The 57,671-nt window shown below is 66.3% G+C and carries 33 protein-coding genes (1 of these 33 cut by a window edge); 20 read left to right on the top strand and 13 right to left on the bottom strand.

Going from position 1 to position 57,671, the window contains the following annotated elements:
* The 3 genes in view from amaB to DI269_RS03580 are tightly spaced (at most 9 nt apart) and all read right to left on the bottom strand, a layout consistent with a single transcriptional unit that may run on beyond the window.
* Positions 1–1,033: the 5' portion of an L-piperidine-6-carboxylate dehydrogenase gene (gene amaB / locus DI269_RS03590; protein WP_112133756.1), read on the bottom strand. Its footprint begins 500 nt before the window's first position; 1,033 of the gene's 1,533 nt are visible here — the first part of the coding sequence; it begins with the start codon at positions 1,031–1,033; its stop codon lies off the left edge, out of view.
* Positions 1,030–2,436 carry a 2-oxoadipate dioxygenase/decarboxylase gene (hglS, locus tag DI269_RS03585; protein ID WP_112133755.1) on the bottom strand — a complete coding sequence of 469 codons (1,407 nt, stop codon included), beginning with the start codon at positions 2,434–2,436 and terminating at the stop codon, positions 1,030–1,032. The genes amaB and hglS overlap by 4 nt, the downstream gene beginning before the upstream one ends.
* Positions 2,437–2,445: 9 nt before the next feature.
* Positions 2,446–3,633: an NAD(P)/FAD-dependent oxidoreductase gene (locus tag DI269_RS03580; protein WP_408612260.1), complete on the bottom strand. Its 1,188-nt coding sequence runs from the start codon at positions 3,631–3,633 to the stop codon at positions 2,446–2,448.
* 36 nt (positions 3,634–3,669) lie between these two features.
* On the opposite strand from DI269_RS03580, the gene DI269_RS03575 reads away from it, so the two are divergent.
* On the top strand, positions 3,670–4,584 hold the full coding sequence (locus DI269_RS03575; RefSeq protein ID WP_112133753.1) for a LysR family transcriptional regulator: 915 nt from the start codon (positions 3,670–3,672) through the stop codon (positions 4,582–4,584).
* On the opposite strand, the gene DI269_RS03570 is transcribed toward DI269_RS03575, so the two are convergent.
* Positions 4,581–6,206 carry a glycosyltransferase family protein gene (locus tag DI269_RS03570; protein WP_157974745.1) on the bottom strand — a complete coding sequence of 542 codons (1,626 nt, stop codon included), beginning with the start codon at positions 6,204–6,206 and terminating at the stop codon, positions 4,581–4,583. The two genes, DI269_RS03575 and DI269_RS03570, sit on opposite strands and share 4 nt — an antisense overlap.
* On the bottom strand, positions 6,203–7,714 hold the full coding sequence (locus tag DI269_RS03565) for a glycosyltransferase family 4 protein (RefSeq protein WP_198667109.1): 1,512 nt from the start codon (positions 7,712–7,714) through the stop codon (positions 6,203–6,205). Before DI269_RS03565 ends, DI269_RS03570 begins: the two co-directional genes overlap by 4 nt.
* 252 nt (positions 7,715–7,966) lie before the next feature.
* On the opposite strand from DI269_RS03565, the gene DI269_RS03560 reads away from it, so the two are divergent.
* Together DI269_RS03560 and DI269_RS03555 are read left to right on the top strand one after the other, a co-directional pair.
* The gene (locus DI269_RS03560; RefSeq protein ID WP_112133751.1) at positions 7,967–8,386 is read left to right on the top strand and encodes a hypothetical protein; all 420 of its coding nucleotides are present in this window, start codon (positions 7,967–7,969) and stop codon (positions 8,384–8,386) included.
* Positions 8,387–8,613: 227 nt separating this feature from the next.
* Entirely contained in the window at positions 8,614–9,117 is a 504-nt protein-coding gene (locus DI269_RS03555) for an ATP-binding protein (protein WP_112133750.1), read from the top strand.
* On the opposite strand, the gene DI269_RS03550 is transcribed toward DI269_RS03555, so the two are convergent.
* The 6 genes from DI269_RS03550 to DI269_RS03530 all read right to left on the bottom strand — a co-directional run bounded on the left by DI269_RS03550 (position 9,081) and on the right by DI269_RS03530 (position 14,334).
* Positions 9,081–9,908, bottom strand: a complete 828-nt coding sequence (locus tag DI269_RS03550) for a class I SAM-dependent methyltransferase (protein WP_112133749.1) — start codon at positions 9,906–9,908, stop codon at positions 9,081–9,083. The genes DI269_RS03555 and DI269_RS03550 overlap by 37 nt on opposite strands.
* 10 nt (positions 9,909–9,918) lie before the next feature.
* Complete coding sequence (locus DI269_RS03545; protein WP_157974744.1) at positions 9,919–10,851, bottom strand: NAD(P)-dependent oxidoreductase; 933 nt, start codon at positions 10,849–10,851, stop codon at positions 9,919–9,921.
* A complete protein-coding gene (locus tag DI269_RS26760; RefSeq protein WP_157974743.1) occupies positions 10,848–11,897 on the bottom strand; it encodes a hypothetical protein in 1,050 nt (349 codons plus the stop codon). Before DI269_RS26760 ends, DI269_RS03545 begins: the two co-directional genes overlap by 4 nt.
* The gene (locus tag DI269_RS03540) at positions 11,894–12,352 is read right to left on the bottom strand and encodes a hypothetical protein (RefSeq protein ID WP_112133747.1); all 459 of its coding nucleotides are present in this window, start codon (positions 12,350–12,352) and stop codon (positions 11,894–11,896) included. The genes DI269_RS26760 and DI269_RS03540 overlap by 4 nt, the downstream gene beginning before the upstream one ends.
* A gap of 346 nt (positions 12,353–12,698) precedes the next feature.
* Positions 12,699–13,154, bottom strand: a complete 456-nt coding sequence (locus DI269_RS03535) for a hypothetical protein (protein ID WP_112133746.1) — start codon at positions 13,152–13,154, stop codon at positions 12,699–12,701.
* A gap of 211 nt (positions 13,155–13,365) precedes the next feature.
* Positions 13,366–14,334, bottom strand: a complete 969-nt coding sequence (locus tag DI269_RS03530; RefSeq protein WP_112133745.1) for a DUF4268 domain-containing protein — start codon at positions 14,332–14,334, stop codon at positions 13,366–13,368.
* Between the two features lie 202 nt (positions 14,335–14,536).
* Between DI269_RS03530 and DI269_RS03525 the strand changes: the two genes are divergently transcribed.
* The 16 genes from DI269_RS03525 (at position 14,537) to DI269_RS03455 (ending at position 54,478) form a co-directional block, all read left to right on the top strand.
* Complete coding sequence (locus tag DI269_RS03525) at positions 14,537–19,369, top strand: DEAD/DEAH box helicase (protein ID WP_112133744.1); 4,833 nt, start codon at positions 14,537–14,539, stop codon at positions 19,367–19,369.
* A gap of 1,072 nt (positions 19,370–20,441) precedes the next feature.
* A complete protein-coding gene (locus tag DI269_RS03520) occupies positions 20,442–20,990 on the top strand; it encodes a hypothetical protein (RefSeq protein ID WP_198667108.1) in 549 nt (182 codons plus the stop codon).
* A 76-nt stretch (positions 20,991–21,066) separates the two neighbouring features.
* Positions 21,067–22,023, top strand: a complete 957-nt coding sequence (locus tag DI269_RS03515) for a serine/threonine-protein kinase (RefSeq protein ID WP_112133743.1) — start codon at positions 21,067–21,069, stop codon at positions 22,021–22,023.
* Positions 22,020–24,851: a helicase-related protein gene (locus tag DI269_RS03510; RefSeq protein WP_112133742.1), complete on the top strand. Its 2,832-nt coding sequence runs from the start codon at positions 22,020–22,022 to the stop codon at positions 24,849–24,851. Before DI269_RS03515 ends, DI269_RS03510 begins: the two co-directional genes overlap by 4 nt.
* A gap of 21 nt (positions 24,852–24,872) precedes the next feature.
* The gene (locus tag DI269_RS03505; RefSeq protein WP_112133741.1) at positions 24,873–29,966 is read left to right on the top strand and encodes a class I SAM-dependent DNA methyltransferase; all 5,094 of its coding nucleotides are present in this window, start codon (positions 24,873–24,875) and stop codon (positions 29,964–29,966) included.
* Positions 29,967–29,975: 9 nt separating this feature from the next.
* Positions 29,976–36,239: a DEAD/DEAH box helicase gene (locus tag DI269_RS03500; RefSeq protein ID WP_112133740.1), complete on the top strand. Its 6,264-nt coding sequence runs from the start codon at positions 29,976–29,978 to the stop codon at positions 36,237–36,239.
* The gene (locus DI269_RS03495) at positions 36,236–38,377 is read left to right on the top strand and encodes a UvrD-helicase domain-containing protein (RefSeq protein WP_112133739.1); all 2,142 of its coding nucleotides are present in this window, start codon (positions 36,236–36,238) and stop codon (positions 38,375–38,377) included. Before DI269_RS03500 ends, DI269_RS03495 begins: the two co-directional genes overlap by 4 nt.
* A gap of 350 nt (positions 38,378–38,727) precedes the next feature.
* Positions 38,728–38,865 (top strand): hypothetical protein, encoded by a 138-nt coding sequence (locus DI269_RS26755; protein WP_157974741.1) that lies wholly within the window; start codon positions 38,728–38,730, stop codon positions 38,863–38,865.
* Positions 38,862–39,140: a hypothetical protein gene (locus DI269_RS03490; RefSeq protein WP_112133738.1), complete on the top strand. Its 279-nt coding sequence runs from the start codon at positions 38,862–38,864 to the stop codon at positions 39,138–39,140. The genes DI269_RS26755 and DI269_RS03490 overlap by 4 nt, the downstream gene beginning before the upstream one ends.
* On the top strand, positions 39,137–39,433 hold the full coding sequence (locus DI269_RS03485) for a hypothetical protein (RefSeq protein ID WP_112133737.1): 297 nt from the start codon (positions 39,137–39,139) through the stop codon (positions 39,431–39,433). Before DI269_RS03490 ends, DI269_RS03485 begins: the two co-directional genes overlap by 4 nt.
* A gap of 297 nt (positions 39,434–39,730) precedes the next feature.
* Positions 39,731–42,916, top strand: coding sequence for a DISARM system SNF2-like helicase DrmD (gene drmD, locus DI269_RS03480; RefSeq protein WP_112133794.1), 3,186 nt, complete (start codon positions 39,731–39,733; stop codon positions 42,914–42,916).
* The gene (locus DI269_RS03475) at positions 42,913–46,950 is read left to right on the top strand and encodes an Eco57I restriction-modification methylase domain-containing protein (protein ID WP_112133736.1); all 4,038 of its coding nucleotides are present in this window, start codon (positions 42,913–42,915) and stop codon (positions 46,948–46,950) included. Before drmD ends, DI269_RS03475 begins: the two co-directional genes overlap by 4 nt.
* On the top strand, positions 46,947–50,732 hold the full coding sequence (drmA, locus tag DI269_RS03470; protein WP_112133735.1) for a DISARM system helicase DrmA: 3,786 nt from the start codon (positions 46,947–46,949) through the stop codon (positions 50,730–50,732). Before DI269_RS03475 ends, drmA begins: the two co-directional genes overlap by 4 nt.
* A complete protein-coding gene (gene drmB, locus DI269_RS03465) occupies positions 50,729–52,762 on the top strand; it encodes a DrmB family protein (RefSeq protein WP_112133734.1) in 2,034 nt (677 codons plus the stop codon). Before drmA ends, drmB begins: the two co-directional genes overlap by 4 nt.
* Complete coding sequence (locus DI269_RS03460) at positions 52,737–53,351, top strand: DUF4365 domain-containing protein (protein ID WP_112133733.1); 615 nt, start codon at positions 52,737–52,739, stop codon at positions 53,349–53,351. Before drmB ends, DI269_RS03460 begins: the two co-directional genes overlap by 26 nt.
* On the top strand, positions 53,351–54,478 hold the full coding sequence (locus DI269_RS03455) for a hypothetical protein (protein WP_112133732.1): 1,128 nt from the start codon (positions 53,351–53,353) through the stop codon (positions 54,476–54,478). The genes DI269_RS03460 and DI269_RS03455 overlap by 1 nt, the downstream gene beginning before the upstream one ends.
* A gap of 114 nt (positions 54,479–54,592) precedes the next feature.
* Here the strand turns inward: DI269_RS03455 and DI269_RS03450 are convergent, their stop codons facing one another.
* Together DI269_RS03450 and DI269_RS03445 are read right to left on the bottom strand one after the other, a co-directional pair.
* Positions 54,593–55,594: an NAD-dependent epimerase/dehydratase family protein gene (locus tag DI269_RS03450; RefSeq protein ID WP_112133731.1), complete on the bottom strand. Its 1,002-nt coding sequence runs from the start codon at positions 55,592–55,594 to the stop codon at positions 54,593–54,595.
* A 4-nt stretch (positions 55,595–55,598) separates the two neighbouring features.
* Entirely contained in the window at positions 55,599–56,996 is a 1,398-nt protein-coding gene (locus tag DI269_RS03445) for a helix-turn-helix domain-containing protein (RefSeq protein ID WP_157974740.1), read from the bottom strand.
* Between the two features lie 216 nt (positions 56,997–57,212).
* Between DI269_RS03445 and DI269_RS03440 the strand changes: the two genes are divergently transcribed.
* Positions 57,213–57,530 (top strand): hypothetical protein, encoded by a 318-nt coding sequence (locus DI269_RS03440; RefSeq protein WP_112133729.1) that lies wholly within the window; start codon positions 57,213–57,215, stop codon positions 57,528–57,530.
* Positions 57,531–57,671 lie beyond the last annotated feature (141 nt).

The following is a 57,671-nucleotide window of genomic DNA, read 5'->3' as shown; positions in this document are numbered from 1 at the left end:
TCGTACGGTTGATCAGCGGCCCGACCAGGGTCCCCTCCGCACTGGGGTCGCCGATCGTCAAGGTGCCGTAAGCGGCCGCGATGCGGCCGGTGAGTTCGTCGGCGACCGAGGTGTGGACGATGAGGCGCCGCAAGGTGGTGCAGCGCTGCCCGGCCGTGCCCGCCGCCGAGAACACGATGCCGCGCAAGGCGAGATCGAGATCGGCCGAAGGCGCGACGATCGCGGCGTTGTTGCCGCCCAGTTCGAGGAGCACGCGGCCGAAGCGGGCGGCCACGCGCGGGGCGACCTCGCGGCCCATGCGCACCGAGCCCGTGGCGGACACCAGGGCCACCCGCGGATCGTCCACAAGGGCCTCGCCCACGGCACGGTCCGCGAGGACCAGCTGGTGGATCCCCTCGGGCGCGCCGACGTCCCGGACCGCCTGCGCCAGCAGCGCGTTCGCGCCGATCGCCGACAGGTACGTCGCCTCGGCGGGCTTCCACACCACCGCGTCGCCGCAGACCAGGGCGAGCGCGGTGTTCCACGCGTACACCGCGACCGGGAAATTGAACGCCGAGATCACGCCGACGACGCCGAGCGGGTGCCAGGTCTCGGCGAGCCGGTGGCCGGGCCGCTCGGACGGCAGGGTCCGGCCGAAGAGCTGCCGGGACTGGCCGACCGCGAGGTCGCAGATGTCGATCATCTCCTGGACCTCGCCGAGCGCCTCGGACTCGATCTTCCCGGCCTCGGCCGTGACCAGGAGCGCCAGCTCGGCCTTGTGCTCGGTGAACAGCTGCCCCCAGCGCTTGACCAGGTTGCCGCGCACCGGGGCCGGGACGTCGCGCCAGGTCAGGAACGCCTCGTGCGCCGCCGCGACCGCAGTGTCCACATCGGTCTCGGTGTGCTCGGCCGTGCGCGCGAGCACCTCGCCGGTGATCGGCGAGCGCGCCTCGTGCGGGCCGTCGAGCACGTCGACGCCGAGTGCCGTGAGCGCCTTGCGGACCGCGTCGGCGGTCGCCCCGGGGGCGGGCGGCGCGGTGGTGGGATTGGTCATCGGTTGCTCCTGGTTGCGTCGGTGGTCTCGTCGATGCGCACGCCGAGTTCGTGCCCGGCCTCCCGCAGCGACGCGTCCCGCTGGGCCGCGTAGAGGTCGAACGGGTCGTGGATCTCGGCCCCCACGAGTTCGGCGAGCCGGCCCAGATCGTAGTCGGCGCCGGTCTGGGCGTCGTCGCGCGTGCCCTCGTCGGAGAGATTCGACTGGAAGATCCCCGCCGCCGACCTGGGCAGGAAGTCCTCGTACACGATCGGCTCGGCCACCAGGACCCCAGATGCGACGAGGTCGCGCAGCTCGGCCCGGTCGGTGTCAGGCGCCGGGCCGGCGACCCGGTAGGTGAAGAACCCCAGGCCCTCCAGGTCCAGCTCCCGCTCGGTGGCCGGCAGGCCCTCCCGCCACACGTCCCGTGCGACGTCCTGCCGCTTCGCCCCCGGAGTCTCGGCAAGGCGCCGGTCCGCTTCGGCGACGAGCCGGTCGTACACGTCGCGGCCCTTGCGGGTCAAGGCGATCCCGCGCTGCTCGACCTCCCCGAACCGAACCCGCAGTGATCCCTTGTGGATGCTCCCGTCGGCGTGCCGGAAGACCCGCTCCTCGGCCAGGGCCTTGAACGAGGTCTGGCGCAGCAGCACGTCAGGGCCCTCCCAGTCCGGCGGGCCCTGGATCTCGCTGATCATCGTGATGCCGCGCGCCTGCATCCGCACGTACAGCTCGTCGATGTCGAGCACGCGCGGCGTCAGGTGGTTGATGTGCGTGGCCGGGACGCCGCCGATGTCGGCCGCGACCGCCGAGATCCGCTCCAGCCGGTCGTACCAGTCGCGTTCGATCGGCTCGGTGGTGAGCCGGAACGCGTCCGTGGCGAGCGCGAGCAGCCGCTCCGCGTCGTCCTCGCCCAGACCCTCCTGCGCCGCAGCGCGATCGGCCAGCGCCAGCAGCTCCGCCCCGAACAGCTCCCGCCCGGCCACGAACGCCTCCAACCGTTCTTGCGTCTCGGCGTCGAAGAACCGGCGGTCCTCGGTGACGAGCATCGAGGTGAAGACCCGGAACGGATTCCTCGCGAGTTCGGCGGCGTCGATCGGCCGGAACGCCGTGGACACCACCGGGACCGAGGACGCCGAGGCGTCCCGCAGGTCGTAGAAGCCGACCGGGAGCATCCCGAACGCCGCGAAGACCCGCGCGACCTCCGCCATCTCGCGCGGCGAGCCGACCCTGATGGCGCCGTGGCGCTCCGCGGTCACCCGCTCGATGCTCCCGAGCCGCTCGCCGTCCTCGCCGCGGGCGCGCGCGGCCTCGTCGTTCACCTCGCGGCATACGTCCACAAGGGTGTGATACGCGGGGACCTCCGTGCCGTACATCTCGGCCAGGCGGATCGCGAACCGGGCCCGCAGCTGCCAGGTCGGAATCATGTGTGCTCCTTAGATGATGTGCCGCTCGCGCACCGGCGCGGCGGCCGCGAACCGGTCGGCGTGGAATGGCGACGGGTCCATGAACGGCTCGCGGCCCAGGTACAGGTCCCGCACGACCTCGCCGACGGCCGGCGCCTGGAGGAAGCCGTGCCCGGAGAACCCTGTCGCGTAAGCGAATCCATGCACCTGGCGCGAGACGCCGATGAGCGCGTTGTGGTCGGGCGTGTTCTCGTACAGCCCCGCCCAACCCGACGCGAGCTCCCGCCCGACCAGCGATGGTGCCACGACCTGCGCGGCCTTGTCGAAGGCGGGCCGCCACTCCGCCGAATACTCCCGCCCGAAGCCGGGCTCCTGCTCCGGGTTCGAGATCCCCAGCAGCAGCCCGTCGCCGCAGTTGTGAAAGTACAGCGTGGTCGACAGGTCCAGGGTGAACGGCACGGTCGGCGGCTTCGCCTCCGGCGGCGTGATCCCGATCTGGCGCCGCACCGGCTCCACCGGGAGCGGGACGCCGGCCATGTCGCCGATCCGCGCCGACCAGGCCCCGGCCGCGCACACCACCCGCTGCGTGCGGACCGTCCCGCGATCCGTCTGCACCGCTTCGATATCCGCGCCCGCGAGGTCGATCCCGACCACCTCGGTCCCCTCGCAGACCACGACTCCGAGTTCCTCGGCCATGGCCCGGTAGGTCGCGACCACCAGGGCCGGCTCGGCGTGGCCGTCCCTGGGGGAGAAGGACGCCGCGAGCAGCGCGTCCCCGTTCAGATAAGGGTTGAGGCCGACCGCCTCGGCCGCCGAGACCATCCGCCCCGACCCGCCGAGACGCCGTTGCAGCCGCGTCGACCGCTCGACCTCGGCGACCTCCTCCTCACTGCGGCAAAGGAACAGGTACCCGACCTGGCGCAACCCGATCCCGGGGCCGAACCGCTCGAACGCCTCCAGGCTCCGCTGCCCCAGCAGGATGTTCCCCGGATCGGAGAACGTGGCGCGCACCCCGCCGACCGGTTTCGCCGACGACCCGCGCCCGACCAGGTCGCGCTCGACCACGACGACCCTGCGCACGCCTGCCTCGGCCAGGTGGAACGCGACGCTCAGCCCCACCACACCGCCGCCGACGACGACCACCTCGGCGTCCGCAGGCACCGCACCAAGACTCTCCCTCACGGCCCCAGTATCCCGACCCGGACTCTTTAGGTCCATCGAACGGTTCTGCACGATCTCGTTTAGCATCCCTGCATGGACCTCGGTTTCGTGCGCCTGCGCGCCTTCGTCGAGACGGCCCGCTCCGGGGCCATGACCAGCGCCGCGACCGCCCTCGGCTACACCACCGGCGCCGTGTCGCAGCAGATCGCGGCCCTGGAGCGCGAGCTCGGGCACCCCCTGTTCGAGCGCGTCGGGCGCGGCCTGCGCCTGACCGAGCGCGGTACCCGCTTCCTCGCCTACGCCGAGCGCATCCTCATCACCGAATCCGAGGCCGTCGCCGCCATGGAGGGCGACTGGCGGCCCGGCCAGGCCCGGCTCGACATCCGCCTGGGCGTCTTCGGCAGCCCCGCCGCCGTCGCCCTCGGCCCGGCCCTGGCGATCCTCCAGCAGGAAGCCCCTTGGATCCGGGTCCGCTCAGTGGAACTCGACGTGGACGCCTCCGCCGAGGCGGTCCGGCGCGCCTCGGTCGACCTCGCCCTGGCGGTCGACTACTCCTCGGCCCCGCCCGCGGCGGCCGCCGGCGTCGAGCGGATCGTCCTGGTGACCGAACCCCTCGCGGTCGCCGTCGCCGACCACTCCGACCTCGGCACCCGGGTTCCCTTGTCCGACTTGGCGGAAGCGGACTGGATCCTCGCGCCAGCGGCCACCCGCTTCGGCGCCGCGTCCCGCGCGATGTGCCGCCGGGCCGGATTCGAGCCGCACGTCCTGCACGAGGTCACCGAGACCGGCGCCTGCCTCGCGATGGCCGCCGCCGGCCTCGGCGCGACCCCGGCGACCCGCATGATGCTCCGGATGCGCCCCGACGGGCTCCGCCTGATCGACCTGGACGGCGCCGACCGCCGCAGCATCGTCCTCTTCGCCCGCTCCGGCCACGCCGCCCAGCCGTCCCGCCGCCTCCTCCTCGACGCCCTCCGAGAAGCCATGAACCCCTACCGCACCACGGATTAGGTCAGGAACCCCGACAGGACCTCCGCGGCCATGCGCCCGTCGTGAACCCGCCGCGCGTACCGCAGCGACGCGAAGCCCAGCCGCCGCGCGGCCTCACGGTCCTTGACCAGCTCCTCCACGCGCTCGCGCAGGCTGCCGGGCGTGATGTCCACGACCGGCGGCTCGGTCCCCATCCGCTCGACGTTGCGCGGGTCGAGCCGGGCCAGAACCGGCTTTCCCGCGGCCATCGCCTCGCACGCGAACGCGCTGTACGCGCCGATGCCGATCTGCTCGACCACCAGGTCGGCCTCGTGCACGAACTCCCGCATCCGGTGGCTCGGCACGCCCTCGACCATGCGGAACTCGATCAGCCCGGCCCGGTCGAGGTCTTCGAGGACCGGGACGATGTCGGCCGAGCCCTTGGTCCAGCGCTTGGACGGGGCGTGGACGACGACCGGGCGGGGCCGCTCGAAGACCGGCCGGTCGCAGTACCAGTGGTCGGCGTCCACGGTGAGCGGCAGCCAGACCGCGCCCGGCAGGTCGTCGAGCAGGTCGGGCGTGGTGACGAACAGCGGCAGGCCCGACTCCAGGGCGGTCCGCCGGTTCCGGAGGGACTTGCGCCGCAACGTCTCCAGGACGTCGGCCGGGGCGTGCCGGTAGTGCGAGTGCTCGTACTCGCGCAGGTGCCGGTCGGGGTCGCGGACCTCGCTGCCGTGCGCCAGCAGCGCCACCTTGACGCTCGCGCGCCGCAGCGCCGGCAGATCCCCGGCCAGGTCGGTCCCGTTCATCCAGCCGAGCATCGCCCGCGAGCCGTCGGCGATGAGATGGGTGTACGAGCCCAAGACCCGCCGCGCCTGGTCGAGCTGCACGTCGAGATCGGCCTGCCGCTTCGGATCCAGGTGCACGTCCGCCGGATACCGCAGCACCGCACCGGGATCGGTCATGACCACCTCCGCCCCGACGTCCTGCCTCGCGCGGGTCACGGCCCGCGCGAGCTGCGCCAGCTGCCCGGCCGAGTTCGCGGTCCCCATGCCGAGCCGCACCGGACGCGAATCCGGTGTCGGCCAGCAGGTCTCCCAATCCAAGCGGTAGTCGGCGGCCGCGGCGGCGAACCCCCGCGTGATCCCCGCGGCCCGGCGCAGCGCCTCGCCGAGCGACTCCGAATCGCCCTCGTCGAACGCCCGACCCACGCCCCACTTCTTCGCGAACCGCCGCACCGCCCGGTTCCCGGCCGCCGCGAACGGCAGCCGGACGTCCAAGCACGCGAACAACTCCTGCGGCAGCAACCGCTCGGGCGGCGCGGTCAGCACCAGCCCGACGTCGGCCGCGCACAGCAGCCCGGCCAGGTCGTCCCCGGCCGCGACCGGATGCGCCGCCGCCCCGTGCTCCCGCGCCGCCGCCCGGATCGCCTCGGCCCGAACCGGATCGGCGCACGCGACCACCGCCGCACCGTCGCCGAGCGCCGGCCACAGGACCCGCAGCTCCTCGACCCCGGGATCCCCGAGAACCATGACCAGCAGCCCCGCCGCCGGCAGGCCGAACCGCTCCCGCGCCGCCCGCGTGTCGCGCCCGGCCTCGTCGACGAGCGGACCGACCGGCCGGCGTCCCGGCAGCGCCTGCCGGACCCGCGACCGCACGCTCACCGGGCGAGCAGCCCGCGGTAGACCGCGTGCAGGTTCTCGGCCTGGCTCGCCCACGTCCACTGGTCGAGCAGTTCGCCGTCCTCGTAGGCCTTTCGGTACGCCTTGGGGTCGGCGAGCACGGCCGCGACCGCGCGCGCCAGGTCCCGCGGGTCCTCGGCCCGGCACACCTCGCCCTGCCCGGTGCGGCGCACGACCGCGCTCATGGTCTCGACGTCGGAGACGACGATCGGCAGCCGCGCGTGCGCGTACTCGAAGAACTTCGTGATCAGCGCCAGCTCGTGGTTCGGGAAGTGGTGGATGGGGATCAGGCCGACGTCGGCCTGCGCCAGGTACGGCACCACCTGCCAGTACTCGACGTACGGCAGCACGTGCACCCGCCCGGCCACGCCGAGCTCCGCCGCGAGCGCGCGCAGTTCCGACATGAACGCCGACTGCGGCTTCCCCACCACGAACGCGCAGTGGACGCCGTCGAGCAGCGGCAGCGCCCGCACCATGTCGGCCAGGCCCCGCTGCGGCGCGGCCGCGCCGCTGTACACCATGAGCGGCGTGTCGGCCCCGATCCCGCACTGCTCGCGCAGGCTCGGCGGCGCCGCCCCGTCGTGCACTTCATCGACCTCGGGCGTGTTCATCACCACCTGCGGGGTCTCCGTCAATCCATGACGCTCCCGCAGCAGATCGGCCAGCGTCTCAGAGACCGTGACCACGGCGTCGGCGTACGGCCCGTACTCCGACTCGTGCGCCAGCTGCGCCGGATGCCAACGCGGGTGCGGATTCCAGGGCCGGATGCCCGGCAGGAACTCGTGCGCGTCCCACACCAGCTTCACCTCGCGGCCCTTCACGCGGGCCCGCAGCTTCGCTCTGGCGCCGACGCCGAGCATCTGGAAGTCGTTGGCGTGGATGAGATCCGGCTCGAACTCGTCGATCGCCGCCCGGAACGCGATCTCGATGTCCCACAGCGACGGGTCCAGCCTCCGCCATGCCCGGTCGCCCATCGTCTTGAGCCAGAACGCGGTCGTGAATCGATCCAACGGCGACGTCATCTGCGCCCGCCGCCCGGCCACCTTCCTCGTGCTGTTCGCCCGCAGCCCGATCCACTTGCCCGCCACCTTGACCGCGACCCGCCGCGGCAGCAGCGCGGCTTTCTGCAACGCCCCGTCCGAACCCTCGGCGGCCTGCCGCGCCATGATCTCGCCGATCTGCGCCCGCCAGGTCCGCGCCAACTGCAACCGCTGCTTTCCCATGGCCGGGAACCGATACGCGAGCGGCGCGAACAGCCGCGGCGACCGCACTTCATGCGCGCGGGTGCTCACGTGCTTGAACGGCAGCAACCGCGCCTCGGCCCCGCCGAGCCGCCACGACACCTCCTCCTTCCCCGGAGCGCGGCCGAGCAGGAGCACGTCCCACCCGGCCTCGGCGGCCGACCGGGCCTGCTTCTGGACGCGCGAGTCGCCGTGGACGCCGTTGTGCACCAGCATGACGACGCGCTGGCGGGCGGAGGTGTGAGTCATCGCGGAGGACTGCTTTCAGTGGTCAGGGGATCAGGTCATAGACCTATGTGGACAGTGCGAACCGAGCAGACTCCGTCCCGGGAGGGAAGATCCGATTTGGATTGGGCTGCTGAGGTGTCGCTAAAGAACACACGAAGGAAAACGCGAAAACCTACAACTAAAGTGACTCAAGTCACCAGAATAAAAGCATCCGCCCTAGAAGCCCGACAAAACCCGCCGCCCCGACAAGCCCCCGGCCCCTACGATGCAGGCATGAACCGCATCGAATTCACCGTTGCGACGAACGAAGTCCTGGAGATCAAGGTCGACGGCGTCCCGCTCCAAGAACACGCCCGCCGCGCCGAACTCCGCTCCGCCAGAGCCGACCGCCAAGAGGACCTCGCCGGCGCCTACGCCGGCCTCACCAACCTCGGCCCCGTCCGCTGGCCCAGCCGCCACTTCCTCGGCGAGCCCGTGCTCACCCTCGACGGCGACACCGTCCTCCTCGGCTGCGACTGCGGCGACTGGGGCTGCTGGCCCCTCCTCGCCCGAGTCGACCTCACGCCCACCACCGTGACCTGGAGCGACTTCAAGAACGAGCACCGCCCCGCCTGGGACCTCACCGATCTCGGCCCCTTCGAATTCGACCGCCCCCAATACGAAGCAGCCCTCAAGACCACCAGGCGGGCATAACGCGCGCCGCGACACGGGCGGAAATGAACCGGGACGGAGGTGGACCGACCGTGGACTGCCTGTCTGCAGGCCCGATCCCGAATGCATCCTATTGACGGATATCACTGTGATGCAAGTCGATCGAAGTGATGCTGAAACACAACACAACGCATTGTCAGGTTACGCTTGCTGAGCGCTCGTCAAAGGTTGACAATGAACCTTACCGCCTACAGCGATTGAGGGAAAGCATGGCAACAGCCGCCGACCAGGCGTCAGGTGTTTCCGAGCTCATCGGCGAACTGAGGCTGGCTGCATTGCCCGGATCGGTCGGTTCCGCCCGCGAGCTGGTGCGCAGTGTCCTCGGCGCCTGGGATCTCAGCCGGCCTCCGCAATTGATGGAGAACGCACAGCTGGTCGCTTCGGAGCTGGTGGCGCACGCGGTCGGAGCGCAACCGGAGTCGTCCCGGCGGTTGCAGACCTTCGTCGACTTCCACGGTCGCCGAGTGGGGATGATCGTGCTCAGGATGCGCATGGAACAGCGGAGCCTGCTGGTCGAGGTCTGGGACGACCTCGCCGAGCCGCCGGTGATCCCCGAGTCCCAGTCCGACGAGAACGAACTGACGGAGGTTCTCGCCGTCGGCGCGGTCAGCAAGGCCTGGGACTACTACCTCCCGGGATCGGGCGGACGGGTCGTCTGGGCGGAACTCCACCTTCCTCATTCGCTGTCGGTCGCGACCATGGGGGAGTCCTGACGCCGGTCCGATATCACCGCGGCTGAAATTCCCTCACGCGTGAGCCGGGCCGATGGAGCACTCCCCGAGTGCCTCGGCACCGAGTGGCCGCGGATGAGCCGTGCCAGTTCGGCCGAGCGGTCGGCGGAGGGGCCCTCCTTGCTCCAGGTCGCGCCGACCAGCAGATAGGAGTCCTCGGTCACGAACGACCTACCTGCGGCCGCCAGTTCGTCGATGTGCCTGCGCACTTTCGGCTCACTTGAATAGTCGCCGAACTCGATCGGTCGAGCGACCCAATGGACCAGCGAATAGTCGTGTGCCCGGGCCCATCGGAGGAGTCCCAGCGGATTCGCGAACGACGAGAGCATCAGGAGCACATGCGGAAAGCCCAATGCGATCGCGCGGCGGCTGATGTGGTCGCCGTGTTCGCCGCCCCAGAGATGAGGTAGTCGGATCTGGGGGTCGGGCGACGGCAGATACGGTGGATTGCTGATGAGGCAGCCGCGTGCAGGGAGGTCTGCCATGGCTTCGAAGAAGTCTCCGTGCGTGAGCCGGTAGCGATCCTCCAGTGCGTGATCCCGGATGTTGGAGCGGGCACTGCGAAACGAGGACTCGTCGATCTCGAATCCGTGCACATGGATCGAGGCTCCGACGCGGCGGAGCACGCCGCAGATCGTCTTCGCGGTACCCACCCCCAGCTCCACCATTCCGAAAGCGCTCCCATGAGAACGTTGTCTCCGCCGGATCAGGTCTTCGACGCACATGCCGTAGAACTCGGACTCCTCTTCGTCGTAGAAGGGGGTTGCCGACAAGGGGCCGCTCCTATTTCGCGGTGCCACGTGACGCGGGCACAGGTTGCTCGATGAGGTCGATCAGCTTCTGCATGGTCTGGTCCGCGAGACGGGCGTCGGACTCGACGGAATTCCAGCCGATGTGCGGCGTTACCACGGCGTTCGAGACGTCTCGATAATCGCTGTTCGTGGGCATCGGCTCGGTTGCGAGGACGTCGAGGAACGCCGTCGCCTGCGGGTGCCCGCGCAAGAAGTCGACCAGATCGCGATCGTGGATCAGGCCCCCGCGGGCGGTGTTCACGATGATCACATCGTCCTTGAGCATCCGGAGCGTCTCCTTCCGCAGGTAGCGCTCGGTCTTCTGGTTCAACGACAGATGGAGGGTGACGATGTCCGCTTGCTTGAGGATGCGACGGATGTCGTCGGACGGAGTACGGGAGTTGACGGTCTCGACCAGGAACCCCAAAGACTCGCACAACTCGCGGACGATCCTGCCCGTCGCGCCGTAGCCCAGGACCGCGACTACCCGTCGCGGAGCCTCCCGGCCCTGGAACGCGAGATAGTCCCACTCCCCGGTCCGCACGCTCTGCACGGCCGGGAGTATCCGGTTCAACCCCATGAGGATGAACGCCAACGTCTTCTCCGCCAGCGTCCGGGCCGAGTATCCGGGAAACCAGAAGACTCTGATGCCCGCCTCACCACAGGCCGACAGGTCCACGTGATCGATGCCGGCCGAACACGAGACGACTGCGCGCAGCGCGGGAAGCGACCCTACGGCCCTCCTGTCGATCGGCGTGAACGCGTTGATCAATGCGATCTCCGCGTTGTCCGCGCGCCGGATCACCTCGTCGATGGATCGATTCAACACATTCGATTCGAACACCTCTAGGTCGCATATCGCCGCCAGTCTCTCGATCTGCCGCGGTCGCAGGTTCGTCCTGCCCAGGATCTTCACTGACTTCATATGGATCTCCATTGCGATACGAACTCGTCGAGAACGGCGTGCTTCATGGTGAGCGGGTATGGATTGAACCGTTCGATGAGGCGTTTTGCCTTGAGCGCCCTGCGTCGCCATGTGCTCTTGTCCGGCTTGGGAATGACCTGCTGGAACCGCACCATGAACGACTCGACCGAGTCGTGTACGCACAGCAGCCCGAGCAGCTCCGCCTGGCCCTCGGTGATCGAGTCGGCGACTGCGGCGTTGTCGCTGTAGCAGAGTTCGTCGCCTATCTTGAGGAACGAGTAGCCGCCCGCTCTGGAGAAGATCCTGAAACCGGAGAGGCCGCTGTCTTCGGTGAACTGGGAGAAATCGTCCTCGTAGATCATCCGGACATCGATTCCCAGAATCTCGAACACGAACAGCAGCTTCACGAACTCATCGGATTTGAGGTCCCTCAAGGAGAATCCGACGATGCGTCGGGACCTGGTCCGGTAAACCCGGTTGCAGAGCGCTTGGTGCGCCAGATACATGAACCCCTCAGGCGAGTACCAGAAACCCATTTCCGAGCCCCGCGTCATGGCGTCGAATCGGTCGTACGGGTCGACGTAGTTCACATTGCTTCTGCTGTACCAGAGATCGGAGTTCTCCACGGGTCCGAACGGTGTGGGCATGACCTCCAGGCTCGCGAGGTTGCCGATCGTGAAAGGCAGATAGTCGGCGACGGGCAGTATGCGCAGTGTCCCTCCGCTCGCAGAGAAGGTCTGCGCGCAGAACAGGATCTCCCCAGGGCCCCGGTGCCCGGACATGGCGAACTCGCAGTACAGATCGAAGAACTCGGGTCGGGGGATCGAATTGAAGCTCCCGATGGTCAGAATGAACCGGTATCGCGGATTCGCCCTGATGAGCTCCCTGACCTGCGTCAGCGATGAAAGGTACTTGTCCGGCTTGCAGCAGACGAGACTTCCTTTCGGCAGCGGAAGGACGTCCCCGTCGGTGAGGTGCTGCGCCTGAGCGACGAGCGGATTCCAGGCCGCTTCACCGATGATGCCGATGCACCCGAGTGCCGTCATTCGTTTGCACCTCCCGGGTCGCGCCAGCCGTCGACGATGCCGTCGAGCCGTTCGAGAACACCGCGTCGGTGCACGGCCTCCCGCGCACCGAGCTCTCTGGAGATCTCCATTCGGGCCAATTCCTTCGTCAGTGAATCACTGCCGAGCAGAGAAGTCTCCCGTTCCTGGAGATATTCGATCGAACCGTGGAGATGATCGAGTGTCTCTGATATCTTCAGCGACTTGATCACCACTATCATCAATGCTCCGAGTAGGCCTGCAATCGTGACACTCGCACCGTATGCCCCCGCGTACTCGGAGAACTTGATGAGGCTTGAATCCGGAAGGACCGCCACCAGCGCGAACAGGAGCATTATGCAGCGCAGGCCCAGGCCGGTCCGGTAGACGCGCCGCGCTTTGCGTCGATGGCGCGCAATCTGATTCTCGATCCATTCGTCGGCGTGTTCAGTCGACACGGGTTTCCGCGACCGTCTGCCGCCGTTCGGGCCAGCCATCGGTGCCACTTTCCAGGACAGTTGAGAGGTGTCTGCCCTTACGGATATTTTCACAGCTCGCGAACTGTCCTCAAGGTCCCATACGTGCCGCTCAAGTGTCGGATACGCGACAGTGGCGGTTCCGTTCTCCCGCCAGACATCCTCGTAGCGATGCAGATGCTATGCGTAATGAGGCAATGTTATTGCAGCTCTTCATCTCCACGCCATCCCACGAACGACCGACAGCGTGGAGGACTCCAGGGACCGGCGAATGGCTTCGGGACGCCGGCCACTGCGGTGGCTCGTCACAGCGTCTTCAGCCCGCTGCTCACAGTTGGGTCGTGCGCGCGAGCTGCCGTTCCCGCAGCGCCGTGAACATCAGCTTCCGAGTCGGGGACTCCGCCAGGCCGCCATAGAGGGCTGCGGTGGTCGCGGCCGACACTGCGGAGCCGTCGACTCCGGAGATGCCGGCGGCGATGATGTCGAGCACCTCGTCGGCCGCCGCGGCCACGAGTTCGGGACCGGCGGTCTTGGCTCCGTTGGAGAAACCGCGTGCGATATCGCTGTCCTCGATGACGCGGCGAGCCACACACGTGTGCATCCGACGCCCGTACCCGATGCCCTCGATCCACGAATCGACCATGATCACGAGCTGCTGCGCCGACCGGTCCCAGAGCAGATCACCGTCGAGCAGCGCCGACAACGCCGGAAGCCGCTGCGAATGCGCGAGCGCCGACCGGAGGGTGGCCGTAGCGTCGTCCAGGGAGAAATAGCTGTAGGCCATCCATGAACCGTATCCGGCCCACAAGCCGAACCCGCACCCGCAGGGCCCGCCAATCAAGACGATCGCAACACTCGAAAGGCCCGGACCGAACGGCCGGGTCCTGCCGCCTTACAGCGATCATCGAAGCGTATGGGAACCTATACCCGCAGGTTAGGGCGGTGTCCGATGGCCTCAAACCTGGATGAACTGGTGAAAGACGGCTCTTCTCGGGTCAATCGCCGGACGGTGTTGATGCTTTCCCGACGGTCTCGACTGCGGCTCGGAGCCGCCTCTGCGCATCGATGAACCAGTCGATGAACTCCGGCCAGGCGTCAGTGTCCTCGATTGAACCAGGTCGGTAGTCGGCGATTCTGCTCGCCTTCCTGCCCTCGAGCGCCTCGAACTCGAGCGAACTACCGTAGTGGGTCTCCAGCGCTTCCCGGCGCTCGAGGAAGCGCTCGAAGCTCGTTGACGGCTCGATCTGCTCCCGGTTGTGCAGGTAGAGCTCGGAGCGCAGTGAGTCCCGGGTGAAACTCATCCCGTATTGCGTTCCACGAGGCGCCCCGGTCGAGAAGTCGATCCAGTTGACCGAGTTCCTACGACCGGGACGGCACCATCCATGACCACGCTGGCTGATCGCATTGGTCAGCTGTTCCCAGAACTCGAGGTAGAGCGGTCGCTTGCCCTCGCCGCGCTGCTGGGCCGCAGCGGTCGACCGGACACGTTTGCCCCAGTCATTCGGGGCCGCGACCACGTTGAACTGCAGCGCGGGAGCCGAGTCCCCGATGCGCCAGACACGGACGGCGACGCCGAAGAACCGGGTGTCGGAGTCGGTTCGCTCGTTGAGCCAGTCGAGTGCCCTGCGGTGCTCCTCGCGGAAGTTCCGCGCGATCCAGACGACGGCCGCCGCATCGGTCCCCGCAGCGTAGGTCAGTAGCTGGCCGAGGTGGCCGTGGTCGGTGTCGGCGAGCTGGTTCTCGATGATGACTCGATCTCCGGTGGCGGCATCAGTGCCGATGAGATCGAGCGAGAAGTCACCGACTGGGTGCTCTGCCTGCTCGAGTTCCAACTCCATGCCGAGCGCCTCGGCCAGTGCATCGGCGTTGTTCAATAGCCAAGGAGTGAAGTGATGAGCCTCGTGGTGCCAGATTTCGCGCAGATCGACCGCTTCAAGGCGGGCGACGAGGGGATCGCCGTTCATCGATCCAGATTAGCCTCGCCCACGGAACTCGACACGGCCCGCCAGGGAGGCTGCTCTGGAATCCACACACCGTCCGTCTGCTCAGTCTTGTTCTGAGGGTTGTACAGAGAGTGCGGATACGCTAACGTCCTTCATGTAGTGAGGGCGTTACGCAAAGTGGGGGGTAAGTCTGACGCCGTTCCTTCCCAAGGGAGGCAGCGTCATGACCGGAAGCGTTCGGGAAATCCTCGACCACATTCGAGTTGCGTCGCAGACCAACGCGGAACGCGGGAAACGTTTCGAGCAGCTCATGCTCGCCTTCTTCCGTACCGATCCGCAATGGCGGCAGCAGTTCTCCGAGGTGTGGATGTGGGCCGACTCCCCTCTCGCCGAAGACAACGCCACCGACACCGGTATCGATCTCGTAGCGCGAGAGGCCGGATCCGAAGAATTCTGCGCGATTCAGTGCAAGTTCTACGAGCCGGACAAGGTGATCCGCAAAGCCGACCTCGACTCCTTCTTCACGGCCTCGGGCAAGAAGGGCATCAACCGGCGGATCATCGTTTCCAGTACCGACAAATGGGGCCCGAACGCTGAGGCCGCCCTCGCGGGCCAGCAGGTCGAGGTGACCAGGGTCGGTATGTCCCAGCTCGACACGAGCCCGATCGATTGGAGCGAGGTCGCCTCCGAGCACGCGTGGGTCGCAGGTGAGCGTCTCGGGCCGCGCTATCTGCGCGCCAAGAAGGCGCCCATGCCGCACCAAGATGAAGCGATCGAAGCCGTGCTCGCTGGGTTCGAGACGCACGACCGTGGCCGTTTGACCATGGCCTGCGGCACCGGCAAGACCCTGACCTCGCTCAAGATCGCCGAACGGCTCGCCTCCGCACATGAAGATCCCATCAGCGTGCTGGTCCTGGTGCCGTCGATCGCCCTCCTGGCCCAGACCATGCGCGAATGGGTCTCCGAGGCAGAGGCCGCCCTGCGGCCCTTCGCGGTTTGCTCAGACTCGAAAGTCTCGAAGCAGCCCAAGCAGTCCGATTCAGGGGACCAGGCGGTTCACGACCTCGCCTTGCCCGCCACCACGGACGCGGTAAAACTCGCCGATCGGATCCGCGGTGGCGACTATGGGCCTGGAATGACCGCGGTCTTCTGCACATACCAGTCCCTGCCCGTCATCGCCGATGCTCAGGCTTTGGGTCTGGACGCCTTCGATCTCGTCATCTGCGACGAGGCGCATCGCACCACCGGCGCAATGCTCGCCGGGCGGGACGAGTCCAACTTCACCCGGATCCACGACTCGCAGTACATCGCTGCCGAGCGGCGCCTGTACATGACCGCGACGCCGCGGATCTTCACCGAGCCCGCCAAAGCGGACGCCCAGCGGGCGAGCGTCGAGCTCTGCTCGATGGACGACGAGGCGAGGTTCGGGCCCGAGTTCCACAAGCTGGGTTTCGGAGAGGCGGTCGGGGCCGGGCTGCTCGCGGACTACAAGGTCCTGGTGCTGAGCGTAGACGCAGGCTACGCGGCCAAGACCTTGCAGGTTGAACTCGCCGACGACAACATGGAGCTCAACGTCGCCGACGCCGCCAAGCTCATCGGCGTCTGGAACGGACTGCGCAAGCGCCTCGGACCCTCGATCGCGGAGAGCGGGTTCCGCGCAGATGAGGCGCCCATGCGACGGGCAGTCGCCTTCGCGCGGAACATAGCCGCGTCGAAGCACCTGGCCGAGGTGTTCTCACAGGTGACCGAGCGGCTCGGAGGGGCCTCCGAGGAGAGCCTCCGCTGCGAAGTGGAGCACGTCGACGGCACGATGAACGCGCTGGAGCGCGGCGGAGCGCTCGAGTGGCTGAAGTCCGACCCTGGTGAGGGAGCCGCCAGGATCCTCTCTAATGCCAGATGTCTGTCCGAGGGCGTGGACGTGCCGGCACTCGACGCGGTGCTGTTCCTGCACCCGCGCAACTCGGTCATCGACATCATCCAGGCCGTGGGCCGTGTAATGCGTCGGGCTCACGGAAAGGAGTACGGCTACATCATCCTGCCGGTCGCCGTACCGGAAGGCGTGCCCCCGAACGAGGCGCTCGATGACAACGAGCGCTACAGGGCCGTATGGCAGGTCCTCAACGCCCTCCGCTCCCATGACGACCGGTTCAACGCCGAAGTCAACCGCATCGGGCTCAACAAGTCCCGCTCCGAACGGATCCTGGCCGGGCACATCGCCGCCGACGACGACCCGAGCGACCTTGGCAGCCTTGTGCAGGCCGCTCGCAGCGGCATGGCATCGGTGGATGAGTGGCGTGATGCCATCTACGCACGGATTGTGCAGAAAGTCGGCACACGGGTCTATTGGAAGGAGTGGGCCAAGAAGATAGCGGCCATTGCGGGCGGCCACATGTCCCGTATAAGAAACGCACTTGAATTTCCGGGCAAGCGAATCGTGTTCAACACGTTCGTCGCAGCTTTGCGTTCGAACCTCAACCCCTCCGTCACCGAGGAGGACGCGATCGAGGTGCTTGCGCAGCATCTCATCACGAAGCCCGTGTTCGACGCACTCTTCGAGCAGTACCGGTTCGCCGCGCACAACCCTGTCTCCGAGGCCATGGAGACCGTGCTCGAAGCCTTGGACGACCAGGCTCTGGACACTGAGCGTGACACCCTCAAACGCTTCTACGAGCAGGTTCGGGTCAGCATCGAGGGCATCAACAACCCCGTGGGGCGTCAGAAGATTCTCCTGGAGCTCTACGAGCAGTTCTTCAAGAACGCCATGCCGGAAGTGTCCGATCGCCTCGGCATTGTCTACACGCCGGTCGAGGTCGTCGACTTCATTCTCCATCTCACCGACCAAGCCCTGCGGAAGTTCCTCGGCGCTTCGCTGAGCGACGAAGGGGTCCAGGTGATCGACCCGTTCGCAGGCACCGGCTCCTTCCTCGTCAGGCTTCTCCAATCAGGGCTCATCCGCACTGAGGACCTCGCGCGAAAGTACGGCAGTGAACTGCACGCCAACGAGATCGTCCTGCTCGCGTACTACATCGCCGCCATCAACGTCGAGGAGGCGTTCCACAGCAGGTCTCGGGAAGCGGAGTACCGGCCGTTCAACGGCATGGTTCTGACCGACACCTTCCAGCTCTACGAGGGCCGACCGGAGGCTTCGGACGGCGTGCTCGGCGGCAATACCGAGCGCGCGGTGCGGCAGCAGAGCGTCCGCATCATCGTCATCACTGGCAACCCGCCGTACTCCGTCGGCCAGAACAGCCAGAACGATGGCAACCAGAACCTGAAGTACCCCGGGCTTGACCAGCGCATCCGCGAAACATATGCAGCTAAGTCAACCGCCGTCAACAAGAACTCACTCTATGACTCGTACGTGCGGGCGCTGCGCTGGGCGAGTGACCGGATCGAGAACGACGGCGTGATCTGCCTCGTCCTGAACAGCGGGTTCATCGACGGGAACACCGCCGCTGGCCTGCGCCTCACACTCACCGAGGAGTTCGACGCGATCTACTGCTTCAACCTCCGAGGCAATCAACGGACCGCTGGCGAGACATCGAAGAAGGAGGGCGGCAAGATCTTCGGGTCGAGCAGTCGGGCAGGGATCGCGGTGCTTCTGCTCGTCAAAGGCGGCAACGCGGCTGAAGGCGAAGCGTGCCGTCTCTTCTACCGAGACATCGGCGACTACCACGACCGGAAACGCAAGTTGGAGATAGTGGCGAACGGAACCGACCTCATCAAGGCGAAAGGCTTGGACGCCCTCGGCTGGCAGCAGCTCGACCCGGGAGCTGAAGGCGACTGGATCAACGTAAGAGACAAGCGATTTCAGGGCTTCCGCGCGATGGGCGGCAAGAGTCAGGGGGCCGTGGCACCAATCTTCGAGACGCATACGAGCGGGCTCAAGACAGGACGAGACGCTTGGGCGTACAACTTCTCAAATGACGCTTTGATGGGCAATATGCTATCGATGGTCGATTTCTACAACAGTCGAGTGAACCGTCGGGCGCCAATCAACGAGGACAGTGAATCCGGGAGTGCAACCCTCGACCCCGCGAGCAAGCTTTCGACGGCTGGGGGTAACCGATTCAGCTGGAATGTATCCGACCGGAGCCGACTGCTTCGAGGAGTACGACTTCGAGCTGACAGCCAGCGTGTGTTCAAGGGGACTTACCGTCCGTTTGCCAAGCAGCATGTTTACCTCAGCGCTGACACGAGCGACCGCGTCTATCAGCTGGAACGTTTGTTTCCCGACCCAGGCCTTGGCAACGTTGGCTTCTATACAGTCGGCGCAGGGTCCGCAGTGCCGTTCTCGGTCCTGGCGAGCGATGCCGTACCCAACCTGCATGTGACCGGAGCGGGCAGCGGCGGACAGTTCTTCCCGCGTTTCACCTATCACGAGAACGCGATCGGCGGAACGCTGTTCGACCAGGAGTCTCCCCGGTACACACGAGAAGACAACATCACGGACACTGCGCTCAGGGACTACCGGAGGACCTACCGAGACGGCTCGATCTCGAAGGACGACATCTTCCACTACGTCTACGGCATCCTGCACTCGCCCATGTACCGGTCTGAGTTCGAAGCGGACCTGCGAAAGTCGCTTCCTCGCATTCCCAAAGTCGCGCAGTTCCACGAATTCGTCCGTTCGGGCAGCCAGCTCATGCGGCTGCACCTCGCCTACGAGGCGGTCGAACCGTACTCCGGCATCCGAGAGATCGTTGGCGAAACCAAGACGGCCAACCCTGCGGATCTCTATCGGGTTGACCGCAAGATGAGATTCGCGTCGAGGCAGGACCGCACCCGGGTCGTTTATAACTCCCACGTCACGCTCGCCGACATCCCGGAAGCCGCCTACCGCTACCAGATCGGATCCCGCTCGGCCGTCGAGTGGATCATGGACCGCTACTACGTTCGGACCGACAAGGCCAGCGGCATAGTCAACGACCCCAACGACTGGTCCGACGATCCGCGATACATCATCGACCTGCTCAAACGCGTCGTGACCGTGAGCATGGAGACCATGGCGATCGTGGACGCCCTCCCGCCCTTGGACATCCTGACGGATCAATGACCCGAATCCGATGTGCGACTAAAGAGCACGACCATTGCTTTCGCTGTACCACCCCGAGCAGTTGTCCGTGATACGTTGAATGGCTCCCATCGATTGGAACCCCTCATGTCCCAGTCAATGCCGAAGGGGCAGCAGCCTGCCTCGAGTCCGAACCTACGGCGCTGCGCCAAGTGCCGAGCTCAAGTCCGATCGTGGTCGCGGGTCACCTGCCCTCGGTGCGGATGGAGACTCCCGCGGGCTGAAGTCACCCGGGATCGGGTGCGGACGCCCTGCAAGGTCTGTGGCAGGACCGCGGCTTCAGGAAGTGACCGGTGCCGTCCGTGCGCGAACAGTTCCGCACCGAAAGCCGGCGGTTCTCCCGCAACTCGTCGAAGTCCGTATCGGTCCGCTGGAACGCAAGTCTGCGAACGCTGTAAGAAGCGCGCGAGAGCGGGACAGGGCATCTATTGCTCGGTTTGTACGGAACGGGTGCTGGCCGCAACGCGCTGTGAGCGCTGCAAGAAGCGAGCCAGAGCAGGACGGGCCGGCTACTGCTCAGCTTGCGCCGAACAGTTGCGGGCTGTAGTCCGGGTGAGTGTTCGCCAGCCGACGTCGAATCTCGGCAAGAGCGGTCGCTCGGGTACGAAGCGCGCGCGACCCGCTCCGTCTCTGGCTGTGACCGAGCCTGAACCCCGCAGTCATCGTCGCACCGAGGGGCCGATCCGGGCGCGTCGGACCACGACCGACCCGGAAAACGATCCCTGGTTGAAGAACGAGTTCGCCAAGGGAATGCGCGGCCGCCCCAGAGGGGACCTCTCCGAGTAGTGCCCCCAACCGAGATCGGCCTCGACGTTCAGCCTCGGCCTGGAGAAAGCAACACAATCGACGCCACAGGCGACGATCTCTGAACCACTGATCGAGAAAGGCGAACACCGGGCCGTGAATCGCGGCCCGGTGTTCGGTAAGGCTGATATCGGGCGGCGAGCGGACCAGGGCATATCGTGACGTAATCATCACCCCTCGTGAACGCGGCCGCCCCGTAGACACCGAGTTCCGCACCGCCCCAAGGGCGCCTCACCCCTCAGGAGACGCAATGCTCATCGTCACCATCGGCCCCGAGCGAGAACTCGACGAACCCGACGAACTCGGCAGGACCCGCACCGGCTACCGCGAGGGCATGAGCGACCGGGAACTCTACGAAGCGGCCCGAGGAAGCTGGAAACTCGGCGACAAGGCGGACAACGAACTGTTCGCCCTGGTCGGCCACGGCGGCGTTGTTCGCATGGCGATCGAGATCGACCGGCTGGTCACGACGGCTCCCGACAGGCGCGCCATCCAGGGGAACATCCTCCACTCCGGCGACGCCGTGTACGACCAGTACGTCGGCAAGCCGGTACCGGTCGAGTCCTACGGCCCGACCCGCTACTTCGACTCGCCCGTCGGCACCCGCGGATGCCGCTGCGGCTGCGGCGCCCAGCTCTCGACCGGCAAGTTCCTCTCCGGCCATGACGCGATCGCGCTCCATCAGCGCATCAAGCAGATCGGCACGACAGCCGACTTCCTCGTGTGGTTCGACAGCTTGGCCGAGCCGTTCACACGACCCGTGCAACGTCAGCGCCCCGCCGGACCGGACACCGACTGAGGTTCCGGCGTCGGGACCGCCGAAGAACCGTCTCTTGACTAAGCTCTAGAGCACTCGAACCAGAAGGACCTCACCCATGCCCGATGACTTCGACGGAGGCCTTCCTGCGGGCCTGCCGCCCGTGCTCGGCCGATACACCCTCCTGCGCGCGCTCGGCGCGGGCGCCATGGGCCGCGTCTACCTGGGCCAAGGCCCTGACGGCGAGCAGGTCGCCGTCAAGACCCTCAACACCGACGACGCCGAGCAGTGGCGCTTCACCCGCGAGGTCGCCGTCCTGCGCGGCGACTTCGGGGACGCCGTCGCCAAGTACTACGACGCCGACCTCACCGACACCCCGCCATGGATCGCCATGGAGTACCTCCCAGGGATGAACCTGCGCCAGCGCATCGAGCGCTTCGGGGCGCTCTCCGAACGCGTCACCGCCACCGTCGGTATGCGCCTCGCCGACGGTCTCGCAGGCCTGCACCGCAACGGGATCGCCCACCGCGACCTCAAACCGGCCAACATCATGATCCGCGACTCCGGCGACCCAGTCCTCATCGACTTCGGCCTCGCCTCCAGCGCCGACGACGCCCCCGCCACCGACCGTACCGCCTCCAGGATCGTCGTCGGCACCCCCCAATGGCAGGCCCCCGAGTACGCCCAGGGCGACAGGTCGAGCTTCTACCGCGCCGACCTCTACAGCCTCGGCGCGATCCTCACGTACGCCGCCACCGGCGTGCCCCCCACCAAGACCACCGAGTTCCTGAGCCTCAACGGCGTCACCGAACCCCTCGCGGCTGTCCTGCGCGCGCTCCTGAGCCAGGACCCGGCCAAACGCCCCGACGCGTCCGTCTGTGCCAAGCGCTTCGCCGTCCTCGCCGGCCAGGGCCGTACCCTCGGCCACTCGATCGCCGACATGGAAGCGGAACTTTCCAGCGGCGTGCAGCGTGAAAGAAGCGGCGCCCGCCGCGTCGCCCCGTCCGTACCCAACGCCAAGGCCGCGGCCGCGTACCTCCAGGACCTTTACTCCAAGACCAAGGACCTCGTTTGAGCACCGACCAGAGCTACGCCACCGGTTCCATCGTCCGCGTCCGCGACGAGGACTGGCTGGTCACTGACGTCGAGGAGACCAAACGGGACGGCCTGGCCCTCACCTGCACAGGCGCGAGCGCCCTCGTCGAAGGCGAGACTGCCGTTTTCCTCACCGACCTCGACCGGCCAACCGTCCTGCGCCCCGAGGACACCCGCTTCACCGACGACGACTCCTCCTACTTCACCGAAGCCCGCCTCTACCTCGAAGCGGTCATGCGCCGAGCACCCCTGCCCCGCTCCGAGAAAGGCCTCGCTCTCGCCGACCGGTTCCTCCTCGACGCCCTCGACTACCAGCAGCGCCCCGCCCAGATGGCCCTGTCGAACCTGCGCCCCCGACTGCTCATCGCCGACGTCGTGGGCCTCGGCAAGACCCTTGAGATCGGCCTGCTCCTCGCCGAACTCATCCGGCGCGGCCGCGGTGGACGCATCCTCGTCGTCGTCCCCCAGCAGATCCTCGACCAGTTCCAGCGCGAACTCTGGACCCGCTTCTCCATCCCCTTGCTGCGCATGGACACTGACGGCATCGCCCGCGTCCAGCAGCAGCTCCCCGCCGGACGCAACCCCTTCGAGTTCCACCAGCGCATCATCATCTCCGTCGACACGCTCAAAAGCGACCGCTACCGCCGCCACCTGGAGAAGGTCTCCTGGGACGCGGTCGTCTTCGACGAATCGCACAACCTCATCGGCGGCACCGGCGGCAACAGCCTCCGCAAGCAGCTCGCGCGCCTCGTCGCCACCACCACCGAAGCGCTCGTCTTCGCCTCCGCCACCCCTCACCCCGGCAAGGACCGCGCCTTCGCGGACCTCATCGACATGCTGGACCCCACCCGCATCGTCGACCGCGACCACATCACCCCCGAATCCATCTCGGACCTGGTGATCCGCAGAACCAAGGTCGACCCGGAAGTCAGCCAGGCCCTTTCTCGCCGTTCAGGCACCACCTGGGCCAAACGCGGTTCCGCCATTGGCATCGAGGTCGCCGCCACCGAAGCCGAAGAAGCCGTGTTCGCGGAGCTGACGGCCTCCTGGCTGCAACCCGAGCAGGTCCGCAAGGCGGACAGCCACCTGTTCTCCTACACGCTCCTGAAATCCTTCTTCTCATCCCCGCACGCGCTGGCCGCCACCGTCAAGGAGAGGCAGAACAAGGCCAAGCCCGAGGAGACGCAGAAGCTCCGGCGCCTCGCGGAGCTCAACGACAAGGTCACCGCGCCCGCGAAGCTCGCCGCGCTGCTCGACCACCTACGCGTCATCGGCATCGGGAAGAAGTCCGACGAGCGCGTAGTGATCTTCTCCGAACGCCACCAGACCCTCGACTGGCTCCAGGCCGAGATCCGGGCCGCCTTCGGCATGGACCCCGGGCTCGACAAGGACGCCAACACCGGCCAGGTGCGGACCCTGCGCGGCACCACCCCCGACAAGGAGGCCACCGAGATCGTCGAGGCATTCGGCCTGGGCGGCTCGGACCTGCGGGTGCTCGTCACCGGCGACATCGCCTCCGAGGGCGTCAACCTGCACCGCCAGTGCCACCAGCTCGTCCACTGGGACCTGCCGTGGAGCCTCATCCGCATCGAGCAGCGCAACGGCCGTATCGACCGCTACGGGCAGTCCCGTTCCCCCGAGTTCGCCGCGTTCATGCTCCGCTCGGCCGATTCGCCGAACATCGACGAGTCCCGGGTGGCGAAGGCCCTGGTGCGCAAGGAGGAATCCGCGGTCTCCACCCTCGGTTCGGTCGGGGCCGCCCTGGGCCACAACAACGCCGAGGTCGACGAGGACCGCCTCGTCCGCGTCCTCCTCGCCGAACGGCAGGACCCGGAGACGGCGGTCGAGACGCCCCCGCCGCCCGCGTTCGACCTCGGGAACCTGCTCATGGCCGACTTCAACCCGGTCGCCGAGACCCCGCCCCCGGCCAGGGCCACCCTTCCGAGCCTCTTCGGCGACACCGCCGCGTTCGTCCAAGCGGCCCTGGCGACTCCGGCCGTCCGCAAGGACCTCGGCGTCGCCCTCACCGACGACGGCGACACGCTCCTCACCGACCTCCCCGACGACCTCCTCCAGCGCATCACCCGGATCCTCCCGCCTCGGTACGTCAGGGACCAGGAGCTCACCAGGCGGATGTTCCTTACCAGCGACAAGAAACGCGCCCAGGCCAGCCTCGACCGCGCCGCGGACAAGGGCACCTCAGCCTGGCCCGACCTGTCCTTCCTCTCCGACCTGCACCCCGTGGTCGACTGGCTCACCGACCGGGCCATCCTGTCGATGGGCCGCGACCGGGCCCCCATCGTCTACGCGGACGTCCCCGGGCCCGTCTGGTGCATCCAAGGGCTGTATTCGAACACGATCAGCCAGTCCGCCGTCGTCGAGTGGATGGCCGTCTATCGCGACGAGCACGGGCATTTCCAAACGGACGACCTGGTCGCCGTGCTCCACAACCACGGCGTCAACGAGCGTCTCCAGAACCGCCGCCGCACCACCGACGCCGAGACCCTCGACCTGCTCCGAGCCGGCCTGCCCGAAGCCCTCGAAGCCGCCCGCACCCACCTCGACGTGGCCCGCGACGCCTGGCGCCGGGACCTCAAGGATGAGATCACCAAGGGGGAGAACCGGGTGACGCAATGGGAAGCGGGCGTCATCGCCGGACTCGAAGAGCTCATCGCCCGACGCAAAAGGGACGAGGAGAAGGCCCGCGACACGGCCCAGGCCCAGCGCGGCACTCTCCAAGCGCTCGACGTCAAGGGCGAACCCGTGTTCCGCGTGGTCGCCGCCCTCCTGCCCGCCCAGTCCGCCTAGCCCGCCAGCGAAGGAAACAGCATGTTCTACGACTCGATCCTCAACGCCGGCGAGTACTTCACCAACTACTTCCTCGAAGAGCTCCTGCCCGACGAGATCGCTAAGACCCACGCGAAGGCCTGGAACGAGACCGACCGCAACCCCGAGGGCACCTCCCCGCGAAAGCGACTCCTCGACCTGCGCGCCCCCTACCAGCGTGCCCGCAGCGCCATCGTCAACGCCGCCGACGCGAACGGCAGGGCCGAGAAGCGCGAAGCGGCGCTGCACGCCTGGCACCGCGAACTCCTCCTCGGCCTCGGATTCCCCGCGACCGAGCCGGAAACGGTCGAACTCGTCAACTGCGGCGAGACCCGCGAGATCACCCTCGCATACCAGTCCAAGACCGTGCTCGCCGTCGAATGCGACTTCCGCGAACTCGCCGGAGACGCCGCCGACCTCAGCCAGATCCAGGCCCTCCAACCTGGGTTCCGCGACGCCTCCAAACTCGCCGACTGGCTCTTCGGCGTCGAGGAGCACGCCCCCAAGTACGTACTGCTGCTGTGCGGTGGTGTGGTCGTCACCGGCGACATCGACACCTTCCGCGAAGGCCGCTACCTGGCCGTCTCACTCGGGACGGTCCTGGAGCGCAACGACAAGCCCGAGGCCGGCCTCGCCACCGCGCTCGTCTCCCGCGAGATGCTGGAGCCGCTCGACGCCGCCGAACCGGACGCGACCGGCCTCGACGCCCTGGTCGAGAAGTCCCGCGTCCAAGCCCAAGGGGTCTCCAAGAGCCTCCGCGAAGGACTGCGCCGCTCGGTCGAGATCATCGCGAAGGAAGTCCTCGACCGCCTGCGCGAACAGGAATTCGACTGGACCGAATCGTTCTCCGACAAGGACTTCGCCGACCGCCTCGCCACCGAGAGCCTGCGCTACCTCTACCGCATCCTGTTCCTGCTCTTCGCCGAAGCCCGCCCCGAACTGCGCATCCTCCCCAGCGACAGCCCCGACTACCAGGCCGGGTACTCGATCAGCCGCCTCGGCCGCACCGTCGAACGCCAGCTCGGCGAGGAATCCGCCGAAGGCACCTACCTGTACGAGTCGCTGGCGCTCCTGTTCCAACGCGTCAACGACGGCTACCACTTCGACGGTCCGGTCGGCGAGAACGGCGAGGACAAGCCGCGCATCGTCTTCGAACCGCTTCAGTCCCGCCTCTTCGACCCCGCCTCGATCACCCTCATCGGCACCGACCTCAAGCCCGGCGGCGACGATTATGTCTGGCCGGTCGACACGCGACTGCGCAACAAGGCCCTTCACCGGGTTCTGCGGATGCTCATGATCGACGACGGCACCCTCACCGGCAAGCGCGGACGCCGCGGTCAGACCCAGTTCGTGTCCTACGCCAAGCTCGGCATCAACCAGCTCGGCGCGGTCTACGAAGGACTCATGTCCTACACCGGGCGCATCGCGCGCGGCGAGACCCTTTACGAAGTCGCCCAGGCGAAGGACCTCAAGGACAACAACGGCCAGGCCAAGGACGGGTCGTGGCTGATCCCCGAGAGCGCCTACGACGACTACCCCGACAAGAGCGTCTTCGTCAGCGTCGAGAACCCGCACACCGGCGATCGCACCGAGGTCACCTATCCCGACGGGTCCTTCGTCTACCGCCTTGCCGGGAGGGACCGCGAGACCTCCGCGTCCTTCTACACTCCGCTGTCGCTCACCCAGACGACGGTGGAGCTGACGGTCCGCCAGCTCATCGAGGAACACGGCGGTGAGGTCCCGGCGAAGGACCTGCTGAAGTGGCGCATCCTCGAACCCGCCCTCGGGTCCGGGGCGTTCCTCAACGAGGCCATCAACCAGGTCGCCGCGAAGTACCTGGAACTGCGCCAGACCGAGACGGGCGAACGCGTGGACTCCGACCGCTGGGAGGAGGAACTGCGCAAGGTCAAGGCCTACATCGCCTTGCACAACTCCTACGGGGTCGACCTCAACGCCACCGCGACCGAGCTCGCGGAGGTGTCGCTGTGGCTGAACGTCATGTACCCGGGGCTGAAGGCCCCGTGGTTCGGCCTGCACCTGCGCCACGGCAACTCCCTTATCGGCGGCAGGCGCGAGACCTACTACCTGAACGAGCTGGCCCCGACCAAGGGCAACCCGTTCTGGTACGACATCGCACCCAGGCACGACAAGCTCAGCGAGATCCCGGCCGGTGAACTGGGTGAGGACCGCATCCACCACTTCCTGCTGCCGAGCAAGGGCTGGGCGGCCATCGCGGACCACAAGGAAGCGAAAGCGCTGGTCCCGGAAGACGCGAAGGCGTTGGGGGCGTGGCGCAAGGGCTTCCTGAAGAAGCTCACGAAGAAGAAGCAGCCGAACGAGAAGCAGAACAAGCAGGTTGAACGGGTTCAGCGTCTGGCCCGGCAGGTGGAATACCTGTGGGCCCTGGTCATTCGGAGGCTGGAGCTGTCCGAGGCGGCGATCGCCCGAGACATCGACGTGTGGGGAGCGCCGGAGCTTGCGGAGCACTCGGGGAACGCGGCTATCTCGAAGGAACAGGTCCTGGCAGACCTGGAACGACCGGGCGCGCCCTACTGGCGGCTGAAGAAGCTCATGGACTCGTGGTGCGCCCTGTGGTTCTGGCCGGTCGGAAAGACTGAACTACTCACGGGCCCAGAGGAAGCGAACCCGGTTCCGGGAGGACCGGGCTACCTGCGGAACCTGGACGACTGGTTCACCTACTGCGAAGCGATCGTGGGCAACACCCTGCCTGGAGACTTCTTCGGCAAGGAACTCCCCAGCGACCTGGACTCCCTCACTGAACACGAGGAAGAGCTCGACCAGTGGACGGGCATGATGTCAGACCTGTTCCTGGAACGCAGCGACCAGAAGTTCGCCTTCATCCTTGAACTCGATCGCATCGTGGGGGAGCAGCACTTCTTCCACTGGGAACTCCAGTTCGCCCATGTCTTCAAAGCCGGTGGCTTCGACCTCCAGGTAGGCAACCCGCCGTGGTATCGCCCCCGCTGGGACAGCGACGCCATCATGTCCGAGCTCGACCCTCACTTCATTCTCAGCAAGTGGAACGAAACTCAGAAGCGGTCCCGAAAAGAAGCGCTGCTCGCCGAAACAAGAAATCTCCATGGATTCCTAGATGAAGTCGCGAACCATGCTGGTATGAGCATTTTTGTAGGCCATGCAACTACATATAACCTCCTTGCTGGAACTCAGGCGAACCTATACCGCTGCTTCATGATACGTACCTGGGGAAACGCGGCACTGAATGGCACGACCGGTCTGATCCATCCCGACACACATTTGACTGGAACAAAGGAAGGGAGACTGCGAGCGGAGTCATACAAGAGATTGCGCGTTCATGGATACTTCTTGAACAAGAGAATCTTGTTTGAAGATCTCACTGATAAGCAGGATTTCGCAATTCACATTTATGCCGGATTGGGTAGTATAGGGTTCGCGCATCTATCATGGATTTTTGAGCCATCCGTAATTATTGAATCGCTAGAGCATGAAGGAGTTGGCGAGATTCCAGGACTTAAGTTCAATGGGACCTGGGACGTACGACCTCATTCTAAGCGTGTCGTGTTGGTTGATCGCGATCTATTGACCGAATGGAACAAGCTTCCGGGTGAAACAGATGATTTGGTAGAGGAAACGAAAATTATCTACCCTGTAACGGTGACCGAGCTAGATCCGATTGCTAAGTTCGCTGCGATCGGTCAGCGTTTCGGTGACAGTAGCCCGGATATTACTCGCGGCTTTGATGAGTCTGTCGACAAGAAAGCTGGCTACTTCGAGGACATTGAGAAGGATTTGACGATCGAGGACAAGTCAGGTGCAAAAGCTGTCCAATCCTGGGCTGATGTCATCCTTCAGGGGCCACATTTTGCTGTTTCCACGCCGTTCTCGAAATCGCCACGAACGCCGTTGAACAGTAACAATGACTGGGACCAAATTGATTTGACAACGCTTCCGATCGAGGCGGTTCCGTTTACCAACTACCGTCGCTCCACAGGCATCGAGGAATACAAGGAAAAGCAAGACAAATGGGTTGATCAAAAAGTTTGGTCAGGACTCAAGGCGGATAAGTTTGAGCGCGAACGAGTTGAAAATTGGCTACGGAATGAAACTGATACTCCGGAAAGCGAGATCACAGATGAGTTGATCGACGCCTGCCTTAGGAATGAGGCCATGCGGCCATGTACAAGTTTTTGGCGTATGGCTTGGCGTGAGATGATTCAGGCGAATAATGAGCGGTCGCTGTATCCGACATTGATCCCGCCCGGACCTGCGCACGTGAACGCCGTACATACCGCGAACTTTCCAACTCTACGAGTTACTGCTCTGCACACGGGCTTTTATTCATCGCTGGTCTTGGACTACTTTCTTCGTGCGGCCGGAATCTCGCACCTAAATACTGGAAATGTCAGAAATCTTCCATCTATGTCTGATGTTCATCCGCTTGCTTCGCCTCTCTTGTTCCGGACGCTTCGGCTAAATTCCCTTACCAGTGCTTATGGCTCGCTTTGGGAAGAACTCAACGACTCTGAATCTTTTGCTTCGGAGTCTTGGGCGTTCCCATGGCCAGGTCTTTCTCCACTTAATGAGACCGGTCCCCTTTGGTCCTATGACACGCCACTTCGAACTGACTACGAGCGACGAGCTGCTCTGGTTGAAATCGATGCCCTCACCGCTGTGATGCTTGGGATCACTGCCGACCAGCTCAAGGCCATCTACACTGCGCGATTCGCGGTGCTTTCTGGCCGTGAGGAACAGACTTGGTTCGACTCCGAAGGTAACAAGCTTTGCGGAGACACCAAAGCCGCCGGCTACAGGCAAGCCCACGCCGAAGGCCCCGATGGCAACACCAACGCGAAGCTGCCGTTCCAGGAGCTTTCGTCGTTCCTCGTCGGGTACCGCGCCGAAGGCCCAACCGGCTTCCCCCGCTTCCCCGAATCCTCTGGCTTCGCCTACTACCGGGCCAACCGGCTTGGGATGCCGCTGGATGACGAATACCCGCACGGGGTGAACGGGAATGCCGAAGCCGATACGCTCGGCGAGTACGCATACGCGCACAAGGTGTTCAGCGAGCGCCTGGCCAAGCTCGCCGGCGAGAAGTAGGAGACTCAGGTGAAGCCCTCGATCGTCGCGCCGAGTCTGAAGAAGACCGTGCTCACTTACCTGACCTCCTCCTTCGGGCTGGTCGAGGATGCGACGGCCGCCGCGCTCGCTGACTTCTTCTCCGATCCCGTCGACGGGCTCTTCCGGGGCCCGTTCATGCGGGTCCGCGCGCCCTTCCGGCCCGCTTCCGAAGGTTGGCAGCGGCACCTGGATTGGTACCCGCCCGGGTTCATCCCGCACCTGCACCAGGCCAAGGCATGGGAGCGCCTGTCCTCTCGCAACGGCCACGCCCCCGAGCCCACCGTCGTCGCCACCGGCACCGGTTCCGGTAAGACTGAGTCGTTTCTCGTCCCCGTTCTCGATCACTGTGCCCGTCACGCTGCCGAGCCCGGCGTCAAGGTCGTGATCGTCTACCCGATGAACGCCCTCGCCACCGACCAGGCCGCCCGCCTCGACGCCATGCTCGCCGACAACAAAGAGCTGCAAGGGGTCACCGCCGGCCTCTACGTCGGCGAGCAGTCCGCGAAGTCCTACCGCAGGCTCCTCACTGAGCGCGCAGATATGCGCCAGTCTCCCCCGAACCTGCTTCTCACCAACTACAAGATGCTCGACCTCCTCCTCACCCGCGCCGATGACGCGCCCCTCTGGGCTAATGGGAACCTCGCCTACCTGGTCGTGGACGAGTTCCACACCTTCAATGGCGCCCAAGGCACTGACGTCGCCATGCTGCTGCGCCGTCTCAAGGCCGCGAGCGCCACCGACCCGACGCCTGTCGCGACCTCCGCGACCCTCGGCGACGACGAGCAGGCCCGCGAGGTCGCCTCGTCGATCTTCGGGCGCGACTTCCCGCGCGGTTCGGTCATCGGCGAAGACCGCTTGAGCGCCAACGAATACGTGAAGCCCAGCCGTGAGGTCTTCCCCGAACCCAGCGTCTCGGATATCGCGGGCCTCGAAGACCCCTACGAGCACCCCGAGGCGATCAGCGCCCTGTGCGAGGCGGTCCTCGGTTCGGCCGATCTGACCCCTGCCGAAGCGGGGGAGAAGCTGCGCGGGCACAAGCTCCTCGCTGCCGTCCTCGACGGGTTCGGCTCCAACGAGCTGGCGGGGAAGCTCATCACCGCCGACGACTTCTACGGGAACCTCAGCCCGTGGGTGATGGACCCGTGGAAGCAGGCGTGGAACTCCACGGCAGGGCACGATGACGCGGTCATCGCGCTCGAACGGCTCCTCGCGCTGATCTCATGGGCGCGCATGGGGAAGCGTCCGCTGCTGCATGTCGAGACGCATTTCTGGATCCGGTCTGTCTCGCGTCTGCTGCGTACGGTCCCGATCTCCGAGGAGGCTCCCGTCCAGTTCGCCTGGTCGACCAGCCTGCCGGAGTCGGGCGGGTACCTGCCCGCGATCACCTGCCGTCACTGCGGTCGTTCCGGCTGGATGGTGAAGGTCAAGCAGCCGCAACGCGATCAGTTGAAGCTCAACCCGGCCGAGATCTACACGCAGTCGCAGGTGGACAAGAAGCAGACTCGAGCGCTCATCGCCGCCTACCCGCGCGAGGAGGAGCACTTCGACCCGCGGGCCCGCATCGAGGACAACCCGCCGCTGAAGCTCCTCGACGGCGCGACTCTCGTCGACTACGCGCCGGGCGTGACCGGCACCGCTGTCCTGGTCGATCTCGATTCGGACGCGTCCGCCCGCGCGGAGCGCTGCCCCGCCTGCGGGAACGAGAACGCCATCCGCTTCATCGGCGCGGGGCTCGCCACGCTCTCCTCGGTGGTGCTCACCGAGGTGTTCCAGCATGCCGTGGACCCCGCGAGCGGCGACCAGGCGAAGGCCCTGCTGTTCAACGACTCCGTGCAGGACGCAGCCCACCGGGCCGGTTTCCTTTCCGCCCGGGCCGCGAACTTCTCGCTGCGCACGCACCTCGCGGCCGTCCTCAAGGGCCTCGACGATCCCGATCTGGCCGAGACCATGGCCGCGGCCCTGGTCGGCATGGCCGAGAACCCGCAAGCGCTCGGCGGGGTCATCCCCGACGACCTTCACCCCGACCCGGGTGTGGCGAAGCTCCTCAGCGGGGACGACCAGGGATCGGGGGACACCTGGCGATTCATCGGCCGCCGTCTCGCGCTCTCGCTGATGCTGGAGTTCGGACTGCGCTCCTACGCGGGCCGGACCCTGGAGCGGACCGGCGTCGTCGCCACCACCGTCGACCTGCCCGATCCGGTGCTGCCGCTGCTGCGGGACGTGCTGCGCCGCAGCGGGGCCCGCCTGTCACTCGTCCCGGTCGAGGACGCCGACCTGGCCTGGCACGCGCGCGGCGTGCTCGACCGGCTCCAGATGCGCGGCGGGATCTGGCACGACTGGCTGCGCGAGTGGATAAAGAACGAGGGCGCGAAGCGCTGGAGCCTGTGGGGTGGGCGGCAATACGGAATGCCCGCCTTCCCCGACGGCGTCTCGGCCCCCACGTTCATGCTTGACGGAACTCGCGCGAAGAGCCAGTTCGACCGTATCGAAACCGCAGGCGAGACCTGGCTGACGGACTGGACCCGGCGGGTCCTGCACCTCAACACCGCCGAAGCCCGCAAATACCTGCGCGAACTGCTGAAGCTCCTCGCCGACCAGGGCGTGATCAGCCGCATCGGCACCGGCGGCGGCACGGTCTACGCGCTCACCGCCGGACGCGTCAACCTGACGCTGCTCTCCAAAGAGGAGGCTGAGAGCTCGCAGGTCGGCTGCGACGTGTGCTCATCGCAGCGGACCGTCCTGCCCTCCGAACGCGAGCGCTGGCGCGGGACGCCCTGTCCGCGTTGGCGTTGCGGCGGCACCATGCGCGAGGCCGCCTGGCACGATGAGTACTACTATGACCGCTACACCGCCGGGGACGTGCTGCGCCTCCAGGCCGCCGAGCACACCGGCATCCTCAGCCGCGAGCAGCGCGAGCGCGTCGAAGAGCAATTCAAGAACGCCTCCACCTGGGACGCGCCGAACGTCCTCACCGCCACCTCGACCCTCGAACTCGGCATCGACATCGGCGACCTCTCCACCGTGGCCCTCGCGGGCATCCCGCCCGCCCCGGCCTCCTACGTGCAGCGCTCGGGCCGCGCCGGGCGCACCACCGGCAACGCCCTCACCATCGCCTTCGCCGACCGCCGCCCCCGCGACCTTGCCTACTTCACCGATCCCGGCCTCATGATCAACGGCGACATCCGCCCGCCCGGGGCCCGCCTCGAAGCGACCGCGATCCTGCGCCGCCAGTACACGGCGTTCCTTGTGGACAAGGCCGCGCGCGGCGCCCTTGCCGACGTGAAACCCTTGCCGCACTTGGCAGGCCAGGTCTTCGGCCCCGGCGGCTGGCTCGGCGGCTTCAACGACGCGGCTCTGTCCGGCGCACCCGCGTACAGCGGCGAGTTCTGCGACCTGTTCGGCTCCCGCATCAGCGAGGCGGTCGCCGAGGACCTGCGCCAGTGGGCCGGCGCGGCGATCGAACGCGACATCAAGGCCACCACCGAGACCTGGGAATCGGGCCTCGCGCGCCTGCGCGGGCGACTCGACCAGCTGGCGGACGCCCGGAAAGACCTCGAAGCCGCACCCGAGACCCGCCCCGAGAAGCAGCGCGACCTGCGCGTGCTCGCCGCCGAGCAGAAGGCGGTCCGCGCCCGCAAGTCTGACCTGGAGCACAGCACCGCCCACGCCGCCCTCACCGAAGGCGGCCTGCTCCCCAACTACGCCCTCATCGACTCCAGCGTCACCCTCGAAGCCACACTCACGTTCGTCCGCCAGGACAGCCCCGACGCGCCGAAGGAGTACGTCACCGAACTGCGCGACTACGCCCGGCCCGCCACCAGCGCCATCACCGAGTTCGCCCCCGGCAACCACGTCTACTTCCGCGGCTACGCCCACGAAGTCAAAGGCATCGACCTGGGCGGCAAGGACACCTCGACGATCGAGCTGTGGAACATCTGCCCCTCCTGCGCCTCTGTCGCCAAAGGTCTCGCGGCCACCGAGCGCCTGCGCTGCCCGCACTGCGGCTTCGACGTCTCCGACGCCGGCAACCGCCGCAAAGTGGCCGTCCCCACCACCGTGTACGCCTACGACCGGGCCGCCGACATCCGCATCGACGACCGCGAGGACAGCCGCGACCGCCGCCTCTACAACACCGTCACCACCGCCGAAGTCACCGTCCCCGCCCAGTCCTGGCGCTCTACCGGCGGGAACTTCGGCTTCGACTACACACCCGCGGCCGTCGTCCGCCGCATCAATCTCGGCCCCGTCCCCAAGACCGAGACCCCCGGCGACAAGGTCCCCTTCGCCGGGCAGGACCGCGCCCTCAACCCGTTCTGGGTCTGCACCGACTGCGGCGGCACCAAGACCGACACCGACCCCACCGGCAAGGGCGAACCCACCTGGAACCCTGAAGCCGACCCCGAGAAGCGCCACCACCGGCACTGGTGCTCCAACCGCGACAACAACAAGGAGAAGCAGCACGAGTCCGTGCTCCTCGCCCACGAACTCGACACCGAAGTGCTCCGCTTCCTGCTGCCCATGCGCGACACCGAGGACGCCGAGACCATCCTGTCGTTCCAGGCCGCCCTCGCCGCAGGCATCAACACCTACTTCCAGGGCGACACCAGCCACCTCGACACCGAGACCTGCACCATGGCCGACGTCCCGCAGCCGGGCACTGACGCCCCGCCCGCCGCCCGCGTCTTCACCGTCCTGTACGACCAGTTGCGTTCGGGCACCGGCTATCTCAAGCAGCTCTCCGACCCCGACGCCATGCGCAAGGTCCTCCAAGCCGCCCTGAAATTCTGCACCGCATGCGAATGCGAGAGCGCCTGCCACCGCTGCCTGCTCTCCTACGCCCGCGAACGCCACTACGACTCCATCAGCCGAGCCGCTGCCGCGGCCCTCCTCGAACGCCTCCTCGACAACTGGACGATGGAGCAGAACTCCGGGATCGGCGACATCTCCCTCAACGAGAAGGCCGACTCCCGCCTGGAGAAGCGCTTCAACCGGGCACTGCACGAATTGGCCCATGAAGACTCGACCTTCACCATGGAGAAGGCCGCCAAGTACGAGCGCATCCTCACCTTCGCGCCCCTCGGCGCGCCCGTCACGCGCTGGCGCATGCGCGTTCAAATCCGCGAGGACGCCGCCGACACCGTCCCCGACTGCACCTTCACCCGCGTCGACGGGCCGCCTGAGACCGTCGCGCTCTACCTCGACGGCTTCGACTACCACGCCCAGCCCGCCTTCAACCGCAAGCGCCGCAGTGAAGGCAAGATCCCCCGCACCAGCGACGACGCCGCGAAACGCGGCCAGCTCATCGAGGCCGGCAAACGCGTCTTCGCCGCCACCTGGCTCGACGTCGAACGCCTCCAGGGCTCGGGCGCCTACGCGCCCCTGGTGAGCTACGCGGCCCAGACCTATGCGGCGAAGGGCCTCGGCCTCCCGGTCGAGAAGCTCAAGGAGGAGATCGCCCACAACCCGCTCTCGTTCCTCTTCGACTACCTCGCCCACCCCGACGCCGACGAGCAGCGGACGATGGCCCGCGCCGCCTGCGTCGCGGTACTCGCCGACAACCAGACCCGCATCGAGCAGATCGACCCGGAGTCGATGGAAGCGGCCGTCGCAGCGCTGGCGCAAGGCGAGGAACCCGAACCCGGGACCGGGGGCATGGCCGTGGTCGGCGAGTCGCCGTACTTCCGGATCGCCGTGGGCTTCAGCGGCATGGACCCTCGGACGGCACGTGTGAGCGCGCAGGTCCGCTTCGACGACGACCCCGATGTCGACGGTGCGTCGATCGACGCCTACCGCGAGTCCTGGCGGCTGTGGCTGCGCTGGGCGAACGCACTCCAGTTCCTTTCGCCGGAGGACGGGTTCACCCTGCGCGCCACCGGGATGCCGGTCACCCAGGTGCCGCGTGAGCCGGGCGCTTCCGGCTCGATCGACGTGTCCTTCAGGGGTTCGCCGCTGCTCGACGACATCGAAGGCGTGGGCATGCACGACTACGCGGCGGCGCTCCTGGCCGACGGAGCCGCCATGCCGGAGATCGGTGACGAGCACGTCGGCGGCATCCCCGCCGAACTGGCCTGGCCCGACAAGCTCGTGGCGGTGTTCCCCGATCCCGTCGGACGCCTCGACAGCAGCGCCGCTGTCATCGAGTACCGCAATGCAGGTTGGCACGCGGCCGCCATGTCCGAATGGGACCGTGAAGAGCTGCTGAGCCTCCTGACCGGCGACCGGTCCGCATCCACTGAGGAGAACCCCGCATGAGCGACAACAGCGCCCGAATCCTCATCGAGGACTCGGCGGTCCAGGACATCAAGCGACTCTGCAAGGGCGACAGGGGATTCGGCGCAAAATTCGCCGCTTTCCAAGGAAAGTTCCAGGAGAACTACAAGCACCCGGGCCTGCACCTGGAGAAACTGCACGCCGGTACCCAGGAGCTGGCCTCGGCCCGGGTCGACCAGGGCATCCGGGCGATCTTCCTGCCCGCGCAGGGCCGGGTCTGGACCCTGGTCCGCGTCGGCGGGCACGAAGTGTACGAGGAGGTCAAGCGGACCCTGTTCACCTACAGTGTGACTGACGGCCGCATCGAGTATACCGTCGTTCCCGAGGGATCCTCCGACGCGAAGTCGCAGTACCCGACCCCCGGCCGCACCGCCCCGGTGGACGAAGGCGGCCCGTTCCAGGCATGGACCGACGCCCAGCTCATCGAACTGGGCGTCAACGAGGGCTTCATCCCGTCCGTACGCGCCCTCAAAACCGAAGAGGACGCCGAAGCGTTTCTCTCCGACACCACCGGCCTGTCCCACAAGGTCCTCGAATCGCTGCTGCTCGGCATGACGTACGACCAGGTGTACGACGAGATCACCGAGCCTTCGGTCGGTAAGCCCGTCAAGGACTTCAGCGAGGCGCTGACCCGCAGCGCCGACCGCATGGCCTCCTCCGACGCCGTGCTCGACGCCATCCTCGCCGAGGATTGGTCCAAGTGGCGGTTGTTCCTCCACCCCGACCAGAAGGCGGCGGCCACCAAGGACTACAGCGGTCCGGCCCGCATCTCTGGCGGCCCGGGGACCGGCAAGACGGTGGTGGTCATCCACCGCGCCCGCGAACTGTCCCGGCGTCCCGGACTCACCGGGCGCATCCTCGTGGCCACCTTCAACAAGGCGCTTGCCGCGGACATCGAGTCCAAGATCAAGGCATTGGGCGGCAAGCAGACCGCCGACCTCATAGACGTGATCCATGTGGACGCCCTCGCGAACTCCCTCGCCAAGGAGGCCACGGGGGAGGTGCGGGAGACCCGCGACCGCGTCGGCGAGACTGAGGCCAAACGCCTGTGGGCGGAGTCGATCGAGCAGGCCGGCGAGATCGCGGACGGCTTCAGCCCCTCGTTCCTCCAGGACGAGTACGACGATGTGGTCCTTGCCCTCGGACTGCGCGAACGGGGCGAGTACCTCCAGGCCCCGCGTCGCGGCCGGGGCCGCAGACTCGGCCGGGCCGAGCGAAGCGCCGTCTGGGAGCTCACCCGCCGATTCGAGGCGCTGCTCGAACGCGAAGACAAGACCACGTGGGGCAAGATCGCCGCCACCGCGGCCGGACACGCCGAGGAGCAGGCCCTTGCGGGGGAGTTCCCCTACGCGCACATCCTGGTCGACGAGGCGCAGGACCTCAATCCGCAGCACTGGCGGATGCTGCGCTCCATGGTTCCTGAAGGCCCGAACGACCTGTTCCTCGCCTCCGACGCGCACCAGCGCCTCTACCAGAAACCGATCGTCCTCTCGGGACTCGGCATCAACATCCGGGGCCGTTCCTCCCGCCTCAGGCTCAATTACCGCACCAGCCGGGAGATCCTCAGTCGCACCGTAGGCTTCCTCGGTGAAGAGGCCTACGAGGACTTCGACGAGGACAACGACACGCTCGCCGGGTACCGGTCGGTGCTCAGCGGCGGACGCGTCGAGGTCGAAGCGGTCCCGCGCTCGGGCGATGAGCTCGACCTGGTGGTGAGCCTGGTCCGGGACTGGCGCGCCGCGAACCCCATGGGTGACATCGGCATTGCGGCCCCAGCCAACGAACTCGTGAAGGCCGCGAGGTTGGCGCTGGAGCGCGCGGGCATCCACGTCAGCAAGCTCAATGAGGCTGCGCGCGAAGAAGAAGGGCGCGTCTGCATCGAGACGATGCTCCAGATGAAGGGCCTCGAATTCCAGTACGTGGCCTGCTTCGGGCTCGGCGAGGCCCACTTCCCGCCCTGGCACCTGCGCCCCGCCGACGATGACGACAAGGCCACTGGGACGAGAAAGGCGCAGCGGGCGCGCTCGCTTCTGTTCGTCACGGCCACAAGGGCACGCGATCAGCTCGCACTGGTCTACAGCGGAGACGCGAACCCGCTGCTGAGCGGCCTGCGAGTGTGATGTCGCCAACGCCGTTGGCGGAGAGGAAGACCCGCCAGGCGTGGAAGGGCCGACCGAACTAGACGCATTGGTCCAAGCGGCGTGTCGTGCCTTGAAAACGGCGAAAGGACGTGGAACAGTTTCAGCACGCGTGTATCACGCGTCGCAGAGAACCAACTGAATACGAAACGCGGCGGGCCGCCTGAGCATCTTGGCAGAAATCCGGCGGCCCGCCCCTTACCAGAGAGGAGACCTCTCGTGGTCTCGTTCAGCGTACGCCATGACCCGGTCCCGGCCTCGGTCAAAATCGACCTCGAACTCCACAAGCCCTACCGGACCTGGTTCGGTCTCGGCCGCCTGCGCTGCGAGTGGTGCAACCACAAGTGGGCGCCCACGGCTGCCCCAAGCGCCGCTCGGCGGTGAAGCTGCTCGCCTCGAAGATCAACTCCGACCCGCTCCGCGACGTCCTCACCACCCTCATCGGCTTCTCGTGGGGCGGTGCGGCATGAATCCGGAACGCATCGTCCTGGGCCGCTTCACCCTCGAACACCGCCGCATCGAGGTCTACCAGCTCGCCGGCGGCTCCACCACCTCGGTCCGGTTGCGGCGCATCGCACCCGAACCGGCCGTTGACCTGGGCTACATCAACCGGATCGGCTCCCGCTTCGCCAGACTCCACCTCTACCGCGCCGAATGGCCCGCCGAGCTGCGCCGCACGGCGAAGCACCACGCCGCCCAGATCTGGGCCCACGCTGCCCGCCACGAAGCGGAGGTCGACGGATGACCCTTCACTTCATCGACCGGCTCCCCGTCCTCGGCATGGCCGAAGTAGACCAGGCCGGCCTCAGCTTCGCGTGGGTCTGGCACCAGCCGAGCCTGCGCGTCACGTTCGCCGACATGGAGAACACGCTCCTCGGCCGAGTCACCCACCTCGACGGCCTCCCGCGCCTGGTCCCCGCTCCGACGGGCCTCGCCTGGATCCGCCAAGGCGACCCGACCCGAACCCTCGCCGTCCTCGACCACGCCATCGACCTCTGGAGATTGAAGGACCACATGTTCAAGGAGTGCGACGGCTGAACCCGCGGGAGCGTCGGGAACTCGGCGCTGCCGCGCTTCCGAGGGGTACGGCGCGTGATCTCGAACGACGGGACCCGCTTGGTTGCAACAAGATCGAGAAGGCGGTCCTCACCCTGCCATCGGTCACGGTGTCGCATCTTTCTGTAACTGAGGGGTTCTTCATTCCTGCTGTTCTTGTTAAAATCGACCGCGGGTCTGGAAACGGCTTCGCTTCCCCTCGAACGCCCTGCCGGCCTGCGGTGATCCTGAAGGAGCGGCCCCGTGGCGAATCAGGCGGCAGAACATCTCCATACCGACATGCAGGCCGAGATCCCCGAACTCGGCCAGGTGGTTTCGGTCCGCGGATCGACCTGGGCCGTGACCGACGTCCGAGAGCAGCCCGCCCCCGCGGTGCCCGGGTCCGGGCCTCCGCTGAGAACGACCCAGGTCGTCGGTCTGCAATCCCTCTCCGAGGACCAGCTGGGCTCCGAGCTGCGGGTCGTCTGGGAGATCGAAGTGGGCCACGGACTGCTCCAGGCGCACGGACTGCGCGAGAGCCTCAGCCCCGAGACGTTCGATGATCCCAACCGGCTCGCGGCCTTCGTCGACGCCGTCCGCTGGGGCACCGTCACCTCCGCCCGCTCCGACGCCTACCAGTCGCCCTTCCGCTCCGGGGTGAACATCGAGGCCTACCAGCTCGAACCCCTGCGTCGCGCCCTCAACTCATCCCGGACAAACCTACTTCTTTCGGACGACGTCGGTCTGGGAAAAACCGTGGAAGCCGGCCTGGTCGTCCAGGAACTCCTGCTCCGCCAGCGCGCCAAGTCCGTCATCGTCGTGTGCCCGCCCAGCCTGCGGCTGAAATGGCAGGACGAGATGCGCGACAAGTTCGGTCTCGACTTCACGATCGTTGACAGCGCCCTCATGGCGCGGATCAGGCGCAGCCACGGCCTGGCCGCGAATCCGTTCCGGCTTTTCCCCCGGGTCATCGTGAGCATGCCGTGGCTTCCGACGATCCGGGCCCAGCGCCTCCTCCGCGAGATCTACGCCGACACTCGCGCCGATGAGGACGGACGCCGATACGCCTTCGACGCCCTGGTCGTCGACGAAGCCCACCACGTCGCCCCCGCAAGTCCCAATACCGTCGCGGGAGCTCGTGGCTACGCGGTGGACAGCCAGCGGACGACCGCCACGCGGGCGCTCGCCGAGAAGTGCGAGCACCGGCTGTTCCTCTCGGCCACCCCGCACAACGGCTACAGCGAGTCGTTCACCGCCCTCTTGGAGATGATCGACGACCGCCGGTTCGCGCGCGGCGCCAACCTCGATGAGAACGCGCTCGCAGAGGTCGCCGTCCGGCGTCTCAAGACGCAGATCAAAGAGAAGGATTTTAAGCCCCGCAGACTGGAGTCCATCCATTTCGACCCTACCGCCGATGAGCAGGAGCACTTCGCGGAGTTGGAGCGGATCCTCACCGCATCCGCCCGCCGGAACGGCAAGGGCCGCGCCGGGGACATCATGTCGATGCTCCTCAAGAAGCGGTTCCTGTCCAGCCCGTGGTCATTCGCCTTGACCTTGCAGCAGTTCGCCGACGGGTCTCCGGCGGGCAGGTTCGACGAGAACAAGGACTACTTCCAGGACGTGCTCGGCTCGGGCCAGGCCGACGAGGAGGAAGGAGAGGCCGACCATCCTGAGGCGGAGACGCTGCGCGCGGGTAAAGCCAGCGCCCCGCTGTCGGCGGCCTCCAGGGCCGAGATCGATTCGCTCGTCCAATGGGGACGGGGGTTCCAGCATCGTCCCGACTCGAAGCTCTCTGCTCTGATCGGCTACCTTGACGCCGTCTGTCGCCCGGACGGGAAGCGATGGAACGACGAACGGGTCGTCGTCTTCTCCGAGTACGCCGCGACCGTCGACTGGATCAAGGGGAACCTGGAGCAGGCCGGGTTCGGTGACCGGCTTGCCGTCATACAGGGGTCGACCCCGCACGAGGACCGCGAGCAGATCCGGGCCCGCTTCTCGGCCCGGCCGGAGAAGGACCGGGTCCGGGTGCTGCTCGCGACCGACTCCGCCGGCGAGGGCATCGACTTGCAGGCGCACTGCCACCGGCTCGTCAATTACGATATTCCGTTCAACCCCTCCCGCCTCGAACAGCGCATCGGCCGGATCGACCGGTACGGGCAGCCGCACACTCCGGAGATCCGCCAGTTCCGGCCCGTGCAGACTTCCACGACCTATGCCGCTGACGCCGACTTCATGGGCCGTATCGCCGAAAAGGTCGGTACCGTCGCTGCCGATCTCGGTTCCGTCAACCAGGTCGCCGACATCGATGCTGAGGTCGAGGGCCACTTCGCTTCCACGCCGAACCGCAAGAGGGCCAAGGTCGCACCGGAGATCGGCAGCGAAGTCATCGGTCGGGCGCTTGCGGGCAGCGCTGAACTGAATCGCGAACTGGCCAGGCTCTCCGACGACCACGAGCGGACCCGGGCGGCCATGCACTGGACGTCGGCGAACGCGCGCCGCGTCATCGACACTGCGTTCGAACTGAGCGGCCAGCCCGCGCTGATCCCGGTGGAGAACCACTCCGGTGACGAAGCCACCGACGTCGACGGCCTCTTCCGCATCCCGCGACTCGACGCGTCCTGGCAGCCGACGCTCGCCGGGCTCGCCACACGTCTCGACCCCGACAACCCTCGACCGATCACCTTCAACGGCAAGATCGCGGCCGCACGCCCCGACGTTGTCTACCTCCACCTCGGCCATGCCGTCATGCAGCGGGCTACCCGGTTCCTGCGGGCCGAACTCTTCGGTGGCGACTCCCTCCTGCACCGGGTGACCGCCACCGTCGTCGAAGGACTCGACGAATCCTGCGTCGCGGCCATGGGGCGTTTGGTCCTCGTCGGTCGCGGCGGCCTGCGGCTGCACGAGGAGGTGTTCCTCACTGGCCTTCGCCTCAATGGCAGGCCGCTGGCGCAGGCCCGGACCGAGCAGGCGCTCGACCAGGCGCTCGACCGGGAACGATTGCGCCTGGCCGAGCCCGCCGTCTTGGCCGCGCTCGCCGAGAACTGGAACGCGGAGGACTCCCGGCTCCGCACCAGACTGCTCGACGCGATGAAGGACAAGGCCAGGAAGCGCAGAGAACAGGTCCAGGCCGACTTGGGCAAACGCAAAGACGCCGACCTCGACCGCTCCGAGGAGATCTTCAAAGCGTTCCGGGCCAACCTCAACGACTCGGTGGGCCGGTTGGGGCGGGCACTAAAAGAGCAGTCCGAAGCCCTCTTCGGCGTCGACCACCGCGGCGAAGCCGACCTGGACAGGGAGCAGGAGAAGCAGCTGCGAGCAGACCTGCGGGCCATGGAGGACCGGCTGCACGACCTCGACCGGCAGAAAGAACTCGAACGCGCCGCGATCGAAGCCCGGTACACGGATGTCCAGCCGCATCTGACCGGAGCGGCCGTGATCTTCGCGCTGACACCTGAGGACGCCGAGCGGTCGAAGGCGCGCCGATGAAGCAACGCCGACCCGTCAAACCCGAAGAGCTGCACCGCCTCTGGCTTGACCTGGTCGAAGCCGAGGGCCCCTTCCTATCGTTGCCAGTGCTCAAACGCGTCTGGCCGGCCGGCATCCCCGCGATCGCCGCTGAACCCCGCGCGTCACTTCGGGCGGCCCTCCCCGCCTTCGAGGCCGCCTGGGACCGGTTCGACCGCGAAAAGGACGAAGCCTCACTCGACCACTACCGCGAAGCCCGCGACACCTGGGTCGAGACCGTCATCCGCGACCTCTTCGGCTGGGGCGCTTCGTATGCCGCCGCAGACTCGGCCGCGCTCGCCGAAATCGAGGTGAAGTCCCCGAACCGTTCCGTGATCGTCACCCCGAGCGGCGGGCTCGTCCGCGGCGGGCAAATCGGGGCGCTCACCCTCGTATGCGACCCCGTCGAGTCACTCCGCGACGCATTCACAGACGGCTGGAACGCCAGCCCGATCGACCGGATGAGCGAACTCCTGCGCACCTCTGACGTACCGATCGGTGTCGTCACCGACGGGCGCTGGTGGGCCGTCGTCAGCGCCCAGCCGAACCTTCGAACCGCCTCGGGCATTACCGACGCGCACCTGTGGATCGAAGAGCCCCAGGCGATCGCAGCATTCGCGAAGCTCCTGAGCCGCCAGCACCTCATCGGCGGCAGAGCCGCCGACCGGCTCAGCGAACTCTTCATCGAATCGGTCGCCGATGCCGCCGACATCACCGAAGCCCTCGGCGTGCATGTCCGCCAAGCAGTCGAGCTGCTGGTGCAGTCGTTCTCTGAGTCGGCGCTGCGCGCCCTCGACAACGGCGAACCCGATCCGCTTCCGGCGGAACGCGATACTGTCTACCAGGCCGCGGTCACCGTCATGATGCGCGTGGTCTTCCTGCTGTTCGCCGAAGAACGCGGGCTCCTCCCTCAGAACGAGCTCTTCGCCTCCGGATACGGTCTCTCGGACCGGTTCGAACTGCTCGACCAGAGGGCCCGGGACGAAGGGCACGGCGCCCTCGGCGGCACCTACATCACCTGGCATCGGCTCCTGGCGACGTCACGGGCGCTGTACGAAGGCGCGGTCTTCGAGAACCTGCGCCTGCCCGCTTACGGTGGATCCCTCTTCGACCCCAAGCGGACCGCGTTCCTCACCAAAGCCGGCCGCAACGGCCTGGCCGTCACCGTCTCCGACCGGGTCATGCTCGAAGTGCTCCAAGCCGTCCAAAAGCCCGAAGTCAAGGGCGAGACGATGCGGATCTCCTTCCGTGAGATCGACGTCGAGCAGATCGGTTACATCTACGAAGGCCTGCTCGGCTACTCGGCCGCCAATGTCGAGGAGGTCACCGTCGGTCTCGTCGGCAAGGCCGGCGCCGAGCCTGAGATCCCTCTGAGCGTTCTCGAAGCGCTCGGCGCGAAGCACTCCGGTGAAGCCGAGCTCGCCGCCGCGATCATCAAATGGGCCAGAGACAACCAGAAGGCCTCCGAGCCGCCGAGCGCGAACGCGCTGACGAAGGTGCTCAAGGCGGGGGCCGAGGACGTCGAGACCGCGATTCGCGCTGTCACGATGGACCCCCGGCTCCAGGAGCGGTTGCGGCCCTTCATCGGCGTCATTCGTCGCGACCTCCGCGGCTGGCCGCTGGTGGTGATGCCCGGCGGTGTCATCGTGGTTGAGACCCCGTCGCGGGCCAACGCGGGCGCGCACTACACGCCGAAAGACCTCGCGGAGGAAGTCGTCAGATATGCGCTGGAGCCGCTGGTGTACCGGCCGGGCCCGCACCAGACTGACGACTCGACGCAATGGATATTGCTCGACAGCGATGAGATCTTGGACCTCAAGATCGTCGACATCGCGTGCGGCTCAGGGGCATTCCTGGTCGCGGCTGCCCGGTACCTTGCGGCCAGGCTCATCGAGGCGTGGCAGAAGGAGGAGCCCACCCCCAGGGTGGGGCACGAGCTGGAGATCCGGGCGATCCGCAAGGTCGTCTCCCGATGCCTGTATGGCGCCGACATCAACCCGCTGGCAGTCGAGATGTGCAAGCTGTCGTTGTGGCTGGTTTCCCTCGACCCGGACCTGCCGTTTGCGTTCGTGGACGACAAGGTCTTCTGCGGAAACTCCCTGCTCGGCATCGTCGATCCGAAGCAGATCGAGATGATCAGCCTCGACCCGGATAACACCGAACTCGACACGATGTTCGACATTGCGATCAACAACCCGGGCAAGTTCGTTGACCGCGTCAACGTCAAGGACATCCTGATCAAGGTAACCACCCTGCGTCGCAACCTCGCAACCGAGGTCGACGACTCGGATCCGCAGCGCTCTGCGGCGGCGAAGCGACGGCAAGTGGTGCGCCAGCGTGAACTCACCGAAAAGCTGTCCGATATCGCGGACGGCGTGATCGCTGCCGGATTGCAGCTTGGTGGAAAGTCCGGCAAGAAGCTCAAGGAGGCTTACGAGAGACTTCGCATCGCTGTGGGACAGGCATACCCGAAGAAGGGTGAAGCCGACCGCACGCTGCTTGACGATATTCTTGAAGCCGGACTCACGCCGACGGTTGACACTGACTACAAGAGGTGGAAGCCGCTTCACTGGGTACTGGCGGCTCCGGACGTGATGGTTGATCACGGCGGCTTCGATGCCGTTGTCGGTAACCCTCCGTACATGGGCGGCCAGAAAATTACGGGTGCGATTGGGACGACAACTCGCGACTGGTTTGTCAACATACTAGCCGGAGGCCAGAAAGGTAGTTCCGACCTCGTCGCTTACTTCTTCCTGCGCGCGGAGCAGTTGTTGACTGAGACAGGAAACCTCGGACTGATTGCCACCAACACGATCGCACAAGGTGACACCCGAGAAATCGGCCTCGACCGGCTCGAAGCCGGCGGCTTCACCATCACACGGTCCATCCAAAGCCGAAGATGGCCGGTCAAGACCGTGAACCTCGAATTCGCGGCGGTGTGGGGTACATTCGGTCCGGTTTCCGAGGGTGTGAAGCGGATCGCTGATGAAAAGCCGACCGACTGGATTATTCCTATGCTCGATCCTGCGAGAGGCCGTGAGCGACATCCAGAGAGACTTAGCGAAAACGCAAATATCGCGTTCCAGGGCTGCATTGTTCTGGGATTGGGGTTCGTGATCGAGCCAGAGGAAGCTGCTGTTTGGATGGAGGCCGACCCTTCGAATAGGGAAGTTCTGTTCCTGTATCTCAACGGCGAAGACTTGAACCAGCGCCCCGACAACTCGGCTTCAAGATGGGTCATCGATTTCAATGAGAAGACTGAACTCGAGGCCGCTCAATTCTTGTTGCCATTTGAGCGAGTCGAGCAAGTAGTCAAACCTGAGCGCTTGCGCAAACCTAAAGCTGTCCGTGATTATCCTTGGTGGAGATTCCTTCGATCGCGTCCGGCTCTGCGAAAGGCTATCCAGTCTTTTGACGAAGTGTTGGTTATTTCGCGAGTAAGCAACACTGTTATGCCATTGCGAGTCCCGGCGGGGCAGGTCTTTAGTGATGCTGTTGGAGTATTTGTCACCTGCTCATACTCTGACCAGGCAGTTTTCTCTTCAAGCCTGCATCAGCTCTGGGCGATCAAATACGCATCTTCGATGCGCACCGACGTTCGATACACGCCCTCTGATGTCTTCTTGAATTTCCCATTTCCGAATGAATCCAACAACCTTCATTTGTTCGGTCGAACCCTCGACACCGAGCGCCGAGAGATCATGCTTCGCCGCAGTCTTGGCCTTACCAAGCTCTACAACCTCGTCAATGACCCAGAGGTCAGGCACTCTATCGACTCCGATGTCGCCCGCCTCCGCGAGATTCACGTCGAGCTCGACCGAGCTGTCCTCGCTGCCTACGACTGGGCCGACATTAACCCCGACCACGGCTTCCACGAATACCGCCGAATGACTCGATTCACCCTCTCCAGAGAAGCCAGGGTCGAGGTCTTCGATCGGCTTCTCAAGGAGAACCACCGGAGAGCCGCCCTCCAAGGCGAGACCCCCACCGTCGATGCAGAGGAAGATGAGGAATGAATCGCGTGCCGGTGGACTCGAATGGCGACGGCCGTTCATCCTACGAGATCAAGCTCCCTCCCGACGGCAAGTCCTGGACCGCCCGCGAGAATCTCGCCGACATCCTTGAGCGCGAACTTCTCGGTCCGGCCGGCGGCATCTTCAACGGTGAGCCGCAGAACCCCAGAGAAGAAATCCTTGACGGAACCCCCGACGCCGCATATCTCATCGGCCGGATCGCCCCGTCCAAGATCGAGGCTGGCAAGACGCCGCCGACCGACGCCGACGAGGACCATCCCGCGATGGACATCGGCGACGAGACCGACGCCGAGATCAGCCGCGGTGTACCCATGGCGAGTGTGAATGATGGCTCCGTCGATTCCGACGAGTACACCGTCGACGACATCCCGCAGCAGCGCGGCCTCATGATTCCCGCATCGATGGGCCTGCGGTTTCAGGTGCCACTCGACCTGGAGCGCTTCGAAGTCCGAGCCTCCTGGGGCGTCTACAACGTCCACAGAGATGCCGGCGAAGGCACAGAGCGGACCCCGCATCCGAAGTCCGGTCGTCGGTACAAGCGCGAGGACTTCGACATCCCGACGGAGATCCGCCTGGCCGATCTGATCCACGGTGAAACCAGAGAATTTCACCTGCGGGACACAGTTTCCCTCCATGTCGACCGTTACGACGATCCCGCGCACGGCCGCGCCGCCATCGAACTCGTCTTGTGCAACGACCGCGAGACGCCGCGGAAGATCCCGGTCAACGCCTGGATGTACCAGACGAAGCTCGAAGTGTCGGCGAACGGCGAATCCGTGTTCCTACCGGTCCGCGACCTTGTGACCGACGCCGATTGGACACCCGACGCGGACGGCGAGATCCGCAGGCTCGACCTCCAATACCGCAACCGGCTCGAATTCGCGCAAGGCCGAACCTGCTCTGCGGGTTGGGAAACCGAGTGGGACCTCGCCCCCGAAGGCGATGCTCGGGCCCGCCGGGCAAAGCGGGTTTGGACCACTTGGCTGCCTGTCTGCGAGACCCCGCAGACCGCCGCCCAGGAAGTCTCCGGGGTGCTGCTCGACATGTCGAAGCTCGCCAAGGCCGAACCGACCGAGCTGGCATCGGGGCTCCGCCCGATTGTCGACGGCTACCGTGCCTGGCTGGGCGATCGCGAAGTGCAAGCGGCGGAACTGCCTGCACACCTGCGAGACGAGGCGATAGACGCCGTCGCCGAAGCCCAACTGGTCCACAGGGAGCTCGCGGATGGCCTCGAATTCCTGCTCGCGGACGCGGACGCGCAGCGCTGCTTCCGATTCATGAACCAGGCCATGGCCGCGCAGCGCATCCAGTCGCAGGTCGCCGCGATCCGCGCCGAGGATCTGTCGGTCTCGATAGAAGAAGCCCGCGACCAGGTGCTCGCAGGGGAGTTCCCGCACCACTGGCGCACCTTTCAGCTGGCGTTCATCATCACCCAGATCCACATGATGACCGACCCGACCTGGGAGAACCGGTCCGGGAACCTCGCGCGGGCGCAACTGCTGTTCTTCCCCACCGGCGGCGGCAAGACCGAGGCATACCTCGGCCTGGCGGCGTTCACGTTCGCGATCCGACGACTTCAAGGAGTGGTAGAGAGAAAGGCGGGGCCTCTCAACGGCAATGCCGGTGTCGCGGTCATTATGCGATACACACTGCGGCTGCTCACCTCACAGCAGTTCCAACGCGCCACCGCCCTCATCTGCGCGGCCGAATCCGTCCGGCTCGGCGACACCGAGACCTGGGGTACGGAGCCCTTCCGGATCGGGTTGTGGGTCGGCACCAGCGTGAGCCCCAAGCGGTTCGACGAGGCCAACGACGACATCAAGAAGGCCGTCACCAGCAAGAGCGACGCGCACCGCCTGACGGTGCTCCAGATTCAACGCTGCCCCTGGTGCGGCGAGAAGATCGAGCTGAGCAACGTAAAGCCTGACCCGATCGAACGCCGGGTCCGCGTCTACTGCGGAGACGAGCTCGCCGAATGCCCCTTCTCCGAAGGCGGTGAAGCCGAAGAGGGCCTCCCAGTCCTCACCGTCGATGAGGAGATCTACCGGCTGGCGCCGGCGTTCGTCATCGCCACCGTCGACAAGTTCGCGCGACTCGCCCGCGAGGGCGAGGCCGCTTCGCTGTTCGGGTACGTCGCGAAGCACTGCGACCGGCACGGCTACGTCCATGCCGACTACGCCAATTGCGACGTGACCGGCAATGGGAGGCACCCGCAGAAGGGCTCGCATCCCGCCGCACGAGTGCGCCCGGTCGGTCGACTGCGTCCCCCGGACCTCGTCATCCAGGACGAGCTCCACCTCATCACCGGTTCGCTCGGCACCACAGTCGGCCTGTTCGAGACCGCAGTGGACACCGCAGCCGAGTGGGTGACCGCGGACGGCAAGCTCGTGCGGCCCTTGCTCGTCGCCTCCACCGCGACCGCCCGCAACGCCCCCGACCAGGTGAAGGCGCTGTACGGACGGGGCACGACGATCTTCCCTCCGCAGGTCATCGATGCGGGGGACACGTACTTCTCGAAGGAACTGCCCGTCACCGAGAAGACCCCCGGCCGCCGGTACATCGGGGTGTCGACCACCGGAGTCCGGCTCACCAGCGCCGAGATCCGGGTTTCCGAAGTCCTCATGGCCGCTGGTCAGCTCCTGCTCAACACCGGGCAGGCGAACGAGGCGGACCCGTACATGACCCTGGTCGGTTATTTCAGCGCCACCAGAGAACTGGCCGGCATGGCCCGCTTCCTCGGCGACGACATCCAAACGCTGCTTCAGCAGGGCCGCGAGTGGTCGAAGCTGCCACGTCGCACCGGCACCGCGGGCGGGCACCTGCACGCCGCGGAACTCACCTCCCGAATCGCCAGCTCTGATGTCGGAGCCTCTTTGGACCAAATGGCGTTGCCCTTCGACCCGGCCTTCGACTCAACCACGGCGAAACGGGAACGGGGGAGAGCGTACGGGCAGGGCAAGACGCTCGCTCAGCGCGACAGGCTGCCGCTCGATACGGTCCTGGCCACATCGATGCTGCAAGTCGGCGTGGACATCACCAGGCTAGGGCTCATGCTGGTGGTGGGCCAGCCGAAGAACACCGCCGAGTACATCCAGGCGACCTCACGTGTCGGCCGCGACCCGGGCCGCCCCGGTCTCATAGTGGCACTTGGGAACTGGGCTCGGCCACGCGACCTGGCGCATTTCGAGACCTTCCGGCACTACCACGAGACGTTCTACTCCCAGGTCGAGGCGCTGTCGGTGACACCGTTCTCGCAGACCTCCCTCGACCGGGGGCTCGACGGGGTGCTCGTCAGCGCCGCCCGCGTGCTTCAGGCCGACCGGCCCATCGGGCTCTCCCCTGAACGGAGCGCGGGGCGCATCGAAACTGAGCAGGAGTTCGTGCTGCGGCTCATCGACGTACTGTGCGATCGCGTGGCCCGCGCGAGCGACGTCGACACCGCCACCCGGGCCCGGGACCGGTTGGAGAAACGGCTAGGCGACTGGCTGAGACGCCGCAAGCAGCTCCATCTGGAGCGCAGAGCGCTGGTCTACGACCGCGTGAGCGACGAGTCCCGAATGGGCTCGTTGATGATCAGCCCCGAAAACGCCCGGTCGATGGCGGACCGCAGGGACATCGGACCGTTCACGGTGCCGAACTCGATGCGCGAAGTCCAGCCTGAGATCAACCTGCTCGTCAGCCCCATCAAGGAGAACCTCTTCGACCGGGGCGAGGACGACCCGGACTGGGAGGCGCAGCGACCGCCGAAAGGGGCATCGGCATGACCGACCCGCAGTCGAGATTCGCACAGGTGCCGGAGGACCGCACCCTGGATCCTCTCGGCGACGCCGACGTCGAGCGGAGCGCCGGCCGAAAGCGGAACTACGCGAAAGTGGGGTCGGGTCGTCCCTCGTCCCTGCTGTACACGTACGGGCCCGGAGCGGTCATGGACCTTCCTCAGTTCACCGTCATGCCCTCCGGACTCGACGACTGGAACCGCATCTGGGCGAGGAGGGACGGCGACCCGCTGGTCATCGAGGCGCCGCAGCTGCGCAAGGCGGTCTCGGTGCTACTGAGATCGCCGAGGATCGAACTCCGGCCTTTCCCCTGGCAGGCCGTGGCGTTCACCGGATCCGAGGAAGGCAAGGACCTCGGCGTGCCCGCCCGCGTGTTCCCGCAATGGCTGCGCTGCACCGGCTGCGACAACCTCGGATTGATCAGCCAGTTCGCCTATGTGAACGTGAAACGTCACCGGCCGGACCAGGCCCGGTTCTACCACGAGAAATGCTACGGCCGCCACGACCGGCCCCGGAGCAGGCCGAGCGCGCAGACGGCCGTCCCGGCCCGGTACCTGCTCGCATGCAAGGACGGGCACCTCGACGAATTCCCCTACGACTGGTGGATCCACAGGGGGGATTCGTGCCCCTCGGGGATCGAGCATCCGCAGTTGCGGATGACCGACCGTACCGCGGGCAAGGGCGCGGCGGCCACGATCGCCTGCACGCAGTGCGACAAGAGGCGTCCTATGAGCGAGGCCCAGGGCGAGTCCGGCGCCGAGAAACTCCCGCGCTGCCGAGGACGGCACCCGCACCTCGGAACGTTTGAGCGCGGCGGCTGCGGAGTGCAACCCAAACTGATGCTCATCGGCGCCTCGAACCTATGGTTCGGCGCGACCCAGTCCGTCATCGTCATGCCCCAGACCGAGGCCGATCGAGCGGACAGCCTGGCAATGCGGATGTGGAACGCACAAGGAGAGGATCTCGCTGAGCTGCGCGGCAACCCGAAGCTGATCCGGATGATTCTCAAGACCCACATCGACCTGGAAGAGGTCGACGACCAGACCTTGCTCGCCGCCGTTGAAGAGGCACTGGCACCGGCGGTTCCGGAGGAGGAGCAGGAGAAGAGGCGTGGTGAGTGGGATCCTGTCGATCTTCTCGTCCCCGAGTGGGAGTACCTCCTCAAGGCGGATCCGCTCGGCCCCGGGCATGACGACGTGAGAAGCGGCCTCACTTTGTCAGAGCGGAGTTGGAACCGCGAATGGCTGGGTGGAAGCCTCGGCCGAGTCCTGGCGGTGGAGAGCTTGCGGAAGGTCAACGCGCTGCTCGGCTTCACCCGCATTGACGACATGGACCGGGTCGCCGACTTGGAGGAGCGGCTCGTGCCGCTCACTCGCGAGCGCCCGGATTGGACGGTGGCGACCGAGGACCGAGGCGAGGGGATCTTCCTTCAGTTCGACGAAAGCCGGGTCTCGAAGTGGGAGAGGAAGGTCAAGGACAGTCCGCTGTGGAAGGCACACGTCGCGTCCCATGACCAGAATTTCCGCAACAGGTTCTCAGAGACCGCCAAGAAGGTCGAGCCGAGTTCCCGGATGAAGCCGCCCAGGTACTGGCTGCTGCACACGTTCGCCCACATCCTCATCCGAGAGTGCTCGCTCACCTGCGGCTATTCAGCCGCCAGTTTGAGCGAGCGGCTCTATGCCTGGCCGGAATCGGAAGGGCGGGCCGCCTCGGCCGGGTTGGTCGTCCTCACCACCGCCTCGGACTCCGACGGCACCCTCGGGGGCCTCGTGCAGTTGAGCGAGCCGAACCGGCTGCTGAAGATCATCGAGCACGGTCTTTATCGGGCCGAGCGCTGCTCGTCCGATCCGCTCTGCGCGGCACGCACGCCCAAGCCCCCCGAGGACTTCCTGCATGGAGCCGCCTGCCATTGCTGCGTCATGGCCTCGGAGACTTCGTGCGAACGCGCCAACCGATTCCTCGACCGCCGCTTCCTCATCCCCTTGCCTGGGTATGAGCGACTTGCCTTCTTCAGTTGAGGTTGCGATGGTGTCTCAAGATCAGTCGGCGCAGTCGCCGGGCTCAGAGCTCTATGAGGGCATCAACCGCAACCACCATCAAGGTGATTTCGGCGAGATCGCCGTCGAAGCGCTCTGTATAGCGGCGGGTCTCAATCTTGCGAAGTTCAAGCGCGATGACGGCACCGACTACATGATCAGAAGAAGTGGGGCCAAACGTCGTACGGCCCCATACCTGGACGTGCAGGTAAAAAGCTGTAGCGTTCTGAGGGAAGTCGGCGATTTCTGGCGTTACGATCTCGACGCCCGGGCCTTCGAAGATCTCAGCATGGTCGACTATCAAGGGCCGCCGGCCTATCTCTTCCTTGTCAGAGTTCCGAAGTCGCAGAGTAGATACACGGTGGCCGCCGAAACCGGGCTGCATCTTCGGGCGGCGACCTATTGGCTTTCACTGGAGGGCGAGAACGACGGTGTGCGCCGCAGCACCACCAGAACGGTGTCGGTGCCCCGCGCCAACCTGCTCACGGCCGATGCCCTGGCCGAGCTTTTCGATAGGGCCGCGAAGGGTCTCGCCCCGACTGTGTCAGAGCAGCCGAGAGGGGGAATCTGATGGACGAACAGTATCAGCGGGTTGACCCCGAGGTCCTCGTCTCCTATCTGAAAGCCCAGCGCTGGAACGCCGTCGCGACCTGGCGTGGAACGACTGTGTGGGAGCGGGGGCCGGAGTCCGACCAGGTGCTCCTGCCGCAAGAGCCGCACAGCCCATCCGGCCAGAAGCTGCTGAGCCGAGCGGTCGGCGACATCGCCGTGATCGAGGACCGCCCCGTCTCGACGCTGCTCGCCGAGCTGGCTCAACCGCGCGCGGACACGCAGCGCTTCCGGCTGCTGCCCGCGACCCCTTCGGGCACCATCCCGCTCAGTCACGGCCGCAAGGCGATTGAGGCGATCTATCAGGTCTTGCGAGACGGCGCCAGGACCGCGTTCGAGGGACCAAGCCTGTTTCACCGCGAAAGACCCAATGAGGCGGTAGGGGCACTCCTTGACAGGGTCCAGCTCTGCCTCACCGAACCGGGCAGTTATATCTTCGCCACCAAGATCTGCGAACCCCCTTCGACCAGTGAGGATTCGCTTGCGAACCTGCTCGCCGAACTTGTGCCCGAGCCGGAAGGGCCTTCCGATCATCAAGTCGCGGTCGACCTTCAAGCGGCCGTCGTCAAGGCACATGGCGTGGCGACGACCCTGGCAGAGAACGGCAGGATCCCCAACCCTGCTGAACAGGGCGTCTCAGGCAATCTCTGCAAGGCGCTGTCGGATCTCGGAGGCGAGGACCGAAGTCGTCCGTTCGACATCGCTTTCACCTGGGGCTTCGGCCACACCCGGCAGCCTGCGAGCGTGCCGCTGCATTTCACCGACCGGATGGCCGCCGAACTGCACACGTTCGGGATGCGTCTGGAACGGCTCTCCCGCACGGGTCCTGCGGTAGTCCGGGGTCGAGTGATCAGCCTGCACATCGAGGAGTTGACCAATCGCCGCCGCATCCAGATCAAGGGCGTCGCGTCCCGGGAAGACGAGCAGGAGGAACTGACGCTCTGGGTGTTCATCACCGAAGAGGACTTCGAGCTCGCCGTCGCGGCTCACCGCGACAATCGGAACGTGCAGGTCGAAGGCGAGATCGTCCACGAGAATGGCGGCTATCGTATGCACCTCGGACGGGATCGCTTCAACACATCGGCGTAGTGGCCCTGACGCAACAGCGGTGAGGGCGGAGTTCAGCTATGTGTCCGACGAGGTGCCCACGGCCTAGCCCGCCCCGGCGATCTTCGTCCGGACGTCGCTTCGCCGGTAGGCGGGTCAGCGGTTGAGGATTCGCTGCTCCTTCTCGGGTGCGATGCCGATCTCGGCCGACCTGTCGTTCACTTCGAGCGCTGCATCGCGCATCCACTCCCAGGTGTCCCGGACCGTGTCGGCGATCGGCCGCGTTGCCAGGCCCACGGCCCGCGCCTTCGCGGAGCTGACATCCCAAGTCCCCGGCGAGGTCCGCCACAGCGGCAGCTCCGACCACTGCCGCACCCCGTGCTCCAGCAGCACCTCGTCGGGTGTCCAGACCAGTTCAGGAGCGGCACCGGTCGCCTTCGCGCAGGCGTCGAGGAAGTCCGCGAACGTCGCCTCACCCGATCCGGTCAGATTGAACTCCCCCTCGACGTCGTTCGCGACTGAATCGATCGCGAAGCCCGCGATGTCCCTGACGTCGATCGGCTGGATGCTCCGCGCGGGGTCGCCCGGGGCGAGGACGCGCCCGCCGCGGGCGATGCGCTGCAACCACCAGGGGAGGCGACCGACGTACTCGTGCGGGCCGAGCACGACGCCGGCGCGCAGGAGCGTGCTCCTCGCGGTCCCGAACACTTCCAGGACCGCGGCCTCGCAGCCGGACTTCTGGTAGCCGTACTGCGTGGGGCCGTTCTCCGTGTTGGTTCCGAACGTCTCGTCGGCATCGGGCGGACACGGCAGGACCGGCGACTCCTCGGTCAGCGGCTGCGTCGGCCACCCCTCGTAGACCGATAGGGTCGAGACGAAGACGTACCGCTGCACCGACGTCTGCAGGATGCGTGCGACTTCGAGGACGTTCCTGGGCACGTAACCGGAGGAGTCCACCACCGCGTCCCACGTCCCGGATGCGGCCAGGCGCTCAAGGTCGGCGCGGTTTCCGCGGTCGCCTCGAACCGCCTCGACGCCGGGCAGATCGAGACCGGATCGGCCTCGGTTGAACGTGGTCACGTCCCAGCCGCGTGCGAGCGCTTCGGCGACGATCGCCCGCCCGACGAACTGGCTTCCTCCGAGGACGAGCAGTCGCACGTCGTCACCCCTTCTGGTCGGCACCGGTGGAGCCATCGATCACCTCGATGACGGTGCGGACTCGATCATCCCGTTGATATCGCTGATGGGCAAGCATGCCCCTGACACGACGCAGCCGACCCGCGATCGAGGCGTTGCCGATCAGCGAGGTCTTCATGACCGACTCCAGCAGCGCTACCGCTTCACCGGCCCGGCCGGACAGCAGTTGCGCGGCGGCCAGGTCGATCCTGGCTCCGGCGACCTGGGAAACGCTCCGGTTCGAGAATGGCGTGGCGTCCATGGCTTTGAGCGCCCGCGTCGCCCAGCGTTCGCTCTCGGCCCCCAGCCCGGAGTCGAGGCAGGCGGTCGCCAGGCACGCCGCCGCCCTGGCCTCGCCGAAAGCGAATTCGCCGCCGATCCGGCCGGCCAGAGGGTCCTCGGAGTTCGGGGTCCCCTCAGCTTCGATATCGCCGAGGAGCCTGCGCAGGGCGCCGACGTCGCCGAGCAGGGAGAACGAGCGGGCCATGATCGCCCGAACGCGAAGCGCCGGTTCGCCCTTCGGAGCCAGCAGCGATGCCTCCTCCAGGAAGACCAGCGCTGCATCGGGATCGGACCGCCAGTTCGCGGCCGACGCCTGGAGCCCCAGCACCCAGGCACTGAGTGAGTCGTCCTCGCCCAGCGACGCGTAAGTGCGGGCCGCGCTGCTGATCCTGTCGCAGGCGTCCCATTCCCCGAGGTCGAACGCGGACGAAGCCATGAGCGCATGCAGCTGCCCAGCGGATCGATGCGCGGCAGTGAGCTTCGAGGGACGTCGTGTCCGGTCGGCCAGGACCGCAACGCGAGCCGCCACCTGCTGCGCGGACTGCAGCGTCTCCTCGGCGGGGCGATTGCTGTGGGCGAGTGCCTTGACGGCTTGTTCGACTTGCTGCAGCGCATCGTCGTCGATGTCCAGCTCGAAGAATTCGAGCCGTTGCTCCAAGGACTGCGTCACCTGGGCGGCGAGTCCGGTCAAGCCGACTGCCGCGACCAGCAGATCACGTCGATGCACATTGCCCTCCTTGACATCGCCAGAAACGCGAGACTCCAGCATGCCTCCGAGAAGGGGCGCTCCGCCTGTATCAGAGGCCGTTTCAGCGAGGTTGTCCGATTGGCCGGCGCGCTTGTCCTTTTCCCGCTCGACGAGCGGAAGGGCTCGTTGGAAGAAGCCTTCGGTGCGAAGCACCTGATCAAGGCGGCGGGCGGTGTCGGCCTGCAGCCCGCGGACCCCGAGTTCCAGTTTGCTGATGAGCGAGGGGTCGACCTTGGCGAAGTCGGCGAGCTCCGCCTGCTTCAATCCGGCCTGCAACCTGCGATGGCGCAGCTCGGCGCCGACCCACGCGTCGACACTGCGTCCAGGGTCCTGAGCTTTGAGTGGCTTCGGCACTTCGCCTCCGATCCGGTCCGAATCGGACCAGCAATTGGACGGGTTGGCTTGTCCGTTTCAAGTGCTTGAACACGTTGATGTCCTGCTCCAGGCTACACATGTGACAGCTTGTGCCGGAACTCCAGCGGAGCGGGACCGCTGTCGATGCAATGGCGGATCACCTAGGCGCGCACGCCGTTTCCCGATCCGCCTCCGCCGAACGAAACGGGAGTCGAGATGAACGGCGAGACCGGCCTTCACGACGGCATGGTGTCTGATGAGACGTTGACTGTCGAGTTGCAGATTCCGGACCGGATGACCTTCTGCAGATTCTGGGCCACCGACGATCACGTCAACGTCGAGATCTACATCGATCCCCGGCTCGGCGACGGATTCATCCTGCTGTTCTCGGCCGACGACCGAACGTCGGGCGCGATCACCGACGCCGAAAACCGCTTCGAGGTCAACTGGTCGGGCGACCTCGGCCGCCCGAAGACATGGCTCAACGCCCAGCGGGTCCGAGCGGCACACGTCTACACCGAGCGTCGGCGATGACGGGCCACGGACTCGCCTTGGTCCTGGGCAAGCGCCCCGAATGGGACGTCGAGCCTCCGGCCTCCGCACCACGTCGGCCTCTGGAGTGGTATCTCCAGCGCGCCCGCCGACGAGAGGCCGAACGAGCCTCCCAGGGCAACC

Source organism: Glycomyces dulcitolivorans (assembly GCF_003265355.1).
GTDB classification, from domain to species: Bacteria; Actinomycetota; Actinomycetes; order Mycobacteriales; family Micromonosporaceae; genus Glycomyces; species Glycomyces dulcitolivorans.
This window is presented reverse-complemented; position numbering and strand designations above follow the sequence as displayed.

What these genes read in the sequence shown, in the direction of transcription:
- hglS (WP_112133755.1), bottom strand. Translation starts at nt 2,436, where the DNA reads ATGATTCCGACCTGGCAGCTGCGGGCCCGGTTCGCGATCCGCCTGGCC.
- DI269_RS03580 (WP_408612260.1), bottom strand. Translation starts at nt 3,633, where the DNA reads ATGGACCTAAAGAGTCCGGGTCGGGATACTGGGGCCGTGAGGGAGAGT.
- DI269_RS03575 (WP_112133753.1), top strand. Translation starts at nt 3,670, where the DNA reads ATGGACCTCGGTTTCGTGCGCCTGCGCGCCTTCGTCGAGACGGCCCGC.
- DI269_RS03565 (WP_198667109.1), bottom strand. Translation starts at nt 7,714, where the DNA reads ATGACTCACACCTCCGCCCGCCAGCGCGTCGTCATGCTGGTGCACAAC.
- DI269_RS03560 (WP_112133751.1), top strand. Translation starts at nt 7,967, where the DNA reads ATGAACCGCATCGAATTCACCGTTGCGACGAACGAAGTCCTGGAGATC.
- DI269_RS03555 (WP_112133750.1), top strand. Translation starts at nt 8,614, where the DNA reads ATGGCAACAGCCGCCGACCAGGCGTCAGGTGTTTCCGAGCTCATCGGC.
- DI269_RS03545 (WP_157974744.1), bottom strand. Translation starts at nt 10,851, where the DNA reads ATGAAGTCAGTGAAGATCCTGGGCAGGACGAACCTGCGACCGCGGCAG.
- DI269_RS26760 (WP_157974743.1), bottom strand. Translation starts at nt 11,897, where the DNA reads ATGACGGCACTCGGGTGCATCGGCATCATCGGTGAAGCGGCCTGGAAT.
- DI269_RS03535 (WP_112133746.1), bottom strand. Translation starts at nt 13,154, where the DNA reads ATGGCCTACAGCTATTTCTCCCTGGACGACGCTACGGCCACCCTCCGG.
- DI269_RS03530 (WP_112133745.1), bottom strand. Translation starts at nt 14,334, where the DNA reads ATGAACGGCGATCCCCTCGTCGCCCGCCTTGAAGCGGTCGATCTGCGC.
- DI269_RS03525 (WP_112133744.1), top strand. Translation starts at nt 14,537, where the DNA reads ATGACCGGAAGCGTTCGGGAAATCCTCGACCACATTCGAGTTGCGTCG.
- DI269_RS03520 (WP_198667108.1), top strand. Translation starts at nt 20,442, where the DNA reads ATGCTCATCGTCACCATCGGCCCCGAGCGAGAACTCGACGAACCCGAC.
- DI269_RS03515 (WP_112133743.1), top strand. Translation starts at nt 21,067, where the DNA reads ATGCCCGATGACTTCGACGGAGGCCTTCCTGCGGGCCTGCCGCCCGTG.
- DI269_RS03505 (WP_112133741.1), top strand. Translation starts at nt 24,873, where the DNA reads ATGTTCTACGACTCGATCCTCAACGCCGGCGAGTACTTCACCAACTAC.
- DI269_RS03495 (WP_112133739.1), top strand. Translation starts at nt 36,236, where the DNA reads ATGAGCGACAACAGCGCCCGAATCCTCATCGAGGACTCGGCGGTCCAG.
- DI269_RS03490 (WP_112133738.1), top strand. Translation starts at nt 38,862, where the DNA reads ATGAATCCGGAACGCATCGTCCTGGGCCGCTTCACCCTCGAACACCGC.
- DI269_RS03485 (WP_112133737.1), top strand. Translation starts at nt 39,137, where the DNA reads ATGACCCTTCACTTCATCGACCGGCTCCCCGTCCTCGGCATGGCCGAA.
- drmD (WP_112133794.1), top strand. Translation starts at nt 39,731, where the DNA reads ATGCAGGCCGAGATCCCCGAACTCGGCCAGGTGGTTTCGGTCCGCGGA.
- DI269_RS03475 (WP_112133736.1), top strand. Translation starts at nt 42,913, where the DNA reads ATGAAGCAACGCCGACCCGTCAAACCCGAAGAGCTGCACCGCCTCTGG.
- drmA (WP_112133735.1), top strand. Translation starts at nt 46,947, where the DNA reads ATGAATCGCGTGCCGGTGGACTCGAATGGCGACGGCCGTTCATCCTAC.
- drmB (WP_112133734.1), top strand. Translation starts at nt 50,729, where the DNA reads ATGACCGACCCGCAGTCGAGATTCGCACAGGTGCCGGAGGACCGCACC.
- DI269_RS03460 (WP_112133733.1), top strand. Translation starts at nt 52,737, where the DNA reads ATGAGCGACTTGCCTTCTTCAGTTGAGGTTGCGATGGTGTCTCAAGAT.
- DI269_RS03455 (WP_112133732.1), top strand. Translation starts at nt 53,351, where the DNA reads ATGGACGAACAGTATCAGCGGGTTGACCCCGAGGTCCTCGTCTCCTAT.
- DI269_RS03440 (WP_112133729.1), top strand. Translation starts at nt 57,213, where the DNA reads ATGAACGGCGAGACCGGCCTTCACGACGGCATGGTGTCTGATGAGACG.